This is a genomic window from Mesonia ostreae (assembly GCF_031845265.1).
In the GTDB taxonomy this organism is placed as follows: Bacteria; Bacteroidota; Bacteroidia; order Flavobacteriales; family Flavobacteriaceae; genus Mesonia; species Mesonia ostreae.
Window position 1 is genome coordinate 165,711 of sequence record NZ_JAVRBG010000004.1, and the last position, 57,671, is coordinate 223,381.

Here is a 57,671-nt window from a genome sequence, read left to right on the forward strand (position 1 = left end):
CAGAACCATTACCGTTGGTCCAATTAGCTTTCATCTTACTTCCCTCTACCTCGCTGAAAGTAATGTTACTCGCTTGTGTTGTGGGATTGGTAATTGTAGCTTGACTACCCGCTAAAATAGGATCACCATTATCATCATTTGTTTTTAAATAATAAGTATCGGCTCCATTTCCGTTAAACTCAAATACCTTAAAATGATAGGTGGTATTTGGTTCTAAACCATAAATGGTTCCTTTACGAACCACAAACTCGTCAGTCACTATTTCTTGACCATCGCCAAAGGTGTTGTCATTCGTATATTCCACACCATCAATAGGCTCTGCAGTTACGGCACTTCCTTGTTTGGCAATAACCAATCTGTTTTCTCCATTTCCATTTGTAAAATTCAAATAAAATCTATTCCCATCAATAGAACTAAAAGTCATATCATCTGCATTTACTGTTGGATAGGCACTGGTAATTTGGCTTGCCGTAGCCCCTGCCGATGGATTACTTGTAGAGGTGGAGGTAAGATAAACCTTTCCGCTATTTCCATTATACTCAAAAAGTGCAAAGTGATACGTGGTATTGGGATTTAAATTTCTAACATTCACACTGCTTCCAGAGCCAGCATAGAGAACATAGTTTCCTGCACCAAGTTCATAGCTAGGATGACCAAAATAACCTGTAGAATAATAGTTGTAATTTACCAAATCCTCTGGTTCTATGTTGACCGCATTATTGGCTCGTGCAATAAGTATACGGCCAGAACCATTACCGTTGGTCCAATTAGCTTTCATCTTACTTCCCTCTACCTCGCTGAAAGTAATGTTACTCGCTTGTATTGTGGGATTGGTAAGAGTGGATTGACTGCCCTCCAAATAATTAGAAGTTAAATATTCCGTAGAAAAATTACTCCCATTATATTCAAAAACCTTTATATGGTAGGTTGTAGAGTGTGTTAATCCTTCTATATAAGGATAATTATAAGATCCGTTGTACACCACAAACTCTCCTGGGACTATTTCGTTACCCTCCCCAAAGTCATCTGCCAAATAATCTATTCCATCTACGGGAACGGCGGTGACAGGCGAACCTGCCTTAGCTACAATGATTCGTTTTGCTCCGTCTCCTGTTGTAAAATTAGCACGAAAACGGTTCCCATCAATACCCGAAAAAGATAAATCACTCGCAGGTGTTGTTGGGGTTTGTGAAAAGAGATGCATCGGCATCACAAGGAAAGAGCTCAGTAAAATAAAAAATTTAGTAATTTCTGGAAAGGTGAAATTTTTCATGATGTGAGCGTTTTAGTGGTTTTACGAAGCTTGTATTTAGATTGTAAAAAATTAGAAAAACATCTTTAAATGATTTCATATTTTTACATGTAAATATGCTAAGAAATCATGCTGAATACGAGATTACTTTATGAATGGACCTAACCAGTTTATAGTTGGTATGTTTTTGATGATAACTGGTAATTATTCACCTCATTATTGTATAAAAAGCAAAGGTTAGTTAGGGCTCTTTTGTCTCTGAAACATCTACACAAACACATACCAACTAAAAAAGCCCGCTCTATTGCGGGCTTTTGTAATTTTATAAAAATCTTAAAAAAAAAACTCTAAGACTCTGGTGCCAATTTAACTTTTAACCCTTCCATTTCTGGAAGCATAGGAATTTGGCATCCCAAACGGCTGTTGTCTTCTACATAAAATGCTTCAGCAAGCATGGCTTCCTCATCATCTTGCATCTCAGGAAGCTTGGTATCAGAAAGTATGTAACATTGGCAAGAGGCGCACATCGCCATTCCGCCGCAAATTCCTATGGTTCCTTCGGGTGCAAGTTCATAAGAACGCACAACTTCCATAAGGTTCATCGCCATATCTGTAGGCGCATCTATTTGATGCTCTACATCATCTCTGTCTATAATTGTAATCTTAATATCACTCATTAATCAATGGCTTTAACAACTGCTTTTGGAGCTTCTTTTTTGGTTCCGTCAAAACCGGTTACTCCGCCAACGGTGGTATATTTCATCACGTATTTTTTATCTGGAAAAATACGCTGGTAGGCACTCTGACACATTAGCGTGGCTTCGTGAAAACCGCAAAGAATCAATTTTAATTTTCCAGGATAGGTATTCACGTCTCCAATGGCATAAATACCGGGAATATTGGTTTGGTAATCTAACGAATTATCAACTTTAATCGCATTTTTCTCGATTTCTAATCCCCAATCGGCTATGGGTCCTAACTTTGGCGAAAGTCCGAATAATGGAATAAAATGATCTACCTCTAAAATAATTTCTTCGGAAGCTTCATTATTTTTACGGATTAATACCGACTCCAGATTCTCTTCCCCATTTAACTGAATAATTTCTCCCGGAGTCACTAACCTGATTTTCCCTAAATCTTTTAATTCTTTTACTCGATCTACGGAATCTAAAGCACCTCTAAATTCGTTTCTACGGTGTACCAAAGTTACTTCTGAAGCTACATTGGCCAAGAAAATACTCCAATCTAAGGCAGAATCTCCTCCGCCAGCAATTACAACACGCTTATTGCGGTAAACTTCTGGGTCTCTTATAATATATTCTACCCCTTTATCTTCAAATTTTGAAATATTAGCTAGCGGTGGCTTTCTTGGTTCAAAACTACCTAAACCTCCTGCAATAGCAACCACAGGAGCGTGGTGTTTGGTGCCTTTACTGGTCGTGACTATAAACGTATCATCTTTCAATTTTTCTATGGTTTCTGCACGTTCTCCCAAAGTAAAACCTGGTTCAAAAGGTTTAATTTGCTCCATTAGATTATCTACTAAATCTCCGGCTAAAACTTCTGGAAATGCAGGGATATCATAAATAGGTTTTTTAGGATATATTTCTGAACATTGACCTCCTGGTTGAGCTAATGCGTCTATAAGATGACATTTCAATTTAAGTAAGCCTGCTTCAAATACCGTAAATAAACCTGTGGGACCGGCTCCAATAATCAGTATATCTGTTTTAATCATAACTTTTGTACTCTGCGATTTTTTTCTTCCGCCTGACGGAAAAATCTTTTTTAATTCACATTAATCACTTTCTCAATTTGAGGTGCGTACTTTTTGATAGTCATCTCCACTCCAGATTTTAAAGTCATTTGATTCACACTACACCCTACGCAAGCTCCCTCCAATTGAACTTTCACTACATTCTCTTGCTCGTTGATTTCAACCAGAGAAATATCTCCGCCATCATTTCTCAAAAAAGGTCTTATTTCTTCTAATGCCTTTTCTACATTTGCTCTCAATTCGTGATTTGCTACTTTCATGCGTTTAATTTTTAACGGCACTACAACCTGCCATGGTGGTAATTTTTATCGCTTCTGTTGGTGGTAAGTCTTTATTTCTATCTACCGTTTGTTGCACCACATTTTTAGTAATTTTCTCCAATGCAAGTCCAATAGGCGTTCCTGTTTGTAATGCAGCAGGTCGTCCTATATCTCCAGATTCTCGAATGCTTTGCACCAAAGGTATTTCTCCTAAAAATGGAATTTTTAAATCTTTGGCTAAGTTCTTAGCTCCTTTTTCACCAAAAATATAATATTTATTGTCTGGCAATTCCTCTGGAGTAAAATAAGCCATATTCTCAATAATCCCTATAATTGGTACATTAATGCTTTCTTGACGAAACATCGCCACTCCTTTTTTAGCATCTGCTAAGGCTACATTTTGAGGTGTACTTACAATCACAGATCCTGTGATGGGCAGAGATTGCATAATAGATAAATGAATGTCTCCCGTTCCTGGTGGGAGGTCTACCAAAAGAAAATCTAGCTCTCCCCAATCGGCATCAAAAATCATTTGGTTTAAAGCTTTTGCCGCCATTGGCCCTCTCCAAATTACCGCTTGACTAGGTTTGGTAAAAAAACCAATGGATAAGATTTTTACCCCATAATTTTCAATAGGTTTCATTTTAGATTTTCCATCTACAGTAACCGAAAGAGGTTTTTCTCTTTCTACATCAAACATAATGGTTGCAGATGGCCCGTAAATATCTGCATCTAGCAAACCTACTTTAAAGCCCATTTTTGCTAAGCTTACGGCTAAGTTTGCCGTAACGGTAGATTTCCCTACACCTCCTTTTCCTGAGGCTACGGCTACAATATTTTTTATTCCAGGAATTGCCTTCCCTTTAATCTCGTTTTTCGTTTCTTTTGGAGCGTCTACCTTGATGTTCACTTTTACTTTGGCCTTTTTATAGACATGCTCGTGAATCGCTTTTAATACATCTACCTCTGCTCTTTTCTTAATATGTAGTGCCGGAGTAGTTAATTGTAGGTCTACAATCACCTCATCTCCAAAAGTAAGTACGTTTTTAACGACTCCGCTTTCTACCATATTTTGCCCTTCTCCCGAAACACTAATAGTTTCTAGTGCTTTTAGGATTTCGTTTTTTTGCAACTTCATAAAAATCTTCTCTTTATTATGCTTACTTAGAATAATTCTAAATGCAAATATAAGGGTTAAGTATGTAACAAAGAAGGAGATTGACCGAATTTATCTAAGCCGAATTTACTTTTTAGCATTGCTCATAGGATCCCAAAAAACAGCTGCAAAGTTTTCTACTTTATCATCCTTCACTCTTATGCCTTCGCCTTCTAACAATTGTCGCATAAGTTGCGTTCCCGGGAAATGATGCTTACCCGTAAGCAAACCATTTCTATTCACCACTCGATGTGCAGGAACATCTTCTAGTGTAGAAGCCCCATTCATTGCATAACCCACCATTCTTGCACTTTTTGCAGCGCCTATGGCTTTGGCAATAGCACCATAGCTAGTCACCCTTCCGTAAGGAATTTGCCGAACGATTTCATACACTTTATGGTAAAAATTATTTTCTAACATCTAGCTAAAGATTCTAAATAAAGTGACTAGAATTAAAATCGCCATAAGAATTGTCATAAAATAATTAGAATATTTAGAGAACGAATTAGTGTGTTTTTCTATCTTCAAAAATGAAATTACATAAATGTATAAGGTGGTAAAGGTTCCCAATGCCGCTGCAAAAGAAAATGCAGAGATATTTAACCAACCATAACCATGATCGGGATTAAAAGCTGTACTTATGGCCACGAAATAAGGAATAGGAAACACGTTTACCGAAGCAATCATTACTCCTTTTAAAAAACTTTTTGCTGAATTTTTTTTAGAAACTTTTACTTTCGTTTTTTCTTTTCTTGCGGCAATGAAGAAGTAAACTCCCATAATTACAAAAACCACCAGTCCTGCACGAAGCATCATTTTTTGTACATACGGATGTGTAAAAATGTATTTTGCCATGAGAACGGCAACTAAAGCTTGAATAAATACGATAATCGATGCCCCAAAGGCAACAAGAATACCACTTCGTTTGCCTTTATCTACACAACTTTTTGCCACGGTCATATTCACCAAACCAGGCGGAATTACACCCGCCAAAGCCGCGAAATATGTTATTAAAAAAAGCTGTAATGTTTCTATCAAATCTAGTTCACTTTAAATTTAATATAGGTAATGCGTTTATTTTTTTCAAGATACTGTTTTTCATAGAAAGTTTGTATCCCTACCACTTCTTTTGGACTGTATTCATTTTTATACACATCATGATTCGCATGTAAAATCTCGTGTCCCTCCCCGTGCAACAAGCCTAAAGTGTAGCCATGCATAAATTCACTGTCGGTTTTTAGGTTGACGATACCGTCTTCTTTAAGAATATACTTATATTTCTGAAGAAACTCAGTATTGGTTAAGCGGTGTTTGGTTCGTTTGTATTTAATTTGCGGATCTGGAAAGGTAATCCAAATTTCATCGATTTCGTTTTTCTCAAATATTTGATCAATCAGTTCTATCTGGGTTCTTAAAAAACCTACATTATTCAAATCTTCTTCTAATGCTGTTTTTGCGCCTCGCCAAAATCGAGCGCCTTTAATATCTATTCCTAAAAAATTCTTTTCTGGAAACATTTCAGCAAGACCTATACAATATTCTCCTTTTCCGCAGCCTAATTCTAATACGATAGGTAAATCGTTTTTAAAGAAATCTTTTGCCCATTTTCCTTTTAACGGAAAGTTATTTTCTACAATTTCTTCTCGTGAAGGTTGAAGAACATTTGTGAAGTTTTCATTCTCCTTAAAACGTTTTAACTTATTTTTACTTCCCACAGCTTAATTTTAATATTTCGGTAAAATTAATTAAAATAATGCAGAGGTAATTCATGTTATTTTTGTTTATGGCAAAAAAGAAAATTTTAGTCGCTCCCTTAAACTGGGGATTGGGTCATGCCACAAGGTGCATTCCCATCATTCACGCCCTGCAACAAGATGGTTTTGAGCCAATTTTAGCTTCAGATGGAGATGCTTTGCTGCTTTTAAAAAAAGAATTTCCTAATTTAAGTAGCTATCAACTTCCCTCCTATAAGATTAAATATGCCAAAAAAAGTTATTTATTTAAACTGAAGTTTTTGTTTAGAAGTCCGCACATTATACAAGCGGTTAGAAAAGAATACAAAGCAACCCAGCAGATTCATGAAAAGGAAAACCTTGACGGAATTATTTCTGATAACCGATTGGGAGTAAGAATACCCGGAATAAAGTCGGTTTATATCACCCATCAACTTCATGTCCTTTCTGGGATTACCACCAAACTTACCACTTGGGCGCATCATCACTTTATTAAAAAATTTGATGCGTGTTGGGTTCCCGATGTGGAATTTTCTCCTAGTCTTAGCGGAAAATTGAGCCACTTCAGAAGTAAGAAATTTAAAGTAAATTATATTGGACCTTTAAGTAGATTTTCAAAAAAAAAGCTTCCTATTAAATACGATCTCATGTGTATTCTTTCTGGCCCCGAACCTCAACGCGGCCTCTTAGAAAATAAATTGCGGGAAGAAATCCGCGGAAGCGAAAAAAATATTCTTTTTATCTGCGGAAAAATGGAAAGAAATTCTATAAAATCTCAAGAAGGAAATACGGTTTTCTATAACTTTTTAACCGGAAAAGAACTGGAAACTGCTTTTAATCAAAGCGAAATTATTATTGCGAGATCTGGCTACACTACCCTAATGGACTTAGCAAAATTAGAGAAAAAAGCTTTTTTTATTCCTACACCAGGTCAGCAGGAACAAGAATATCTAGCAAAAAGGTTGAAACGCAAGAAAATCGCTCCTAGTTGTAAACAAAATGAGTTTAATCTTGCGCTTTTAAAAGATATTAACACTTACAGCGGATTCACTTTAACCTACACGAATTCTTTGCCTTTACAAGTGTTTTTTCAGCTTTTCTAAAGTGAACGAAAATTCGCTTCCCACGCCAAAGTCACTTTCTACATAGGTTTTCTCTTTGTGAGCTTCTAAAATATGTTTCACTATAGAAAGACCAAGTCCAGAGCCGCCTTCTTTTCTAGAACCACTTTTGTCTACTCTATAGAAACGCTCAAAGAGACGCGGAATATTTTTCTGCTCAATGCCTTCTCCGTTATCGGTAATTCTAATTATGATTTTGTTCTTGGTGAGATTCTCTATACTTACCTCGGTTGTACCATCATTTTTACCGTATTTAATGGAGTTAACGATTAAATTGGTAAGCACTTGTTGTATTCTTTCCTTATCAGAAAAGACCATAATCTTATCTTCATAATCCATATCAAAAGTTAAGGAGATGTTTTTTTTGGCGGCTTTCATTTCAAGCATCTCAAAGACACTTCCTATCAACTCTACAATATTATATTTTTCTTTATACAGGTGTAAATCGCCTGTTTCTAACTTGTTAATCATATCTAGATCTCTCACAATGTAGATAAGTCTGTCTACACCCTTACTGGCTCTCTCTAGGTATTTATCCCGTACTTTTTTATCTTTAATCGCCCCATCAATTAAGGTAAGAACATAACCTTGAACCGTAAAAAGAGGCGTTTTTAACTCATGAGCAATGTTCCCCATAAATTCTTTTCTATAGTTCTCTCGTACTTTTAAGGATTCTATTTCTAGCTTCTTTCCTTTTGCAAATTTCTCAATCTCTTTGGTTAAGGTAGCCATATCTGTGGTGATTTGCTTTTCTTGAAGATTGGAAGACTCTAATAAGGATACATTGTCGTACACCGCCTTAACTCTTTTGTAGATAAAGTGCTCAATTCTTAATTGAATGATGAGAAACGAAAAAACAGCACAACATATCCCAAAAATAAGCAAGGGTTGCCAATAAATAGCATCCACATATAAGACTTGATACATAAAAATAAGCACTACCAAAAATGCAGTGATGAAACCAGAAGTGTAAAAAGCAAATTTATAGGATCTTTTAAATTCTTTAGCCATCAAATTACAAACTTATATCCTACTCCTTTTACGGTCTTAAATTTTTCATTTCCTATTTTCTCTCTTAGCTTCCTAATATGCACATCAATAGTTCTTCCTCCCACAACCACATCATTGCCCCATACTTGGTTTAAAATATCTTCTCGTGTAAATACTTTTCCTGGCTGAGACGCTAAAAGGGAAAGCAGTTCAAATTCTTTTCGGGGTAAAATGATTTCTTCTTTTCCGTTAAGGATTTTATACTCATCTCTATTAATGGTTAGTTCTCCTAGATTCACAATAGTGCTTTCGGATTCTTCAGAACGCAGTCTCCTTAATAAAGCTTTTACTTTGCTTACCAAAACTTTTGGCCGAATTGGTTTGGTGATGTAATCATCTGCTCCCGCATCAAAACCCGCCATTTGAGAATAATCTTCTCCTCTAGCCGTTAAAAAAGTAATCATCGTATTTTCTAAAGAAGGTATCTTTCTTAACTGCTCACAAGCTTCAATTCCATCCATTTCTGGCATCATCACATCTAGAATAATAAGATCTGGCTTTTTTTTCTTTGCTTTTTTGACGGCTTCTTTTCCGTTTTCGGCAGTCAATATATGGTAGCCTTCTGCAGCAAGGTTGTAACTCACAATCTCTAGAATATCTGGATCATCATCTACAAGTAGTATACTAATGTCATTGTTATTCATAACCAACGTACTTAAAATTTAAGAAGTAAAAGTAAGTATAATATTAAAACCTCTAAGTTAACATTTTATTCAATCTCTTAACATAAGGATAGATTTGCTAACCTTAATTTCTCATAGAGTTAATCTACAGCTAACCCCCTTTACACCTCTCTTGTTTTTCTTTGCAGCGTAAATAAACATGTAATGAAAACACTTTTTACCTCCATCTTATTTTTCTTTTCGGCTTTTGGTTTTGCTCAAGAAACAGGGACTATCGCTGGTGCACTTAGCGATAAAGAAATGAATAATGAACCTTTGCCTTTTGCAAATGTAAGCGTTAAAAACACCTCTAAAGGTACAACATCAGACTTTGATGGTTTGTACAAAATTGAAAACATCCCTACAGGAACTTATACCTTAGTGTATAGTTTTATAGGATACGAAACGGTAGAGGTTCCCAATGTGCAGGTTGAAACTGGCAAAGTAACCCAAATTGAAACCAGTTTAGGAGCCAGTGCAGCTGCGTTAGATGAAGTAATGATCACTACCGTAAGTAGAAGAGACTCTGAAGTAGCTCTTTTGCTTGATCAAAAAGATGCTGTTGATATTAAAGAGAGTATAGGTTCTCAAGAACTTACTAAGCTTGGCGTAAGTGATGCTGCTACGGCAACTACCAAAATTTCTGGAGTTAGTAGTAGTGAAGCATCTGGAGATGTTTTTGTGAGAGGACTTGGTGACCGTTATTTATACACTACCCTTAACGGAATGCCTATTCCTTCAGATGATATTGAAAGAAAAAATATTGACCTAAGCTTGTTCCCTACACGAATTGTTCAAAGTGTATCCATAAGTAAAACCTATTCTTCAGCAAACTCGGCCGATCAATCTTCGGGAAGTGTAGACATAAGCTCTAGGAGTTTAGTTGGGTTACAAGAATTTGGTTTTGGAACCCAAGTAGGATTAAACACAAATGCAAATGCAGAAGGTATTGGCAGCAATTTTAAACGAACTGCCAATGAAAGTGACCTTTCTTTAGGTTTCTATTCTAAAGACATTTCTACAAAAGATGCTATTACCGACCAACCTTGGAATACCCAAAGCACTAATATGCCTATCAACTATCAATATTCTTTGACTGCTGGAAAAAAGATTGGAGAGAAATTCAAGATATTTTTCACAGGTTCTCAATCAAGCAAATTTGAATACTCTGAAGGTGTTTTTAGACAGTTTGAAAGAAACAGAAGAGATGTAGAGTTTACAGATGCTTCCTTATATAACAACACCATCAACACAACTGGATTATTGGATTTGAAGTATAGTTTTGATAAGAAAAATGAAATTAAAGCTTTAAGCCTTTTTGTAAATAAAGTGAAAGATGAAGTTTATGAAGCAGGTAGAAATCGTGAAGGTTTTGTTTTTGAAGAAGTTAACAACGAAGATCAATACAGTCAATTTGTTAGGGATCAAAATACAAAGCAAACAAGACTATGGGTTAATCAGTTATTAGGTGATCACGAAATTGGAGAAAAAAATCACCTTACATGGGGATTGGGGTATAATAAACTAAATGCAGATGAACCCAACCGTATTCGTAATGAAGTAAATATCAAGAAACCTACCAATACCGAAGGGGAACTTGTTGAATTAGGATTTCAAGGAGGTTTTCAGCAAAGAAAAACTTCTCAGATTCTTGAAGATTTAGAATATAATGCTAGGTTAAAAGACGAGTTTACCGTTTTTGAAAACGATTCAACCTCAACGTTAAAGCTAAGCTTGGGAGGTAACTATAGAAATAAAACTCGAGATTTTACTTCTGAATTTTTTGGGGTGACAGAAAATGGAGCTGGGGTTACCCCTCCATCTATAGATAATCTTGACGCTGTCTTTACTGCCGAAAACTTCAATAATGATTTGTTAGATCTTAGGCTTGTAAGAACTGACGATGATGGCAATATTAGACCTGATAAATATGATGCCGAACTTAATTCGAGCGCAGGTTTTTTAAATGTTAATTACTCTTTCAGCAAATTTAATTTAAACATAGGAGCTCGTTATCAAAAAGACATGATAGACCTCAACTACGATGTTGCCAATGCTCCTGGTGGTGAAGATGGAAGTGTTGAAAAAAGTTACGATAATTTCTACCCAGCTTTAAATATAAAATATGCTTTAAATGAAAAGCACAATTTTAGATTGGCTGCCAGTAAAACCATCACCTTACCAGAGTTTAAAGAAATTGCTCCATTTGAGTATGTTTCGGCTACTGGGCAAATCACCAGAGGGAATGTTGGCCTAGAAGCTAGTAACGTCTATAATTTAGATTTGAAATGGGAATTTTTCCCAACCAATAAAGAGCTTATTTCTGCCACTGCTTTTTACAAGAGTATCAAAGACCCTATCAACAGAGTGTTAGATAGAGGTTCTGCAGGCGTATTTTCTTTCTTCAACTCAGGAGAAGAAGCTACTATCTATGGGATAGAATTAGACGCAAACATAGGGTTGATTGCTTCGGATGAAGAAAATGGAATCAACATAGCCTGGGGTATTAATTTTAGTAGAATGTGGCATAATCAAGACTTAAAAACAGAATTTAATGAGGATGGAACACTTGCCAGAACATTTAAGTACAACAAAAAAAATGAAATAGGTTTACAAGGAGCTTCAGATTATATCGTAAACTCTTCTTTAAACTTTTCAACCAACTGGGAAAGGGAATTTAACGCAAACATTTCAGGGAATTACGCTTCAGATAAAATATTTGCATTGGGATCTGCTCCAGATAGTCAAACCCAAGAGAACTCAGTACTCTACAATAATGAAATTATTGAAGAAGGTTTCGTAACCCTAAATGCTACGCTTAGCCAAGAGCTATCAGAAAGATTGTTATTAAGGTTTAAAGCTCAAAATATTTTAAATCCAGATATCAAAAGAACACAAGATGTACTGCCTCTTTCTGGAGGAGCTCAAAGTGAAAGCAACCAAACTACAAGATCATATACCAGAGGAGCCATATTTACCTTAGGTATTAACTATAATTTTTAAATCAAACTATAAACTTGAACTTTTATTTTAATTTTAAACACTAAACAAATGAAAAAAGCAATTAAACATTTATCGATTTTCTGCTCGATCGCAGTATTGAGTATGACCGCAATTAGCTGTAGTAGTGACGACGATTCATCTAGCTCAGATGACAATGGATCAACTCCTTCTGCTGAATTAAACGGAATGATCACTGAAGACACTACATTAGACTCTTCAGTAACTTATAATTTAACTGGTATTTTAAGTGTAGAAGAAGGAAACAAATTAACTATTCCTGCAGGAACTACGATTAACACTGGTACAGGAACAGATGTATATTTAGTCGTTCAAAAAGGTGCTCAAATAGATATTCAAGGTACTGCTAGTGCGCCTGTAAAAATGGGACCTACTACTGCCGGAGAATGGGGAGGAGTAGTAATCTTAGGTGATGCACAAACTACTGCTGGTACAAATGCTACTGCAGAAGTTGGAGGGCTTATTTATGGTGGTAACAACAGTTCTGATGACTCTGGTTCTATCGAATATTTAATCATCGAGCAGTCGGGAGCTCAAATTAACGCAGACTCTCAATACAACGGATTAACACTTTACGCAGTAGGATCTGGAACGAACATTAGCAATATAGCTATCCTTAACGGAACTGATGACGGTATCGAATTTTTTGGTGGATCAGTAAATGCTTCTAACGTTTATGTAGAAAACTTAGAAGATGATGCGATTGATTGGACTGAAGGATGGAACGGAATCTTAACCAATACGTATGTTTTACATAGTGAAGGTGACTTCTCTACGGCAATTGAAGCTGACGGTGTAAATAACGATCCTCAAATCGTAAACTTTACGGCTGTTTCTCAAACAGGGGGAAAAGCTTTACAATTTAAAGCACAATCTGGAGCAACTATTACTGGTTTATCTTTAAATGGTTATGACACTACTTTAGATTTTTCTGATGGTGGTCCTTTAGCTAATGTTTATATCAATGGAGAAATAGCAGATTTAGCTAATGCTTATACTGGTCCGGCAACCGTAAACATAGAAGACTTTGCTTGGGTAGCTAATGCTGGAAGTGACAACTTACTTAACGGATCTATTACTTCTGATAGGACTTTAGATGCTTCAGTAACTTATAACTTACAAGGTATTTTAAGTATCGAAAATGGAGCTTCTCTAACAATCCCTGCAGGAACAACTATCGAAACAGGAACAGGAACAGATGTTTATATCGCTGTTCAAAAAGGAGGTCAAATTTTTATCGAAGGAACTGAATCTAACCCGGTAGTAATGGCTCCATCTTCAGAAGGAACTTGGGGAGGTTTGTTGTTATTAGGAAACGCTGTAACTACTGCAGGAACAAATGTAACTGCAGAAGTAGGAGGCCTTATCTATGGTGGTGATGACAGTACAGATAACTCTGGTTCTATTGAATATTTAATCATTAAGCAATCGGGAGCACAAATTAACGCTGATTCTCAATATAATGGGTTGACGCTTTATGCGGTTGGTTCAGGAACAACAATCAATAACGTTGCTTTTATAGGTGGAGAAGATGATGGAATCGAGTTTTTTGGAGGTTCTGTTAACGCAACAAATGTTTACGTAAAAGACTTACAAGATGATGCTATTGACTGGACAGAAGGGTGGAATGGTACATTAACCAATACTTATGTATTACATACAGAAAGCAATTTCTCAACCGCATTAGAAGCAGATGGAGATAACAACAATCCAACTATTACTAACTTTACTGCTGTTTCTCAAGCTGGTGGTAAAGCATTACAGTTTAAAGCACAATCTGGAGCAACTATTACAGGTTTATCTTTAACAGGATACGACACAACTATAGATATGGCTGACGATGGACCTTTATCAAACGTTCAAATTGAAGGTGAAGATGCAAGTCTCTTAATGGATTATAATGTTCCCGCAACGGTAGAAGTTTCTGCTTTTTCTTGGACATTAAACTAAAAATAGTTTTATTTTCTAACATTAAGAAAAAAAACTAAAAAACTTACTTACAGTTAAATGTACCCATAGAAAACAAAATTTTAGTAAAACTATAAGAATTAACTTCACATATGTGTATCTTTGATTATGTATAAATAAAATATCATTCATTATGAAAAAAATTACTTTATTGATGTCATTTATGTTTATTGCATTAACATCTATGGCTCAAACACCTATTATCACCATGATTTCTGATGGGGATTGTGCTGGAGGAAATCCAAAAGTGCTAGAGGTTTTTGCGAACGGAACGGTAGATTTTTCTTTGTATACCTTAGAAAATCAAACCAATGCCAATACTACTTGGGCTAACGGTCTTAATCTTTCTGACTTAGGAACGGTAACCGATGATTTTGTATATATTCATGCAGATGATCCTGCTTTTGCAGCAGAATTTCCTAGCGCTACAAATGTTTTATCCACTACATCAAGCGTAATGAGCTTTAATGGAGATGATAGAATTAGAATTATTTTAGATGCTGACTCTTCTGTAATCGACCAATACGGAGTAGACGGTTTAGACGGCACTGGAGAAGCTTGGGAGTACAAAGATGGTTACGCTAAAAGAGCAAATAACACAACGCCCAATGGAACTTTTAACATAGCAGATTGGAATTATTCTAACGGCGCTTTAGACGGACTATGTGGAACAACTGGATTTGAAAATATTATAGGGATTGGTACATTTACCCCAGGAACTTCTTCTTGTCCTTTAGTGATTGTTCTAGACACAGTAATTTGTGATACTGAAACTCAAGGAGCTACTTCAGACACGTACACAGCGACCGCTACTTTTACAGGTGGAGGAACTGAAACGTATACGTTTTCTATCAATGCAGGAACTGTAACCAGTCCAGATGATCCTTCTACAATGCCTACTGGAAGTATTGTTGTAACTAACATCCCTGAAGGAACAGACCTAACCTATACCCTTACAAGTACAAACTGTAGTATTCAAGGAACAGTACCTTCTCCTTCTTGTGAGACAGCATCCAATGTTTCAGATATCGCTACATTAAGACAACTTCCTTTAAACGCAGTTTACACGCTTACAGGAGAAGCATTATTAACTTACCAGCAATCGTTTAGAAACCAGAAATATATTGAAGATGCTACAGCTGCCATCTTAATAGATGATTCTGCAGGAAATATCTCTACTACTTATGCGATTGCAGACGGGATTACAGGAATTACGGGAGAGCTAACAGAATATAACGGAACCATGCAGTTTATCCCAGAATCTGACCCTGGTGCTGCAACTTCTAACGGAAACACTTTGTCTCCGCAAGTAGTAACTATGACAGATTATATTGCGAATCCTCAAAACTACGAATCTGAATTAATCGCCTTCACCAATATTACTTTTGTAGACGGTGATGGTAGCGAAACATTTGATGTAGGAATGGATTATTTTTTCACTGACGGTGATCAGGTAGTTACTATGAGAACACAGTTTTATGACGCAGATTATATTGGTGAGATTATTCCTGATACACAATTAACCAACCTTGTTGGAATTGCTGCTCTATTTGACGACGGTACCAATGTTATTCCGCAAATATTCCCAAGAAGCTTAGCAGATTTTGAAGCAGACTTGGCGGTAAGCAATAAAACTTTGACCAATGTAAGCTTATATCCTAACCCAACAAAAACTGGTTTTGTGACTATTAAAACTGCTTCTTCTGAAGTTGCCTCTATTGAAGTATATAACCTTTTAGGAAAGCAAGTAATCGCTCAAACCTTAACTAACAACACGTTAAATGTTTCTAGTTTGGCTAGCGGTGTTTATCTAGTAAAAGTTTCTGCGGAAGGAAAAACAGCTACTAAAAAATTAGTGATTAAATAATCTTTCACTTAATTCATAATCAAAGCGTCTCATTTAAGAGGCGCTTTTTTTATTTTTGCATTTCATCTCCATATAAAATGTCTTTACAACAACGTATTTTCTCGATTACAAATGAAAACGAGTTTGAGAAAGTAGCTCTAGAGGTTTTTCAATATCAATATCAGAACAACGCGGTTTACAATGAGTTTTGTACTTATCTAAATAAAGACCAATCTTCAGTAAAGACTTTGAAAGATATTCCCTTTTTACCTATTGAGTTTTTTAAAACTAATAGAATTCTGGATCGAGATGCCACGCATGAAGAAATTTTTACTAGTAGCGGAACCACTGGGAGCTTAGTAAGCAAACATTACGTAAAAGACCTACACCTCTATGAACAATCTTTCCTTAACGGATTTGAACAATTTTATGGAAAACTAGAAGATTACGCCGTTTTAGCTCTACTTCCCGCCTATTTAGAGCGAAAAGGCTCTTCCCTAGTGTATATGGCGAACGACTTTATCAAAAAAAGCAAGTATCCAGAAAGTGGTTTTTATTTGAATAACTTAAAAGAGCTTACTCATACGCTTCAAGATTTAGAAGAAAGAGGGATTAAAACCTTACTTATTGGGGTTTCTTTTGCCCTATTAGATTTAGCAGAAAAATTTCCGCTTCAGCTAAAAAATACTATTGTAATGGAAACTGGGGGAATGAAAGGAAGGAGAAAAGAAATGATTAGAACGGAATTACACGAAATTTTAGCCCAAGCTTTTCAAGTGGATAAAATTCACAGTGAATATGGAATGACCGAATTACTTTCGCAAGCCTACTCTAAAGGTCAAGGAATATTTTCTTGTCCTAGTCATATGCATTTGCTTATTCGCGATCCTGAAGATGCACTGAGTTTACTTCCGCAGCAAAAAACAGGAGGTATTAATGTAATAGATTTAGCCAATCTTCATTCTTGCTCCTTTATAGCGACGCAAGATTTAGGAAAGCAAATAGGAGAAAACGAATTTGAGATTTTAGGGAGATTTGACGCTAGCGATATTAGAGGCTGTAACCTTATGCTGCTATAATTTTGTTAAAGTTCTCTAAAGGCTGTAATAAAGCTATTTTTATTACGTCTTAATAAGAGCTAAGATGAAAGTTTTTTCATAATAGATTGGTTAGTTAGTAGGAAACCCTAAGTGTAATGCTTAGGGTTTCCGTCTTTTATAAACTTACATCACTTTACATATATTGTCATAGTAGTAAATGAAATGAATATTTATGTAAATTATACTACTTTCAAAATATACGTGTTTTTCTTTCCCTTGTTTATAATCACATAAGTATCGTTAATAAGATCTTCTTTGGTAATCATATAATCTTCTTTTACTTTCTCTTTATTTACAGAGATAGCATTTTCTTTTAAAGCCCTTCTCGCTTCTCCATTACTCTTTAAAAAATTCGTCTCGGCTGCCAATGCTGCAATCATATCTAAACCATCTTCAATAAGTTGACGCTTTACTTCAGCTTGAGGCACGCCTTCAAAAATGTCTAAGAATGTTTTCTGATCCAAATTTCTTAAATCGCTAGCGGTACTTTTTCCAAACAATACATTAGAAGCTTTAATTGCATTATCTAAGTCCTCCTTAGAGTGCACCATGATCGTTACTTCTTCGGCGAGTTTCTTCTGTAATTGTCTTGCGTGCGGTGCTTCGTGATGCACTTTAATAAGATTTTCTATCTCGTCTTGTGATAAAAAGGTGAAAATTTTAATGTATTTAGCCGCATCTTCATCACTTGTATTTAACCAATATTGGTAAAACTTGTACGGGGAAGTTCTTTCCGTATCCAACCAGATATTTCCTCCTTCGGTTTTCCCAAATTTGGTTCCGTCTGCTTTCGTAATTAAAGGACAAGTAATAGCAAAGCCTTTCCCATTTCCTATTCTTCGTATCAATTCAGTTCCGGTAGTGATGTTTCCCCACTGGTCACTTCCTCCCATTTGTAAACTACACTCGTGTTGATTGTATAAATGCAAAAAGTCATAGCCTTGCAGCAATTGGTAGGTGAATTCCGTAAAGCTCATTCCTTCTTTAGATTCCGAAGAAAGTCTTTTCTTTACAGAATCTTTTGCCATCATATAGTTTACGGTAATGTGTTTTCCTACATCTCTCGCAAATTCTAAGAAACTGAAATCTTTCATCCAGTCATAATTATTCACTAATACGGCTCCGTTTTCCTCTTGCTGCGAAAAATCTAAAAAGCGCTCTAATTGTGCCTTAATTGCTGCTTGGTTATGCGCCAGCGCTTCTTCATCTAATAAATTTCTTTCTTTAGATTTCCCAGAAGGATCACCAATCATTCCCGTTGCACCACCTATTAAAGCGTAAGGCTTATGCCCAGAAAGTTGAAAGTGCCTTAACATCATTACGCCCACCAAATGACCAATGTGTAAAGAATCTGCCGTAGGATCAATTCCTACATAAGCGGCACGCATCTTTTCTTGTAAATGTTCTTCTGTTCCTGGCATGGCGTCATGCAGCATTCCTCTCCAAGTTAATTCTTGTACAAAATTTTTGGTCATGGTTGTATAATTTAGTTTTACCGAAAGACAAAGATATGAGAAACTGAAAATTTTCCTATTAGGAATTCGCTATATTTACCGCATGATTTTAGTTAGCGGAGCCACAGGTTTGGTAGGAAGTCACCTTCTTGTCCAACTTTTAGAATTAGACCAGCCCATTAGGGCGATGTATAGGAAAGAACAAAAAATAGCTTACACTAAAAAGCTGCTGTTTTCTTGTTACCCAAAGCTTACTTCTGCTCAATGGAATCGTATTGAATGGGTAGAAACACATTTAGAAAATATACCTCAACTTTCTGATGTATTTCAGGGGGTACAACAAGTGTATCATTGCGCAGGTTATATTTCCTACAATCCTTCTGATAGTGAATATAAAAAACTACGGAAGATAAATATTGAAGGCACCGCAAATATGGTGAATCTAGCGCTGAGTAATTCCGTAAAGAAATTTTGCTACGTGAGTTCTATTGCCACTCTAGGAAGTGAACTGAAGCAGAAAGCAATCAATGAAGAATCGCCGCGTAATCATGAAAATAAATTTGACAATTACTCCATCACCAAGTTTGGAGGAGAAATGGAAGTTTGGCGAGCCTCTCAAGAAGGATTAAATGTCGTTATCGTAAACCCAGGTGTCATCCTAGGAGCTGGATTTTGGGAAAGTGGCAGCGGTTTGCTTTTTAGTAAAGTAAATAAGGGGTTGCGTTATTATATTCCGCTTATCACAGGCTTTGTAGATGTGAGAGATGTGGCAAAAGCCATGATTTTATTAATGAATTCTTCCGTAAAGCAAGAACGTTTTATTTTGGTAGCAGAAAGTATATCTTTTAAAGAGGTACTACAACACATTGCCAATGAAATTGGAGTTACTCCTCCTAAAAAGAGGCTTCAACCTTGGATGGTAAAAATAGGTTGGATTTTTCAATGGTTAGGAAGAATATTTTTTGGAACACATCAAGAAATAACTAAGCTTTCTATAAAAGCAGCTTTTAACACCACTATTTATAGTTCGGCTAAAATTAAAAAATCATTAGATTTTAAATTTAACTCTATTGAAAAGACTATAGCCAGAGTTGGTAAAAGCTACGCAGAAAAGGATATTTAAAGACTATCTGCCTCCCTTTTTCCTTTAATTTTGGAATCCTGCATGGCTTTACTTCTTTCTTCATAAAGACTATCAATGATCTTTTTTTCTGCTTCCAGCTTGGTAATTACGCGTTCGTAAATTCTTGTATTTGTTGCAAAGTCTTCTGCATAGTAATTACTACTTTCGGCCAGTTGCATGCTGTCTACTTGATATTTTTCAAAAATTAAATCTTTAGCTTTTACCTTTCTGAGCTCGTAATAGTTTTTATTTTTACTAATGACTGCATCCATTTTTTGAAGGTCAACCAATAAATTAACCATTTTATCTTCTGGAATAAGATTTTTAGGTTTAAGCGCTTTATTTACATCTTGACAAGCTGTAAATAGTACAAGTGAAAGTAAAAGTATTTTAATTTTCATTACCTCTCAAACATTAAACGTTCCCCATTCTTTACGTCTAAAACTTTAAAGTTTTTATACACCAATTTTCCATTCACAAAGGTATGCGTGATTCTAGATTTGAAGGTAGTTTTTTCAAACGGTGACCAACCGCATTTATATAGAATATTATCATTTTGAACGGTCCAGGGCGCGTTTGGATCTACCAAAACAAGATCTGCTTTATAGCCTTCTCTAATGTAACCTCTTTTCTCTATCTGAAATAAAATTGCAGGGTTATGACACATCTTCTCCACAATCTTAGGAAGACTTATTTGGTCTTTATGGTAAAACTCTAACATTGCCGGTAAAGCGTGTTGCACTAAAGGCCCACCACTTGGTGCTTTTGTATAGACTTGATCCTTTTCTTCTTTGGTATGCGGTGCGTGATCTGTCGCGATCACATCTAATTTATTATCCAATAATGCTTTGAATAAAGCTTTTTGATCTTTCTCTGTTTTTACTGCAGGATTCCATTTAATTCGGGTTCCTTTCTTCTCGTAATCTGTATCATTAAACCAAAGGTGGTGGATACAAACCTCTGCCGTTATCTTTTTGTCTTTTAGAGCCTTTTTTCCGTCAAAGAGACTCAACTCTTTTGCTGTACTAACGTGAAAGACATGCAATCTAGCTCCTGTTTTTTTAGCTAATTTTACAGCTTTTGAAGAAGATAAGTAACAAGCTTCTGCGCTTCTTATCTTGGGATGATACACCATTGGTATATCGTCTCCGAATTCTTCTTTGTGTTTTGCCAAATTGTCTTTTATGGTCTGTTCATCTTCACAATGTACGGCAATGAGAACAGGAGAATTTTTAAAAATCTCTTCTAACACTTTTTCATCATCAACCAACATGTTTCCCGTAGAAGAACCTAGAAATAATTTTAGCGCCGGAGTATTTTTTGGGTTAATCTTTTTTATTTCCTCTAGATTGTCATTGGTGCCGCCAAACATAAAGGAATAGTTGGCCACAGAGTTTTCTTTTGCTATAGCAAATTTTTCTTCTAATAAATCTATGGTGACTGTTTGCGGATTGGTATTAGGCATTTCTATAAAAGAGGTAATTCCTCCCGCAACTGCAGCTCTAGACCCGAATGAGATATCTTCTTTATAAGTAAGTCCTGGCTCTCTAAAATGAACTTGATCGTCTATAATGCCAGGCAATAAAAACTGGCCTTCGGCATCTATAACTTTTACATCGTGAGATTTTACACTTATAATGTCTGCCACTTCTTTAATAAGATCATCTTCGATGTAAACTTCGCCATCTTTGACAACACCTTCATTAACTAGCTTCGCATTTTTAATCAATATCTTTCTCATACTTCTTTTCCAAATAGACTTTTAAACTTCATTTTAATCACTCCAAAAACAGCTTCAGAAATAATATTGCTGTTTAATTTTGATTCTCCTCGTGTTCTATCCGTAAAGATAACGGGGACTTCTACAATAGCAAACTTTAATAAGTAGGCTTTGAATTTCATTTCAATCTGAAAGGCATATCCCACAAATTGAATTGAATTAAGGTTGATTTTCTCTAATACTTCTCTTCGATAACACACAAAGCCTGCCGTAGTATCCTGAATAGGCATTCTCGTGATCGCTTTTACATATTTTGATGCCATATAAGACATCAATACTCTTTTCATTGGCCAATTTACCACATTCACTCCCGTAACATACCTAGACCCAATTGCAACATCTGCCTTGTCTTTTATACACGCATCGTACAAACGTATGAGATCTTTTGGGTTATGAGAAAAATCGGCATCCATTTCAAAAATAAAATCATAATCTCTCTCTAGAGCCCATTTAAAACCGTGAATATATGCGGTTCCTAAACCAGATTTAGTTTTTCTTATTTCTAAAAAAAGTTTACCCTCAAATTCTTCTTTTAACGAAGAAACCAAATTAGCAGTACCGTCTGGAGAATTATCATCTACCACCAAAATATGAAATTCGTGTTTTTGAGAAAACACATCGCGAACAATACGCTCTATATTTTCAATTTCATTATAGGTAGGTATAATTATGAGCCGTTGTGGCATTCTTTTTTTTGACAAATGTAACTATTTTTAAGCTCAAATTTTTAGCAAATACTAGCTATTTAATTTTTAACTTTGTCCAAAATTCTATGGGTTGGAAGTGATTGTTAGAAATATAGAGCAGAACAATTGGATTACATTAATCTTCCTCTTTATTTTGATTCTCATTTTGATTGGCAATCAATTATTCCCTGAAAAATTCGCAGAGTTTAAAAAGATATTCTTTTCTGGAAAGTATTTTACTTCACACCAAAAAAAACCTTCAGTATTTAATCTTTTTAGCTTTATACTCTATTTAGCCCATGGATTTATACTTTCGCTTGCTCTATTTATACTTTTCAAAGCGAAGTCGGTCTTCTTGGTGGAATATGATTTCACTTTCTATCTTCAGATTTTTATTGTTTTAAATACCCTTATCGGAATAAAATACCTCTTTGAAAAAATTATAGCCTCCATTTTTTCTATGGATAAAGTGATAGATAACTATATTTTTCATAAAATTACGTATAAAAATTTATTGGCTTTTTATCTGTTTCCAATATTGCTAATCCTTACCTATACTTGGAAACCTACTACGAATATTCTTGTTTTACTCACAATATTATATCTTGTATTCAATCTTTTTGTGTTATTGAAATACTACGCCAAACATCAAAAGTTTATTTATAAGTTTTCGTTTTACTTTATTTTGTACCTTTGCGCCCTTGAAATAGCACCGTATATTATTTTATATAAAGTAATTACATAATTGCTAGAGCTCACACTAAAATTTGCATGTATATGAAAGTGAAAACAATTTTAATTTCTCAGCCCGAGCCCAAGGTTGAAAATTCTCCCTATTCTGAACTTGAAGAAAAATTAAAAGTAAAGATTGATTTCATACCTTTTATTCACGTGGAAGGAGTTTCTTCTAAAAATGTAAGACAGCAAAAAATAGACCTTAGTCAATATACTGCAATTATTCTTACCAGTAGAAACGCAGTAGATCACTTTTTTAGAATTGCTGAAGAAATGCGCTATAAAGTGCCAGATTCTTTAAAGTATTTTTGTCAAAGTGAAGCTGTCGCCTACTATCTACAAAAATATGTAGTGTATAGAAAAAGGAAAATATATGTGGGAAAAAGAACTTTTGCTGAGTTAACTCCTACCATAAAAAAATATAAGACAGAGAAATTTTTGCTTCCTTCTTCTGATATGTTAAAACCAGAAATTCCTAAGCAATTAAATAAATTAGGCGTTGATTGGACAAAAGGCGTGTTTTATAGAACCGTAGTAAGTGACTTATCTCACTTAGAAAAAGTTTTTTATGACATTGTTGTCTTCTTTAGCCCTAGCGGAATAAAATCACTGTTTGAAAATTTTCCAGATTTTCAGCAGAAGGATACCCGTATTGCCGTTTTTGGAAATTCTACTATTAAAGCCGCAAAAGAACACGGATTGGTAGCGAATATTAAAGCGCCAACCCCAGAAACTCCATCGATGACTATGGCAATAGAAAAATACATTAAAGGAACAATCAAAAAGTAGGTTTACTCTGCTTTAAACTAAAAACAAGCCTCTTCATTTTAAAATGAAGAGGCTTGTTTTTTGGATATAAAAAAATCCGGTTAAAGTTTTAACCGGATTTTTATTCGTTTAAAAAGATAACCTAAACCAAAGGTCCTCCTTTTAAAATATCTTCACTAGCATTATCTTCAAACTTCTTAAAGTTGTTTTTGAAAAACAAAGCCAATTCTTTCGCCTTTACATCATAAGCTTCTTTGTCTTCCCAAGTTTCTCTTGGATCAAGAACCTCATTAGGAACGTTAAGACATTCTTTAGGCATCTCTAAACCAAATATAGGATGAGTATGGTATTCTACCTTATCTAGCTCTCCTTCTAAAGCAGAAGAAATCATTTCTCTTGTGTACTTTAATTTCATTCTAGAGCCAATTCCGTAAGGACCACCAGTCCAACCTGTATTCACTAACCATACATTCACCTCTGCGTCTTGCATTTTTTTACTTAGCATTTCTGCATAGCGTGTAGGGTGAAGTGGCATAAATGGCGCTCCAAAACAAGCTGAAAAACTTGGCACTGGCTCTGTAATACCAGCTTCGGTTCCTGCCACCTTTGCGGTGTAACCACTAATAAAGTGATACGCAGCTTGGCCAGGAGTTAATTTGCTAATTGGAGGCAATACTCCAAAAGCATCTGCTGTTAGAAAGAAAATATTCTTCGGGTTTTCTCCTACAGACGGCTGCTGAATATTATTAATATGGTAAATAGGATAACTTACCCTTGTATTTTGTGTAATAGAAGTATCATCAAAATCTACTTCATTTTTATCGTTGAGGATCACGTTCTCCAAAATAGCTCCTGGCTTAATCGCGTTGAAGATATCTGGTTCATTTTCCTGAGAAAGATTAATCACTTTTGCGTAACAACCTCCTTCAAAGTTAAATACTTTGTTGTCTTTAGTCCAACCGTGTTCATCATCTCCAATTAACTTACGTTCTGGATCTGCAGATAGAGTTGTTTTTCCCGTTCCTGATAATCCGAAAAAGATAGCTGTATCTCCATCATCTCCCACATTTGCAGAACAGTGCATAGAAAGTGTATTCTTATTTACTGGCAAAATGAAGTTTAACGCAGAAAAAATTCCTTTCTTGATTTCACCCGTATACCCAGTCCCTCCAATAAGTGCGATTTTCTTTGTAAAATTTAAAATAGCAAAATTATGCTGTCTCGTACCATCCACTTCTGGATCTGCCATAAATTCTGGTGCATTGATCACTGTCCACTCAGGAGAAAAATCCTTCAATTCTTCTTCCGTAGGTCTTAAAAACATATTGTGAGCAAACATATTACTCCAAGGAAACTCGGTAATCACACGAATGTTCAATTTATAGCCCTCTTCCGCGCAAGCGTAAGAATCTCGTACATATAGTTCTTTTCCAGAAAGATATTTAGTTACTTTATCATAAAGTCGATCAAATTTTTCTGGATCGAAAGGGATATTCACATCGCCCCACCATATTTCATCCTTAGTAACTTCATCTTTTACAATAAAACGATCCTTAGGGGATCTTCCCGTAAATTCTCCTGTATTGATAGCTAGTGCCCCAGAATCTACTTGAACGCCTTGTTCTTTTTCTATTGTAATGTTGTGAAGCTCATCTGAAGATAGTTGATAATGAGCTTGTGCATCTTGTATTCCGTAGTTTTCTAATGAAAACGCTTTCGTGGTTTTATTATTTTCCACCATAAAAATGAGTTGTTGTGTTCTTTAGGACAAAAATATAAATAATACCAAACAAATACGGGATTAAGATGATTTATTATTTCTTTTTCATTTTCAACACATTAAAAAGCAACACTAACCAACTAGAAATTAAAAAGACACCTCCTAGCGGAGTCAACAAAGCAATACTTTTAAAGTCAAAACTAGACAACTCGTTTGTGGCCAATCCGTAAATAGAGCCCGAAAATAAAATCATTCCCACTAAAAGCATGTAAAACAAGAGGTTCTTACTTTTTTCGCTTAGCGCGGAAATGCTTCCGCAGAGAATTGCCAGTAAGGCGTGATAAAATTGATAGCGAACCCCTGTCTCAAAGGTATTTAGCTGACCTAAGGTTAGAACTTTCTCTAAACCGTGACTTGCAAAAGCACCTAAGATCACCGCCAAAAAGCCACTTAAACTTCCTAAAATTAACAACTTTCTATGCATAATATTTTTTTTAACCCAGATTAAATTAATTACTTTGAAGAATAACTGCAAATTTAAATAACTAATTTAAGATGCGAAACATATTAATTATTGGAGCGGGGAAATCTACCTCGTCTCTCATTAAATACTTAAAAGAAAAATCAACTTCAGAAAAACTCTTCCTTACCATTGGAGATTTGTCTTTAGAAAACGCCCAAAAGTTTGCTGGAGACCACCAAAACACCAAAGCGATTACGCTAGATGTGTTTAAACAAGAAGAACGCCAAGCGGCAGTTAAAAATGCTGATATTGTCATTTCTATGCTTCCAGCAAGATTTCATATTGAAGTAGCTAAAGATTGTGTAACGTTTGGAAAAAACATGGTAACAGCTTCTTACGTAAGCAAAGAAATGGAAGCTTTAAATGATGCCGTAAAAGAAAAAGGCCTCGTATTTATGAACGAGATTGGGGTAGACCCAGGAATTGATCATATGAGTGCGATGCAGGTGATTGACAAAATTAGAGATAATGGAGGTAAATTATTGCTTTTTGAATCTTTCACAGGTGGTTTGGTAGCTCCAGAAAGCGACACCAACCTATGGAACTATAAATTTACCTGGAACCCAAGAAACGTGGTAGTAGCTGGCCAAGGAGGCGCAGCAGAATTTATGCAAGAAGGACAATTTAAATACATTCCTTACCACCGGCTTTTTAGAAGAACCGAATTTTTAGAAGTAGAAGGTTACGGTAAATTTGAAGGACTTGCCAATAGAAATTCATTGGCTTACCAAAGTGTCTACGGTCTAGATAATATTCAAACTTTATATCGCGGTACTTTACGAAGAGTAGGCTTTAGTAAAGCTTGGAATATGTTTGTTCAATTAGGATTAACTGATGACACGTACAGCATGGAAAACTCAGAAAATATGAGCTATCGTGAGTTTGTCAATTCATTTTTGCCTTATTCTCCAACCGATTCTGTAGAGCTTAAAATGCGTTATTCTCTAAAAATAGATCAGGATGATTTGATGTGGGAAAAACTCTTAGAACTTGATATTTTTAACAACGAAAAGAAAATCGGGATTAAAGGAGCAACACCTGCACAGGCTTTACAAAAAATATTAGAAGAGAAGTGGACGCTAGCGCCAAACGATAAAGATATGATTGTAATGTATCACAAATTTGGATATGAGCTTAACGGAGAGCGAAAGCAAGTAGACTCCACTATGGTTCATATTGGAGAAGACCAAACCTATACAGCAATGGCAAAAACTGTAGGTTTACCTGTAGCAATTGCGACCGTAAAAATCTTAAATAAAGAAATTACTACTCCAGGAGTTTTAAGGCCTATTAGCAAAGAAGTATATGAACCTATTTTGGCAGAATTAGCCGAAAACGGCATCAAATTCACCGAAAAGGATGTGAAATTCTTAGGCTACAATGAAGACAATATTGTGGGTTAAACCACTTATTCTTAGTTAAAAAGTGTAATTTTAATGAATCTAAATCTTATGTTTCAAAAAATTGCACTTTTTGTTTTTTTACTCCTTAGTTCTTTAAGCTTTTCTCAACAATTTACTTTTATAAGTAGAGGGTGGGATCTACAAAAAGTAACCGTTGATGGGGTAGATTATATGGCTACTCCTTTAGAATCAGAGGCTTTTAATATATATAATTCTCATGGCACTAGTCCTACTTATACTAGTTTTATAAGCACTTTAGATCCTGAAATTTTCTTGAAAGCTAAGATTATTTTTACGGGTAACGATACGTTTTTCTTCTTCTCTTTAGGCTACTGGAATCAAAATAGGCCTCAAGTACATGCTTCGAAATCTTCTGATTTAACTTCAGAATATCCCGTTAAATTTTATTATGATTATTATAATAACAACTCCTCCTATCCTACTTTTTCCTATTCCGTCACTCATATAAGCGGAAACGATTACCAGTTAATTATTGAAAAAGAAAACGGAGATCAAGCCCATTATATCAGCCAGTCGCTTGCTATAAATTCATTTACAAAAAATAATTTTTCCTTATTTCCTAATCCTGTTCACCATAGTTTTCAAGTAAAAGCTGATGCCAACATTACTGCTATTACTTTATTCGATGTAAATGGAAAAGAAGTGAAAAAATTCAATTCTGCGCAACAAAATTATTGAGTAGAAAATTTACCTAACGGAATTTATTTCGCTAAGATTTATACTTTTGAAGGCAGCTTCACTCAAAAACTTATTAAAAAGTAAACTTCATGAAGTATGAAAGTAAATTTTAATCTATCCTCACTTTTCAGCAAAAAAATTAAATCTGAGTATAGTGGAACTTTAGAAATAAAGTGGCTTAAGGGCAAAAAAGTACTAAATACTAAAAACGCAAATTATTCGTATGGCCCTCTTCATGAAATTTTAAGAATAGGATTAGAAAAAACCTATCCCAATAGAGCAGGAAAAATTTTGGTGTTAGGGCTTGGCGGAGGTAGTATTTTAGAATTGCTTCGGAAGAATTTTAGTTTCACCGGAAACATCACGGCCGTAGAGATAGATTCTAAAATTATTGAAATCGCAAAAAAGGAGTTTAAGATTCAGCAATATGAACCTTTGCAAGTGGTTTGCCAAAATGCAGTTGACTTTGTAAAAACAGATACACATTCCTATGAAACACTTATTGTAGATTTATTTATCAATACTCAAATCCCTAAACCTTTCCTAGAAGTTGATTTTTGGCAACAAACAACGAAATTACTTCAACCCGATGCGGTTATCATTTTTAATGCGGGTATTAAAAACGCTCATCAAGCAGCAGTCGACTTATTGATAGAGCAAATAGCACCGCTTATTTCATTTAAAAAATTAGAGGCTGTTAATGGCGTCAATACCTTATTATTGGGAAAGAGAATGGTTGAAAACAAAAAACCCCGCTAGTTGCGGGGTTGGAGTGTGGAGAATATCGGAGTCGAACCGATGACCTTTTGGCTGCCAGCCAAACGCTCTAGCCAGCTGAGCTAATCCCCCAAATCGGAAAGCAAAAGTAAACAATTATCCAAAATCTTGCGCCATTTTCGTCAAATCTTTTGAAGTCGTTGAAATCACCTGTAAAGTATCGCCATACTTCAATTCTGTCTCTCCAGAAGGAACAAAATAATGAGCTTCTCTTATGACCATCACTATAAGACTGTCTTTTGGTAAGTCTAATTCATATATTTTTTTCCCAATCACTCTACTGTTCGTAGAGAGATAGATTTCTGCACTCTCGGTTTTAGAATCTTCAGAAAACTCAAAGGCTCTTGCTTTCTTCAACGTTTTTACATCATCATCTTGAACTCCTAACCATTGTGCCATCTTGTTAATCGTAGTTCCTTGCACTAAAATGGAAACCAGTGTAATTAAGAATACGATATTAAAAATCAAATCGGCGTTTTCTAAACCCATTACCATGGGGAAGGTGGCAAAAACAATAGGAACTGCACCTCGTAATCCTACCCAAGAAATAAAGAGTTTACTTTTTATATTCACCTTGAAGAAAGCCAAACTTATAAAAACACTTAAGGGACGCGCTACAAATATTAAAAATAGAGCAATCGCCAAACCTATAGGCAAGATTTCTATTACGCGAGATGGGAAGACCAATAAGCCCAAAGTTAGGAACAAAATAATTTGCATCAACCAAGCAAAACCATCAAAAAACTGACGCAAAGCATACTTTTTCACCAATTTACTATTGGCTAAAATTACCGAAGAAACATACACCGCCAAAAATCCATTTCCGTGAATCACTTCCGTAAAGGAATAAATAATAAAACTTAAGGCTAAACCTAAAACAGGGTATAAACCTTCAAAATCTAAGGCGATATTATTAATAAGCCATTTGCTTCCTTTTCCTAAAAAATATCCAGAAACTCCTCCAATAGCAAGCTGTAAAACCAAATCTAAAACTGAGGAGGTTAAAGAAAATTCTTGCGCTACGACCATCCCTGTAAACAAGGTGGTAAGAAAGTAAGCCATCGGGTCGTTACTTCCACTTTCTAATTCTAACATGGGGCGAATCCCATATTTTAAATTGATATTATTAGACCTTAAAATAGAGAAAACTGCCGCAGCATCAGTAGAAGAAACAATTGCACCTAATAAAAAGGCTTCAATGAGTGTAAAGTCTAACAGATAATACGTAAAGCCTCCCACGGCGCCAGCGGTGATAAAAACACCTAATGTAGATAATAAAAGTCCCTTCACGGCTACGGGCTGCACAGCTTTCCAGCGCGTATCTAAACCACCAGAAAAGAGAATCACGTTAAGTGCTATAATCCCTATAAATTGAGCCAGAGTAGGACTATTAAATTCGATTCCCAATATTCCTTCAGAGCCCGCCAACATTCCCACCGTAAGAAATAACACCAAGGTAGGCACTCCAAATTTATAGGAAGTTTTACCCGCCAGAATACTCATAAGAAGCAATAACGATCCTATAAGAATAATCAAATGTGACTCCATTAATTATTTTTTATAAATTGCATTGTTTCATGAGTCACTTGCCTTAAGCTTTCGTTCATTTTATCAGATTCCCAAGGATGCTTCGTGTCAAAAACGTGGTTGCTCCCTTCCAATAAAAAGAGTTTACTTTTAGGGTTCCACTCCTTAATTTGCTTCGCCTCATCGACTTTTACAGAAGTATCTCCCTTGCCGTGAATGATAAGTTGCGGAATTTTTAAATGCTTCACCGCTTGAGCAATGTCTAAGCGTTCTCTATGCTCTAAAAAATCTTCATAAAACTGAATATCATGCGGCATTTGCTGCTTAGTTCTTCCGTTTTCAACATAATAAACTTTATCTTTTTTCCATTGGGCTAATTTTTCTCCAGACGGAAAACGAGAAGCAAAATCACTTACGCCTGCCCAAGTAGTCACACTTGTAATTTTAGGTTCTTCATTTGCTTTTAGCATTACAATTCCGCCCCCTCTACTATGGCCTATTAAATGCACTTTTTGCACATTAGCGTTTACAGAAAATTCTTTGGTGGTTGCTATCCAATCAATCACCGTTTGCAAATCATTTAATTGCTTGGTGTAATTATCTTGTCCAAAAGCTTCTAGGTTAGGAAAATCTATGGGCTCTTCTGCTGTTCCTCCATTATGAGAGAAGTTAAATTTAATAAAGAAGAAGTCGTTTTCAGCAAAGTTTTCGGCTACCAAATCCCAAGCACCCCAATCTTTAAAACCTTTGTAGCCGTGGCAAAAAATGACGATCGGCTTCAAGCTTTGATTGGGTTTAAAAAACACATCGGTGACAATAGGTAATCCATTGCTTCCCGTTAGGGTAAAATTCTTTTCTCGTATCATACTTCTTTTTCTTTAAATGGAATATCAGGATTTAAAATCTCGATGATTAAATCATTTAGAACCTCATCAAATTTAAACATCGTTTCGGCGGTAATCAAGGTTTCTTTTCCTTCTTTTAAAGGCAAAAACCCCGATTTTAAATTCTTAAACGAAATGATTCCGCCTTGAGCTTTATCATAATCTTCTTCTTTTAAAATCATTTTAGCGTAAGACAAAACTTGAAAAGCTTTGCTATACTTATAGTCGGTACCTAGCAAATCCCAATCTTTTATGGAAACGTCACTTGCCATTACTTTCCCAGTTTTGTAATCTATAATTCTCATCACCCCGTCTATAGAATCTAAGCGATCTACTTTTCCTTTAATGCAAACCGGCACTTCAAGTTGAGGGATGTCTAATGCTATTTTCTCTTGAGCTTCTAAACTGATGATTTTTACCGAATGCTGTTCCAACTCTTTCTTTTGCGACTGTAAAAAATTATATAAATAGCGTTTTGCAACTTCATGAATTAATAAGTTTTTCCCTTTATGAATGGGCGCATTTTTATACACGTTTTTAAACTGCTTCAAGACTTCTTGATCACTTAGTTTAAAAAGCTGATTGATATCTTCTTTACGGATTTCTTTCCCCACATAAGGAAGAAATAAGTGTTCTAGACTATCGTGAATAATCGTTCCCAAAGTATTGGCAGCAACGGTTTCTTCTACTTCTTGCTCTTCTTTAATGCCTAACACATAACGTTTATAAAAATCTAAAGGATTCCGAATATAAGTCGTCAATGCCGAAGGTGAAAAGCCGTATGCAGCCAGTTTTTCCAATTTCTGAATCACTTCTGGCGTCTTGGCAATCTCTATTAATTGTCGAGAGATGGAAGGTACTTTAGGGTTTACAAAAGTAGATGCCAATTCCCTCTCTATTTCTAATTGCGTAACGAACCTACTTCTCTCCCCAGCATTGAGTCCGTCTTGCTCTGTATTGTATAAAATATGAACATTTTGAGCACGTTGTAGCAATCTGTAAAAGTGATAGGTGTACACCGCATCTTTTTCTTTGTAGGTAGGTAAACCATATTCTTTCTTTAGGTCGTAAGGAATAAAAGAATTATTGCTCTTTCCAGCAGGTAAAACCCCTTCGTTAACCGAAGTTAAAATGACATTTTTATAATCAATTACCCGCGTTTCTAACATTCCCATCAACTGCAATCCATCAAACGGAGAACCTGCAAAATCTAAGGATTGCGAGCTTAGACTGTCTCTATAAATTTTATAGAGTACTTTTATGTGGTCTACCGGACTTTGCTCTTGCAATATATTTTTTAACTGAACAAAAAGTTTATTAAAGTGAAATAAATATTCGGTTTCTAGCGCGTAGTCTTTCATCTCCTTGCCTCGCAACATCTGAATGAGTTGAATCATTGCATTTACAAAACTTGGTGTGTCTTTATAAAGCTGAAAACCGAGTTCTAAAAACTTATTGAACTCAGCATTCTTCGTATCTTTCACCGCATCTAAAGCGATAAATACCAAATTGGATTCGATAATTTTCTCCTGAAGTTGCTCACTTTCCGAAGAAAAAATTTGCAGTACAAAAGGATGTTTTAAGACCTCTAACACCCGTTTAAAATAAAGCTGATTTTCTTCTCGCTCTTGTATTTTAAACAGAGTCTCAAACAAAGAAGCCAGCGGAGTATCTCCCAAAGGAAGCCCCATAGTGATGTTTATTTTGTCTACATTCTCTGGCAAAGAGTTTAATAAAACAGGCAATAAGCCTTCGTCATTAAGCACAACTGCCGTTTGACTAATTTCTTCTGGTGGTAAATTTTTTAGAATCTGTGCTATATATTTAGCCTGACCCACATTTTTGGGAATTCCTATGAGTTCAATTTGTTTAGGCTGATCGTAATTTTTGGGGAAATCTTGCAGCGGATTCTCTTTAAAATACTCCCAATTTTTTACATAGTTTCTAATAAATAAAGAAGCTTCATGATTAGGGTTGTGGTAAAATGCTTGGTCTATATCCCAAAAAATCTCTCCGCGTTCTTCCTTTAACACCTGCTGAATAAGTTGTTGCTCGGCATTATTTAAGGCATTAAACCCAATAAATATATAGTTTTGGTTGGTTTCGTTTAAGTAACCTACAATTTTTTCTGAAGCTTCACGGTACATTAAGCCTTGGTAAGCTTTACCTTCTTTTAAGATTTGATGAATAAAATTTTTATAGAGTTGCGGTAACTGCTTCCAAAACCATAAGTAGTTTTTAACCAAATCGGTCTGATTTTCTCCTTTAGACCAATGGTTGATATCTTGTATTCTAGAGAGGTAGCTAAAAAAATGATCGGCGTCAATGAGGTAACGATCTATTTCATTAAAATCATAGATTAAAGTTTGTGCCCAAGCGTAAAAGCTATCAAAAGATTCTTGATGTTGTTTATCTATGGTCTTTTTATAGGTTTGGTACAGCTCAAAAATACTGCTCGTATTATCTAACGGAATAAGACCTGTAATCTGTGCTATAAAATCTTCAGTACTCAATACCTCTGGCATAAAAATGCTGGTATGTACCTTGGCTTTAATTACATGTTTTAAAAAATTACCCGCTCTTTTACTCGGTAAAATAAAGGTGGTTTTACTAAAATCAAAAGAGGGGTTGGAAAGTAAATGATCTAGGGTTTCTTCTATAAAAGTCTTCATGTTCTAAAAATAGAAAAACGCCTCTAAGTAGAAGCGTTTTCAGTTATAATTTCTTAAAAATTTTATTTTTCTATAATCCGTTCTAAATTCATCTAATGTCTAGCATCTAAAAGCGCCTGCCCGAAAGAATTCATCCTGACGGCGCACGATTAATACGGGCGAGAAGCGTTCTAGCATTTTACTTAATCTCTACCTAAATAAATACTAATAAAGTAAAGCAAAGTGGCTAAAGAACCAATCGCTGCGACAACATAAGTTCTTGCGGCCCATTTTAAAGCGTCTTTAGAACCTTCATATTCTTGCGGAGTTACAATATTTTCGGCTTTTAGCCAAGCTAGAGCTCTATTACTTGCATCATATTCTACGGGTAAAGTAACAAAACTAAATAAGGTTCCTAATCCAAACATAATGATTCCTACCAATAATACCGTTTGGCCTACGCCCACAGAAACCATTCCCATCAAAATAAGACCTCCAAAAATAACCCACTGACTATATTTAGATGCAATACTTACTAATGGCACCAAATTACTTCGCATTTTTAACCAGCTGTATGCTTTTGCGTGTTGTACGGCGTGGCCACATTCGTGTGCTGCAACCGCCGCGGCAGATGCATTTCGTTGTGCATAAACCCCTTCACTTAAATTCACGGTCTTCTTTTGTGGATCGTAATGATCTGTCAACTGACCCGGAGTAGAAATCACTTTTACATCATGAATCCCGTTATCCTCTAACATTTTACGAGCAATCTCGGCGCCGCTCATTCCGTTTTCTAAATGTACTTTAGAATATTTTTTAAATTTAGATTTTAATTTATGTCCCACGTACCAACTTACCAGCATAATTGCACCAATAAGTATATAATATCCCATCATAGCTTTTGTTTTAAGAATTGAAAGCAAAAATAGCACCAAAACTTTTAGCTTCTTGCAAAAACCAAACTTTAACAAGTATTTAAAATTGAAAATTTCTTAGATACTATCTATAGTGCTATCTTGAAACGAACTTAAAATTTAAAAAACTTATGGGATTATTTTCATTTATTAAAGATGCAGGAGCCAAAATATTTGGTGGAAAAACAACGGCCGAAAAGAAAGATGAGGCTATTGCAAAGCTTAAAAACACTGTGAACAGCTTAGATTTAAAAGTAAGCGATTTAAAAATTGACTTAGACGATGATAAAGCGATGGTTTGGGGAGAAGCAGAAGACCAAGCTACTAAAGAAAAAGTGGTTTTGGTGATAGGAAATTCTGAAGGAATTGCCGAAGTAGACGATAAAATGACGGTTAAGCCAATGCCAGAAGAAGAAGATTGTGAACCTGTTAGAGAATCTAGATTTCATACCGTAAAAAGTGGAGATACCTTAAGCAAGGTTGCTAAAGAAGTGTATGGAGATGCGATGAAGTATCCTGTTATTTTTGAAGCTAATAAACCTATGCTTTCTGATCCTGATAAAATTTATCCAGGGCAAGTATTAAGAATTCCTTATTTAGACGAGGTGAATAAAGTAAAATAAATAGCTTTTAATAAAACGGTCTTAGTATTCTTTACTTTGTCACCCTGAATTTATTTCAGGGTCTCATTAATGTTCTACGAATCATTTTATGAGATTCTGAAACAAGTTCAGAATGACAGTTTTGAAAGATATTAAGACCGTTTTTCTATTTCATTTTTTACCCTACAATATTCACAATCTTGCCAGGAACAATAATCACCTTTTTAGGGGTTCTACCGTCCAATTGTTTTTGGGTTCTTGCATCTTCCATCACTGCTTTTTCTATCTCGTCTTTAGACAGATCTAAAGATAGATCTAACGTAAAACGCATTTTTCCGTTAAAGGACACCGGGTAAGTTTTGGTACTTTCTACCAAGAATTTTTCTTCAAACTTAGGATAAGCTGCGGTAGCAATACTTTCTTGATGTCCCATTTTACTCCATAGTTCTTCAGCAATATGCGGTGCATAAGGCGAAACTAAAATTGCAAGAGATTCTAGTATTTCTCTGTTGTTACACTTTTGAGCTGCTAACTCATTTACACAAATCATAAACGTAGATATGGAAGTATTAAAACTAAAGTCTTCAATATCTTCGGTTACTTTTTTGATGGTTTTATGTAGGGATTTCAAACTCTCAGGACTTGCTTTATCATCGCTAACCGAAAGCTCTTCTCCATTATGGTATAACTTCCAAAGTTTTTTTAAGAAATTATGTACGCCAGTAATTCCTGCCGTATTCCAAGGTTTAGCCTGTTCTAACGGACCTAAAAACATCTCGTACATACGTAAAGTATCTGCGCCATATTCATTACAAATATCATCAGGATTCACTACGTTATATTTGGATTTCGACATTTTTTCGACTTCTCGACCTACAATGTATTTTCCGTTCTCTTCTGTGATAAACTCAGCGTCATTAAACTCTTCTCGCCAATTTTTAAAAGCTTCGATATCGAGTTCATTGGAAGTGTTGACCAAAGAAACATCTGCATGAATTTTCTGAACACTTATTGAAATACCTTTTAAAAGTTTTTCTGATGATAGAAATTTATTTAATAAAATTTCTTCTATTAAAGGAAAATTTGAACTAATTTCTAATTGTCCTGTACCAAAATTTGCATCAGGGTAGAGTCTAGTTTTACATAAATTCTTACTCGCAAAAATTTTAAAATTGTACTTGTTTACAAACTCCTCAATAGATTCTATCTCAACCTTATTGAATTCCACCTCATCTAATATATTAGCTGTGGACTCTACAACATTAACAAACCTTACTCTATAAACAAAAGCACTCTCCCCCAAAATCATTCCTTGGTTGATGAGCTTTTTGAAAGGCTCTTCTACAGGCACGAGATTACGGTCTTTTAAGAATTTGGTCCAAAAACGGGCGTACAATAAATGCCCTGTGGCATGTTCGCTTCCTCCAATATATAAATCTACATTCTGCCAGTATTGCATCGCTTCCGCGGAAGCGAAAACCTCATCCCGCTTTTCATTCTCCATATACCTGAAGAAATACCAGGAACTTCCTGCCCATCCTGGCATCGTATTTAACTCTAGAGAAAATACAGTTTTATCATCTATTAATTCATTGCTTACCACTTCATTTTTCTGCGTGTCCCAAGCCCAAACATCGGCTCGACCTAATGGCGGTTCGCCTTCTTGGGTAGGCAAGTACTTTTCCACTTCGGGTAAACGAATAGGCAAATGTTGGGCTTGAATCATTTTTGGCATTCCGTTTTTGTAGTACACCGGGAATGGTTCTCCCCAATAACGCTGGCGGCTAAACACCGCATCACGTAATCTATAATTGGTTTTTCCTTTTCCTTGCCCTAATTTTTCTAATTCGTAAATTGCAGTTTTTAATGCTTTTTTATAGGTTAGACCATTTAGAAAATCTGAATTATCAATTACAGTCCCGTCTTTACCGGCGTGTGCTTCTTCAGAAATATCTACGTCTTTAAAAATATTTTTGATAGGAATATTAAAATGTTTTGCAAAGTCATAATCCCGTTGATCACCACAAGGTACCGCCATAACAGCTCCTGTACCATAACCTGCCAATACATAATCTCCAATCCAAATAGGAACAGCCTCTTTGGTAAACGGATGCTCTGCATAAGCGCCTGTAAACACTCCCGAGATGGTTTTTACATCGGCCATACGCTCGCGCTCGCTACGCTTTGCTGTCGCTTGTACATAATCTTCTACGGCTTCCTTTTGTTCTGGTGTGGTTATTTTTGCTACCAAGTCATGCTCTGGCGCCAAGGTCATAAAAGTAACTCCAAAAATGGTATCGGGTCTTGTCGTAAACACATCAATTTTGAATTCTGAATTTTGAATTTTAAATTGGGCCTGAGCCCCAACAGATTTTCCAATCCAGTTGCGTTGAGTTTCTTTAAGACTTTCGGTCCAATCTAAATCTTCCAAACCATGTAGTAAACGTTCTGCATAGGCAGAAATACGCATACTCCACTGTTTCATTTTCTTTCTCACTACAGCATGTCCACCACGTTCTGATACGCCGTTTACAATCTCATCATTTGCCAATACCGTTCCTAAATCTGGACACCAGTTGACTTCGGTTTCGGCTAAATAGGTAAGTCTGTATTGTAATAAAATTTCTTGTTGTTCCTTTTCTGTAAAGTTTTGCCACGCTTCCGCGGAAAAATTTGCAACTCCTTCATCACAAACCGCGTTTACTTTCGTATTCCCGTCTTGATTAAAAAGCTCGATTAAATCAGAAATAGGTCGGGCTTTATCACTTTCTTTATCATACCAACTTTCAAAAAGCTGAATAAAAATCCATTGCGTCCATTTATAATAATTAGGATCGCTGGTTCTTACTTCCCGACTCCAATCAAAAGAAAAACCAATTTTATCTAATTGCTTGCGGTAGCCTTCAATCTTATCTCCAGCTTTATCTACGCCCCCTTCAATATTTACTTGGGTAGTATCTGCGGGATGTTGGCCGGTTTGTATCGCATATTGCTCTGCTGGTAAACCAAAAGAATCATAGCCTTGCGGATGCAGCACATTAAAGCCTTGATGCCGCTTAAATCTTGCTACAATATCACTTGCAATATAACCTAAGGGATGACCCACGTGCAAGCCTGCGCCCGATGGATAAGGAAACATGTCTAACCCGTAAAATTTGGGTTTCTCCCTGTCATTAGAAGCTTTAAAGGTTTGGTTTTCTTCCCAGTACTTTTGCCATTTGGCTTCGATATCGTTAAAATTGTAGCTCATCTTTTATATTTACCGTCGTTGCGATTACTCAAATTGAAGTCGCAAAAGTACCATTAATGTACGAAAGTGAAAAGTTTGAACGTTTTAAAGAAAGGAGTTTGAATTACTTTCTTATTTTTACAAAAAAACAACCCGGTTAATTTATGAGTTCTTCTTTTGAAAGATATCAAAAAAGACGTTTGATTTCGTCTTATTTTTCTGTTGTCATTAGCATCTCGCTAGTCCTGTTCTTGTTGGGTTTATTAGGTTTATTGGTATTGAACACCAAAAAAGTAGCCGATCATTTTAAGGAGCAAATCGCCTTAACAGTTTACCTTAAAGATACTGCGAAAGAAGTAGAAATAAATCAACTAGAAAAAGGTTTGGCTCTAGCCGAATATACCAAATCTACCAATTTCGTCTCAAAAGAAGATGCAGCCAAAGCGCATAGTGAAGAAATTGGCGAGAATTTTATGGATTTTCTAGGTTACAATCCCTTGCAAAATTCGATCGACGTATATTTTAATGCCGATTATGTTTCGGAAACTCAAATTGCCGAAATTTCTCGTGACCTCAACGAGAAAGATTTTGTAGATGAAGTAGTTTATGACAAACCACTTATCGCCTTATTAAACGATAATGTAAAACGCATCAGTTTTTGGATTTTAGTGATTAGCGGTCTATTTACATTTATTGCTGTGTTATTAATTAATAGTTCTATTCGTCTCTCTGTATATTCTAAACGTTTTACCATAAAAACGATGCAAATGGTGGGTGCGACTAAAGGTTTTATACGCCGACCATTTATTTGGAAAAGTGTAAAATTGGGTATTGTGGGTGCTATCGTGGCTCTTATAGGAATGGCTGCTGTTTTATATTATATCGATAAAACTTTTCCTGAACTTGAGCTGCTCAAAGATAAAATTATCTTAGGCGGACTTTTTATTGGTGTTTTATTATTAGGAATTATCATCTCTTGGTTAAGTACATTCTTTGCTACCCAGCGTTTCTTAAATCTTAAAACAGACGAACTCTATTATTAACCCTTAACAGTATGTTAGAAGGTGTACATATTCTTTATATCTTTGTTCCTATTTTAGTAATAGGCGTAATTTTTCTTATCTATAAAAAAAGAAATGCCAATCAGTCTGGAGATTTTAATAGCAAATTAGATTATTTTAAGTTCATGTTTATTCTTTTTGGGATTGCTTTATTAGGACTTTGGTTCTATTTACCCTCAACACCTTCTTTAGCGTCTTTTGGCCATCCAAATAACATTGAAGATATTGATAGTAAAGAAGAATTACTTAAACTATTTCAAGATTACAATCAAGCTATTGTAAAGACTACACAAGTAGTTCATTGGTTGTTATTCTTAATGATATTTTGGTTTTTAAGTAGTTTTATTCAGTTGATTAACTTTTTAAAGAAATAATATATTTATAATAAAGATTAAGCCATTATATGGGAGAGCAGAAAAGAAAAGAGTGGAAAAAGGAAATGAAAAATGAACCTTACTTTATTTTTGAAAAAAAGAATTTTGTAGTGATGGCCATTGGGCTTGGCGTTATTGCCTTAGGTTTTCTTTTAATGACAGGTGGAGGTAGCGATGATCCCGAAGTTTTTAATCCAGAAATTTTTAGCTGGCGCAGAATACGTCTAGCTCCCATGTTAGTTTTACTCGGTTTTGGAATCGAAGTTTATGCCATTCTATTAAACCCGAATAAAAAGTAATGGAAATACTCGACGCTTTAATCCTTGGAGTAATTCAAGGTTTAACCGAATTTTTACCGGTATCCTCCAGTGGTCATTTAGAATTAGGAAAAGCCATTCTTGGCGACTCAAGTATTCCAGAAGAGTCTATGCTTTTTACGGTAGTGATGCACTTTGCAACAGCTTTAAGCACCATCGTAGTTTTTCGTAAAGATATTTTAGAAATAATTAAAGGTCTGTTTCTATTTCAATGGAATGAAGAAATGCAGTTTTCTGTAAAAATTATCATTTCTATGATTCCTGCCGTTATTATTGGTCTCCTATTTGAAGAACAACTTGAGCAGCTTTTTGGAGGAAGCGTTATGCTCGTTGGTTTTATGCTCATCGTAACTGCACTTTTGCTTTGGCTAGCAGATAAAGCTAAAAATACGCTTAAACCTGTTACATACTCCAACGCTTTTGTAATTGGAATTGCACAAGCTATAGCTATGTTACCTGGTATTTCTAGAAGTGGAGCTACCATTTCTACTTCGGTGCTATTAGGGAATGATAAAACAAAAGCCGCTAGATTTTCTTTCTTAATGGTAGTACCGCTCATTTTTGGTAAAATTGCAAAAGATCTTTTGAGTGGAGGTTTAACTTTTACTTCAGAAAATACTGCAAGTCTTGGCGTAGGGTTTATCGCTGCCTTTCTTGCGGGCCTTGTGGCCTGTACTTGGATGATTGCTTTGGTTAAAAAAAGCAAGTTAAGTTACTTTGCTATTTATTGTTTAATTGTAGGAATCATAGCGATTGCCGTAAGTTACACTAATGGATAAATTTACCGACGAAGATTTTAAGAACGGACAAGTGCTTCTTTTTGATAAACCCTTAGAGTGGACTTCCTTTCAACTGGTGAATAAAGTGCGATGGCTTATTAGGCAAAACTATGGCATTAAAAAGATAAAAGTAGGTCACGCAGGCACTTTAGATCCGCTGGCGACTGGATTGCTCATTATTTGTACTGGGAAGTTTACCAAACGCATTCAAGAATTACAAGGTTTAGAAAAAGAATATACGGGCACTTTTACATTTGGAGGTACCACGCCTTCTTATGATCTAGAAACCGAAATTGACCAAACTTTTTCAACTGAGCATCTTTCCGAAGAAATCTTAGAAAACGCCATTCCGCAATTTTTAGGAGAAATAGAACAATATCCTCCCGTTTTCTCTGCCTTAAAAAAAGATGGAAAACGTTTGTATGAATATGCTAGAAAAGGAGAAGAGGTAAAAATTGACCCTAGAAAAGTAAGCATCTCTTCTTTTTCGCTTACGCGGATAAATATACCACAAGTAGACTTTAAAGTACGTTGTAGCAAAGGAACTTACATACGAAGCTTGGCGCACGATTTTGGAAAAGCAGTGGATAGTGGCGCACATCTTTCGGCACTTCGAAGAACAAAAATTGGAGATTATGATGTAGATAAGGCTAATACTTTAGAAAGCTTTATCGCCACATTACCTGAAGGTATTTCTTAAAGTGAAAAATTCCTCAGTTCTCTTATATTCATTTCTATCTCTTCTTTTCTTCTTCATTTTTCAGGTCTTTTACCACTTGGGTGGCAGCCAAAATATCATCACAAAAAAGTACAATTAACGCATCTTTCTTTGCATTTTTTATCGCTTGCGTTAAAGCTTCCGTTTCAGAAAAAATTACCTGTGGTTTTAATTCCGGTTTAACCGAGCTTATTCCTTTCTTTATAATATCTAAAAGTTGATCTTCTTTTTTTCCTCGTAAATCTTTATCTAAGCGAATAATTATCTCATCAAACATTTCCGCAGCCAATTTTCCTATTTCGAAATTATCTTCATCTCTTCGGTCTCCAATAGGAGCTACAATTCCCAGTTTTGTAGAGGCATCCATATGGTCAATTAAGCCCTTTAATGCCATCATTCCTGCTCGATTATGAGCATAATCTATAAGAACTTTAAAATTCTTAAACTGATAAAAATTGAGTCGCCCAGGAGTTTGCAAAGCGGAAGGAACGAATGTCTCTAAAGCCGCACTAATATCTTGTATAGAAATATGTTGTACGTGTGCTGCAATCACTGCTGGTAAAATATTCTGAATCATAAAACTAGCTTTCCCACCAAAAGTTAAAGGAATATTTTCTGCTTTGATGATGCGCATTTTTCCAGGACCTTTAAAAAGTGTAATGTAACCATTTTCATAAACCGCAGTAATCCCACCTTCTTCTTGCAGTTTTAAAATTCTTGGGTTATCTTCTTCCATTGAGAAAAGAGCTACATGCGACGAAAGACCTTCTCGCATGGCATACACCAAATCATCATCTGCATTTAAAATAGCATAACCCTCTGGAGTAACTACCTCTGGAATCACTGCTTTTGCTCGTGCCAATTGCTTGACATTATGAATTCCTTTTAGACCTAAATGGTCTTCGCTTACATTGGTCACTATTCCTACATCACAACTAGAAAAAGCCAATCCCGCACGTAATAAACCACCACGTGCACATTCTAAAACGGCGAAATTAACTTCGGGATCTCTTAGTACAAAATTGGCGCTATCTGGTCCCGTACAATCCCCGTTTTGCAACAATCTATTTTGGATATAAATACCGTCGCTCGTTGTATATCCCACACGGCAACCGTTCATTTTGGCCATATGCGCAATTAAACGAGTAGTGGTTGTTTTACCGTTGGTACCCGTTACAGCAATGATAGGAATTTTACCAGTATCGGTTTTCTGCGGAAACAAACCATCTACAACCAAAGCAGCAACATTTCTAGCTTTTCCTACAGTAGGAGCCAGATGCATTCTAAAACCTGGACCAGCATTTACTTCAATTACTGCCCCATTGCTTGTGGAAAGTGGCTTGCTAATATCTTCTATCATCAAATCAATTCCGCAAATATCTAAATCAATGATTCGAGAAATACGTTCGGCTAAATTGATGTTTTCTGGATGCACCATATCGGTTACATCTTCTGCAGTACCTCCTGTACTCAGGTTTGCAGTATCTTTTAAAACCAAAACCTCATCTTTCTTCAATACAGATTTCAAACTATAACCACTCTCGGCGATAATTCTTTTTGTAAGTCGGTTAATGCTTATCAAAGTCAGCACATTTTCGTGACCATAACCTCTACGCGGATCTTTATTTTCTTGATCGATTAATTGTTTTATATTTAGTTTCCCGTCTCCCACCACATGCGCTGGGGTTCTTTTAGAAGCCGCTACAAACTCATTTTTAATAGCTAATAAGCGATAATCAAAACCAAAAACTTGTCTTTCAATAATAACTTGATAAGATACTTTTTTTGCCTCTTCAAAAGCTTTTTTTAATTCTGCCAAAGAATTTACACCTATGCTTATACCTCTTCCATGATTTCCATCAATAGGTTTTACTACTACGGGATAACCAACCTCTTCTTCTATTTTTTCGAGATCTTCCATTTTAGAAACAATTACCCCTTCTGGAACTTCAATACCAGCCTTTTTTAGCATGTATTTGGTCTCTTTTTTATCGCCCGCTAATTCGACGCCTATACAACTGGTTTCACTAGTTACAGTAGCCTGTATGCGCTTTTGCTTGGAGCCATAGCCTAATTGACAAAGGGAATGTTCATTTAAACGCATCCAAGGAATTCCTCTTTTTTCGGCTTCAGAAATAATAGCGCCCGTACTTGGACCTAGACGATAATCATCTCTAATTTCTCGCATTTGTTGAATATCTGCCTCTAAATCATAAGGTTTATCTGCAATTAAAGCTTCACAAATACCCACCGCTGAAGCTGCGGCAAATTTCCCTACATTTTCTTCTAAATAAGAAAATACTACTTGATAAACGCCATCTTCACCATATCCGCGCGTTCTTCCGAAGCCAGTTTCCATGCCTGCCAAAGTTTGAATCTCTAAAGCAATATGTTCAATAATATGCCCCATCCAAGTTCCCTCTTTTACCCGCTCAAAAAAACCTCCTTCATGATCTTCAGAACATCTATGGCTGTATAAACTTGGGAGCAAAGATTGAAGTCTATCATAAAAACCTTCTATAGTATGAGATGGTTTTTCTTCCATTTCTTCCAAATCCAATACCATTACGATTAATTTATGACGTCTTATTGACCAGTAGTTGGGTCCACGCAAAACATTTATTTCTTTAATTTTCATCACGATATTGTTTATTTAATAAGTATTTCTCTTAAATGTAGCTATTATACCCAATAATAGATGTAATTTAGCAAACAAATAACATAAAGAAGATGGATGTAAAAGGAATATTAATTCTTATAGGTGGTAATGAAGATAAAGGAATAGATACCAATGAACGAGATCATTTAGAATTTATAGAAAAGAGTGTTTTAGCTAGACTGGTAAAAGAATGTGGTGGTACCAATGCACATATTGTAATTATCCCCACCGCCTCACGAATACCAATTGAGGTGGCCGAAAATTATATTACTGGATTTAAAACTCTGGGCTGTGAAAATATTAGTGTTGCTGATATTCGCAATAGAGATGATGCAGAGAAAGAAGAAAACATTGCCTTGGTAAAAGATGCAGATTGCGTTCTATTTTCTGGCGGAAGTCAATCTAAAATAACACACAAAATAGGCGGAAGCAGTATTCATAAAGTTTTATTGAGAAAATACCGAACCGAAAATTTTGTTATTGCAGGAACCAGTGCGGGTGCCATGTGTATGTCTACAGAAATGATTACTGGCGGTGGCGGAAAAGAATTTTTTAATAAAGGAGCTGTAAGTATGGGAGAAGGTTTAGGCTTTATGCCAGATCTTATTATTGATTCTCATTTTATACGTCGCGGTAGGTTTGGACGTTTGGCAGAAGCTACAGCGAGATTTCCAAAGTTGATTGGTATTGGTTTAGCCGAAGACACTGGATTAATTATTAAAAATTGTAATTCTTTTGAAACTATTGGCTCTGGAATGGTAGTGATTTTTGATGCTAGTGAGTTAACCTATAACGATCAAGCAACAACGCATATAGGCGATCCTATGACTATTGCACATTTAAAAACCCATGTACTTGCCAATGGAAAACATTTTGATATTGAAAAAAGAAATATTCATGTTGTTCCTATTACTGAAAAAATCTAGGAACAAATTAATTCTTATAAATAGCAACCACTTTTTCCCCCGTAGAGGCTTTAGAAGCTCTATACATACCGTCTGTATTAAAAGGCATACTAATGTTGGCGTTTGCATCAACTGCAATGAGTCCGCCATCGCCGCCAATTTCCAAAATACGATGATGAATCACTTCCTCTGCAGCTTCTTGTAAACTCATATTTTTCATTTCCATAAGGCAAGCGACATCATAAGCCACTACACCTCTCAAAAAATATTCTCCGCTCCCCGTACAACTTACTGCACAGGTTTTGTTATGCGCATAATTTCCTGCGCCAGGAACCGAACTATCTCCCAACCTGCCAGACATTTTGTTGGTCATCCCGCCAGTGGAAGTAGCCGCAGCAAGATTGCCAAAACCATCACAAGCTACTGCGCCTACCGTACCAAATTTTGAATTTTTAGTTGTACTATGATCCAATTGAAATTTGTTAGAATCTTTAATCTCCTGCCATTGTTTGTACCTTAACTCATCATAAAAATAGTCGGGTTTCTCTAGGGCATAATCTAAGGATTGAGCAAAATCTAAAGCGCCTTGTCCTATCATAAAAACATGCGAACTTTTTTCCATCACATCTCTAGCCAAGGAAATGGGGTTTTTAATTCCCGTGAGCATTGCCACAGAGCCCGCTTTTCGTGTTTTTCCTTCCATAATCGCAGCTTCCATTTCGTGGGTTCCGTTTGCCGAAAAAACGCTACCTTTACCTGCATTAAATAGAGAAGAATTCTCCATATGCATTACAGCTTCTTGCACTGCATTGGTAGCACTTCCCTCCTTCTCTAAAATATCAAAGCCTTTTTGCAATGCTTCAGAAAGTGTTTTTCTATATGCTTTTTCTTGAGAAGATGTCATATTCTCCTTTAATAAGGTTCCTGCACCTCCGTGGAGCGCAATTGCAAATTTTTTCATTTTAGATAGGCATTAAATTACTATAGGTCAATTAATTATTTTTCTGATGAGCTCCAAATAAACGAGCTCGTATTAAGATTTTAGAGGTCAGTAGTTATATATCTCCTTTTACTGTAATCTAAGGTATTGAATTTAATATACTTAAAATACATTCTATTGTAGGTTCGAGCGCCAGCCCAAAAGAATTCATTCTTGGCGGGGAGTCGAGAACTTTTAGGACATCAAAAGTAGGTTTCGACTGCCCTCAACCAGACATATAGCTTATAATTAAACAACAATCTATGCAACTAACTACTGACCTCTATAAAATTCTACTTAGCACAATCCTATACCAAAGCTGTTAATTCTTTTAGAGTAGTCTGACCTTTATCTGTATTGTACCAATTTTGCAGCTGCTCTTTTACAGTTTCATCTACTATCCCGTGTTTCTCTTTATAGTCCTTGATCAATTTTGTCGCCGGTTTAGGACGCTCTCCCCACACCTCTAAAACCTCTAAAGTTTCTTGATCTACCATTACTAATTTTGGAATAGAACGCGCTCCATTGGTTAAAAAATGATCCATAAAAGCTTCATTTTGGTCGAGAAGCACGATTCGTAAATTAATGTGTTCATTCAATTCCGCTGCTTTATGAATGACGGGTAAAGTATGAGCTACATCGCCACACCAACCTTCGGCAATTACAATCCAATGTACTTTTCTAGAATAATTTGTGATCGTATCCTTTACTTCATCACTCACTTTTAAAGTTTTGTTCCAACGTTTAAGACGTCTTAAATTGAGGTTAGTGTAATGAAGTAAATCTTCAGACTGGGTATCTCCTGTTACTTTTCCTTCCTCGTGAAGTTTAGCGACCATATCTAAAAAATCTTGATAGGTAATGCTTTTTTCAAGTGCTTCGGTGATCTGTGTATTCGAAATTGTTGTTGTATTCATTCGGCTTTATTTTATCCTCTTCAGGAAATTTCACTTATTTGTATTACATTCATTCCAAATTTAAGCAATTATGAGCAAGAAACAATGCCCTTGGTGTGTAGGAGATGAACTCTATGAGAAATATCACGACTTGGAATGGGGAGTTCCTGTGTTTGACGATAAAATCTTGTTCGAGTTTCTTATCTTAGAGACTTTTCAGGCAGGTCTTAGTTGGATTACCATTCTTAAAAAACGAGAACACTTCCGTAAAGCTTTTGATGATTTTGATGTTGAAAAAATAGCTCATTATTCAGAAGAGAAAATACAAGAATTACTGCAAAACCCAGGAATTATCAGGAACAAACTCAAGGTAAGGTCTGCTGTCACTAACGCTCAAGCTTTTATAAAAATTCAAAAAGAGCATGGAAGTTTCAGTAATTATATTTGGAGTTATGTAAATCACAAAGCCATACAAAACACAGTCAAAGATTATAACAAAGCACCCGCTACTACTCCATTAAGTGAAAAAATTAGTAAAGACTTAAAAAAACGAGGTTTTAAATTTGTTGGCCCTACGGTGATCTATGCGTATATGCAGGCGGTGGGTATGGTAAATGATCACGAGACTTCTTGCTTTAGGCACCAAGAGGTTTCATTTACTTAGACTTAACATTGAAACTCTTAGTAATCTTTCTTAATTATAGTTAGTTTGATTAGTATTATAGCGAAAAAATTGAAGTAAAGTTGCAGTGCATTATTATAGAAAGAATGTTAAAAGGTGCAATTTTTATCCTAGATTAAAAGTTTTTAAAGAGAGTTAATTTTATCCCTATGAAATTGTATACCACTTCAGCTAAAACTTCTAGAAAAAGTTTGCACAATAGCACTTTAAAAATTTCGGTTTTGAGAAATTTTGTCTGTTCTGTTTTCTTACTCGTCTCTAGTCTTTCTTTCTCTCAAGACAATTTTAGTGGTTTTATACATCCTGAGGTAAGTTTGAGTATTAAAACGGAAAGTCCTTGGTCGTATTCCTTCGGAATTTCAAAAAAAGATCTAGCCTACAGCAATTATGAAAATAGAGGTCGTTTTAAGAATAAATTTAAATTTGAAGGAGAATATATAGAATTAAGCCATTACACCAATAGAAAAATTGGTACTCAGGGAAAAGTAAGCGCAGGTATTAGATACCGGTTTAAAGAAACTTTCACGGGGAAGAAAGATGAAACCCGACTTGTACAACAATATGCTTATTCAAAATACATCAATCGAAATAAAATAGAGCATCGGGTACGAATTTCCCAGCGATTTAGAGAGCGTACTTCCTTTAGAGCACGCTATCGTTTTAAGATGGAATTTCCTTTACAAAAAGTAGATACTACTAGAAATGAACTTTCTTTAATTACCTCTACTGAAGCTGTTTTAGAGTTTGGAAAAAAGGAAAAACCAACGCTTAGACAACGTTTTTCTGCCCAAGTTAGTTATGAGTTATTTAAAAACACTTGGTTAGATCTAGGATTAGAATATCGGTACCGGGAGTATAATATAAAACCCAATGTAGAATTGAATCTTATTAGCGCGGTAAAAATTTCTATCTAGCTTTGCAAATAGCTTAAAAAAACTTCTCTATCTATTTCTTTTGCGCCCAAGCTCTCTAAATGAGAACTATACACTTGACAATCAATGAGTTTTACCTGCTCTTTAGTTAATTCTCTTACCAAGGAAATAAAACCGTATTTAGAGGCATTGCTTACTTTGGTAAACATACTTTCGCCGCAAAAAATTTGTTTCTCTTTAAGATAAACTCCATACAAGCCACCCACCAAAGTATTTTCCTGCCACACCTCAACAGATACGGCACGACCTGATTGGTGCAGTTTACTGTATGCTAAAATCATTTCATTGGTGATCCAAGTGCCGTTTTGCCCTTCCCTATACATTTGAGCACAGTTTCTCATCACTTCTTCAAAATTTTGATTGTAAGTTACTTTAAAAGCTTGCTTGTTCAAAAGCTGTTTCATGCTTTTAGAAACTCTAAGATCTTCTGGAAAAAGAACCATTCTCGGGTCTGGACTCCACCATAAAACAGGATCTCCTTCCCCATACCAAGGAAATATTCCCGATGTATAAGCTTCCCATAAACGTTGCTGCGATAAACTTCCACCAATGGCTAATAATCCACTTTCATCTGTTTTGTGTATGGGAGGAAAAGCTTCTTGATCACGTAAAAATACCATAGAAAAGAAATTTTAAAAATTTATTCTGATTTTAAATTGCTCGTATTCAAAATTTTAACGATATTTGAAATGATCTTTTGAGATAAATTTTTGTTCATCATTGCTTTTTTTTTGAATTTGTTTTTCAGAAGATTAAAACGATCACAATAGGAAAATCCGACTTTTGAAGTCGGATTTTCTGCTAAAAACAATGCTATTTTTTGTCGCTAAAAAGGAAGATCATCGTGTTCTTCATCCTTAAAATTCGTTGCAGGTTCAAATTGATCTGCTGGAGGTATTGGAGCAGAATTTGAAGTATTTCCTCCCGCTTGTAAATTCTCAATTCTCCAACCATTTAAAGAGTTAAAATATTTGGTTTCTCCTTGCGGACTTACCCATTCTCTTCCTCTAATATTGATACCTATTTTTACCGCTTGTCCTTCTTGGTAAGTATTTAATAAATCACATTTATCCTGAATAAATTCAACCAAAATATGTTGAGGATACTGCTCCTCTGTTGTGATAACTACTTCTCTCTTTCTAAAACCATTACTTCCGTAGGTTTTAGTTTCATCAATCTTCTTAATTTTTCCTTCAATTTCCATTTCTCTTATTTATTTTTTGCTAATAATATTTTCCATGCGTTCATTACCTCTTCTTTTTTAAGATACTCTTGAGCTATCGCATGTATTTTCTCTTCAGAACTTTCTTTAACGTAATCTACCAATTTATATTGAGATAAAAAATCTTTCACCTCTTGATCGCTTGGTAAATTTTCTACATTCCCTAATTTCCCCAAATCATTACCTGTCAACACTCTACTAATTCTAATTTCTTTAGGAATACAATCCACACCCATCCCTAATGTAGTTTGCGGCTTGGGGATTTCAAATATTCCCATATTGGCTCTAGAATATAAATTACCTCCCATTCTAGCCACCGGATCTAATTTATACTGATCTATTTTCTCTCCTTCTGCAAGAACATCTTCCGCTACATGAATTCTCAAGATTTCACAAAATATCAAATTACCAGCTCCGCCTTCCTTGCCCAAAGATTTTACTTCGGTTACTTTACATTCAAACTGAACAGGCGATTCTTTCACTCTAAAAGGCTTCACCACCTCAGAATCTAACATGCTGAATCCCGCTTTTTTAAATTCACTCACCCCATCGCCATACCCTGTGCTGGCTAAAGACATTTGCTGCACCATATCGTAATTTACAATATTGATCACTACCTCTTTCGTACTTTCTACATTTTCTAAGGTATGTTTTCTAGAACCATCTGCAATTCTTAACAAAGGTGAAAAAACCAAAATAGGAGGATTGGCGCTAAAAACATTAAAAAAACTAAAAGGTGCCAAATTAGGTTCTCCCTTTTCATTTACAGTACTTGCGAAGGCAATAGGTCTAGGACCAACTGCGCTTGTCATAAGACCGTAGGTTTTTTTTACTGGAACTTTTTGAGGATCTATGGTGAGCATACGTGTTTATTTTTGGCAAAGATAATTAATCTTATGACCAATGAAAAAATGAGCTTATATTTATAGAAAAGTTTATATTTTAACCTCTTTATAGATTCAAATATGTTTTACTCGAAAGAGCGTACGTTTTTCAGGTGGTTCATCACTTTTTCTTCTGTTGTCATTATAGGTTTATTCTTATGGAATATTTCTATCTTTTTTGAAAAGATTAAAGAAGAAGAGCGTAATAAAATGGAAATTTTAGGAAGCGCTTATTCAGAAATTTCTAAAAGTGACAACGATGACAATATCAATGATGTAATTGTAGAAATATTATCTTCTAATAGCACCACACCTATGATTGTCTTTGGTGTAAATGATGAAAGCTATAGCTCTAGAAACATTCCCGAAGAAAACTTAGATTCTTTAGACGAAAAACTTAGTCTCATCGAAAATTTTAAAACCCAATACGAGCCCATAGAAGTTTATGATGGAGATACCTTGGTAAGTATTGTATATTATGGTTATTCAGATTTACTGATACGTTTGAAGTATTTTCCCATTATTATCATTCTTATTATTCTTTTATTTCTAGGCGTTATCTATTATTTCTTTTCCACTTCCAAATCCCACGAACAAAGTCAGTTGTGGGCGGGAATGGCAAAAGAAACAGCTCACCAAATAGGAACTCCTCTATCTTCATTGGTGGGATGGACAGAAATTTTACGTAGTGAAAACGTGAATCCTTCTTACTTGATAGAAATAGAAAAAGACGTGAGTAGACTAGAAACCATCACCGAGCGTTTTTCTAAAATAGGGTCTTTACCCAAGCTAGAAGCTACCAATATCATTAAAGCTACACAAGACGCTTACGATTACCTAAAGGCACGTTCTTCTAGACTTATCAATTTTGAGATTCATCTTCCTTCCAACGAGATTATCGTAGACCTCAACGAAGAGCTTTACAGCTGGACCATTGAAAATTTGGTAAAAAATGCCATCGATGCTTTAAAAGGAAAAGGAGACATTAAGATTGAAATGCTTGAAGAATCTAAATGGGTGCACATTTTAATTACCGATAACGGAAAAGGTATTCCGAAGAGTCAATTTAAAAAGATTTTTTCTCCTGGAGTAACCTCTAAAAAGAGAGGCTGGGGCCTCGGACTTTCTCTCGCCAAACGAATTATTGAAACCTATCACGAAGGTAAAATTAAGGTTTTAAAAAGTGAGATTAATCAAGGCACTACTTTTGAAATTAAGCTTCAAAAAAAGATTAGTGCTATAAAACCAAGGGGTTAAAACCCCTTGAGAGGTGAGAGCTTTATGAGAGGTTAGCTTGAATGCGTTGAGAAAGTTCTTCCATTTCTTCATCACTTACTTTTACTTTTCGTTCAAAACGCATATCATCCATCTCATGTAAAGGAATTAAATGCACGTGAACGTGAGGCACTTCTAAGCCTACCACTGCCATTCCAATACGTTTACACGGAATTGTTTTCCGTAAAGCTAAAGCTACTTTTCTAGAAAATTTCATCAGCTTATCATAGGTTTCTTCATCTAAATCGAAAAGCTTATTAACTTCCTTTTTAGGGATGCAAAGGGTATGTCCTTTAGAATTTGGGTTAATGTCTAAAAAAGCTAGAAACTCGTCATTTTCTGCCACTTTGTAAGCAGGAATTTCTCCGTTAATGATTTTGGTAAATAGCGTAGGCATATGTTTTTTGTTTTAAAATTAATCGTGTCTTACTAAGAAATTAGACCTTATGACTGTTAGATTTTAGATGTAAAACTAAATCAGTAATCAGATTTAAATCTAAACTATAAAAAGCAGACTAAAAAATAAAATCAGAAGTTTAGGTTCTAACATCTAGTGCGTCTCGCAAGGCATTCCCTATCAACATAAATGCCATCACCAAACTCATAATAGCTAGCCCTGGAATAATAGCTAGGTAAGGTTTTCCTAAAATTATATAACTGTAATGGTCTTTGATCATTCCGCCCCAACTAGGCGTGGGAGGTTGCGCGCCAATTCCTAAGAAACTAAGTCCGCTTTCTACCAAAATTGCCGCGGCAAAATTAGCTGCCGAAATCACAATTACAGGAGCGATAATATTGGGGATAATATGTTTTTGAATAATCCTAAAATTGCTAAATCCTAAAGCTTTTGCGGCAGTTACATAAGCTAGTTTTTTAACGCCCATCACTTGTCCGCGCACCACTCTGGCGACTTCTACCCACATCGTTAATCCTACGGCAATAAAAACTTGCCAAAAGCCTTTCCCTAAAGCCAACGTAATCGCAATCACCAACAATAAGGTAGGAATAGACCAGGTGACATTGATGAGCCACATAATGGCTTGATCTACTTTTCCGCCATAATAACCTGCAATAGCACCTAGTGAAATTCCGATTACCAACGAAATAAATACCGCCACAAACCCAATAGATAAGGAGATACGAATCCCTATCAACATTCGGCTTAGCATATCTCTTCCGTATTTATCGGTTCCTAGGTAAAATGTCTTTTGTTGAAGAAATTCTTTTTCTACTTCTTCCCAGCTCCCCACTCCTTCAAAATCTTTTGCTAAAGTGTACGTCTTGGTTAAGCCTTCAATTCCTGCTCCCGTATAAGGTTTCACATAAAGCGTATCTTGTGTAAACGTATAGCTACTGATAGGAATTTCTGCGGAAGAGATTTGATTTCCGAAGAAAAAAGAGGAGAATACATTTTGTGAGGATTCTTCTACCGGAAAACTCAACATATTCACCGAAAACCCTGGATTTTTTGAGTGAATAGCCAAATGCATTTGATTGGCATTCTGGGTGTCGTCTGGTGCTACTGCATAAGCAAAAACAGCTAAAAAGAAACAAAAAATCACAAACCAGAAACTTAAAACGCCCCAAAAGTTCTTTTTAAACTTTTGGAGCGCTAATTGAGTTAATGAATTGGATTTTTGCGTATTCATGTTATACCAATTTAAATATATAACGTCATATTAAGAAATTGAATTATTTTAAGCCTAATTGAAATTAAAAATGATTAGCATAGCCTTTTTACGGTAATAATTTTTAGTGATAAGTAAGCATAAAAGAAACGATTTAATTGTGACATTATCTGTTAATTTGGTATAGAATTAGTCTTTAATGGTCGCCACCTCAGACTTTTCAAAATTGTTCAGTTTTAAATCCTCTAAAACGTGGATAGCTTCCTCTACATATACATCTTTGCTTAAGTTCTCGTGCCAACGCACTCTTTTTTCCAATAAGGTAGAATCTGTTTTAAACAACTCTTCCTCGTAAGGCAAGGACGTAAAGGTAAGGTTACTGTTGTATTCGTTGATCGCATCAAAATGTTTTGCTTTTTGTTCGCTTTCCATTATTTGAGCTTTATATTTATCGTACTTTAAACTAAAAATATCTACCTCTCTCTGCTCTTTAATCCAACGAGCGCTCTCATCAATCATCTTTAGCTGCTCATTTTTGGCCATGCGATCTTTACTGCTTTTAATGGTTTCCTCAAAATCGATATAACCTTCCCAAGTCTCATAATCTGCCGAATCTATTTGATCCCACGGCAATGGATTATTCATATCTTTTTCACCCAAATCAATATAGCTATAACGGTCTGGCACTACCACATCACTTTTTACGCCTTCTAACTGTGTAGAACCACCATTTACTCTATAAAATTTTTGCCTGGTGATTTTTAAAGCTCCCATATCTCCTAACTTATTATTTCTCATATATCCGTTAAGATCTACCACTCCTTGCACAGTTCCTTTCCCATAAGTTTGTTTGCTTCCAATAACTATAGCACGTTTGTAATCTTGCATCGCTGCAGCTAAAATTTCTGAAGCAGAAGCAGATAATTCATTTACTAAAATTACCAAAGGACCATCCCAAAGAATAGAAGCATCTGTATCTGGCAAGATCTCTACTTTATTATTTCCAGAACGAACTTGTACGATAGGTCCTTCTTTGATAAACAATCCAGCAATATCTACTACAGAAGAAAGGGAGCCACCGCCATTGTTTCTTAAGTCGATGACCAAACCGTCCATATTTTCTTTCTTTAAAGCGATAATTTCTTTTTCAATATCTGTAGCAGCATTTCTATTATCGCTATTTTCCATATCAAAATAGAACTTTGGAAGGTTGATCAACCCGTAGTTTTTTCCTTCTTTTTTCACCATAGAGCTTTTGGCGTAGGTTTCTTCAATTTCTACCACATCTCTAACAATAGCAATCTCTTCTATAGAACCACTTACTTTTTTAACGGTTAATATCACTTTAGTTCCTTTAGGCCCTTTGATTAGGCTTACCGCATCATCTAATGGCATCCCAATAATGCTTACAGATTCTTTCTCTCCTTCTTGTCTTACTTTTTGAATTACATCTCCTACTTCTAATTCTTCTCCTCTCCAAGCCGGACCTCCAGAAATAACATCTAAAATCTTAATCTCGTCCAATCTCTTCTGAAGACGTGCGCCAATTCCTTCTAAACTACCTCGCATTTGAATATCAAAACGCTCCTTATCTTCAGGTGCGAAATAAAATGTATGCGGATCAAAAACTTCTACAATAGAATTGATGTAAATGGTAAACCAATCTTTTCTCTCTAAATCCTCATTAAGACTATAAAACTCGTCCATTGATTTCTTAGTAGTTTCTCGAGCCTCTTTCTCTAGCTCTGCATCTGTCTTGGTCTCGTAAGACTTATCTTCTTCAAGCTTCTTCTCTTCTTGTTCTCTTAAATCGTAGTATGTTGATAAGGTAGAAAATTTAAGTTGAGCTCTCCATCTTTCCTTCAGTTCCTTTTTATTGGCCGCATATTCTAATTTCTCATAATCGGTATCGATGCTTTCCTCTTCAGAAAAATCAAAAGGCTTTTCTAGTAATTCTTTGTAGAAACCTTTGGTATCTTCCATACGCTTTTGTAATCTATCGTGGGTAAGGTTAAAGAAATCTATCTTATGCGCTAAAATCTCGTCGTCAATTTTATTTTTTGAAGATCTAAAATCTTTAATATCGCTCTTTAAAAAATAACGCTTGCGCGAATCAATTCCGTTAAGGTAATCCTTATACACCTTTTGAGAAAAATCGTCATTAATATCTTTTGGACTATAGTGACCGCGAGTTAAAACAAGCGTAATTAATTCAATTAAAACCTGGTCTCTATCTGAATCTTCATTGGTCTCTATTTTATTGGTGGTAAAGCTGCATGAAGCAACCGCCAATAGTAAACCTAGCAAGAAAATCTTATAGTTACTTTTCATAAATCTTTTTATTTTCATTAGCGTTCCATAAGTATAGCATTAAAAATTATGCCAATTATCATTTATCTCTACAATTATTTGTCTCTTCTTAAAAACGTTGTAAATTAATATTTTTTTTTTAGCTGCCCAGCCAAATTCTTGTTAAGTTCAATTATGCTGTATTTCTTAGCAATCTAGATTGTTTTAATTTCTGTATTTTAGCCTCAAAAATTTATATGTCCAAAAAGAAACCTCTTATATTAGTGACCAATGATGATGGTATTACTGCTCCTGGAATACGCCACCTTATTTCGATTATGAAAAAGATTGGAGAAGTAATTGTGGTAGCGCCAGATCGCCCGCAAAGCGGAATGGGACACGCCATCACTATTAATGACAATCTATATTGTGATCCTGTAAAATTAGATTCTTCAGAAAGTCACGAAGAATTTAGTTGTTCTGGTACTCCCGCAGATTGTGTAAAAATTGGCACGCAAGAGATTTTAAAACGTAAACCAGATTTATGCGTTAGTGGCATTAATCACGGTTCTAACTCCAGTATTAACGTTATTTATTCTGGAACTATGAGTGCGGCTGTAGAAGCGGGAACCCAAGGTATTCCTGCTATTGGATTTTCATTGTTGGATTATTCACTTACTGCCAACTTTGAGCATACCACAAAATTTATTGAGACCATCACCAAAAATGTTATTGAAAATGGACTCCCAAAAGGAGTGGTTCTTAATGTAAATATTCCAAAACTTTCGGCTAAAGAAATAAAAGGAATTAAGGTATGCCGACAAGCGAAAGCAAATTGGCAAGAGATATTTGATAAGAGAAAGAATCCCCAAGGAAGAGACTACTATTGGCTTTCTGGTGAGTTTATCAATGAAGACAGCGGTGAAGATACCGATGAATGGGCACTGGAACAAGGATATGTATCTGTAGTTCCTGTACAGTTCGACTTAACTGCACACCATGTTATAAAAGATTTAAACGATTGGAAATTAAATGATTAAAAAAGAAATTTTAATAGGCTTTTTAGTGGGAATCTTAGCGACTAGCGCGGGAATATTTTTATACGCTACACTTTTTTTAGGCGATGATCTCGTAGAATCCTTAAAAATCGCTCAAGCCAATGATCGATTGGGAAGCGTTATCGCTTTAGGAGCTCTTCTAAATTTTCTGCCATTTTTTGTTTTTTTAAAGAAAGATAAAATTTACAGGGCAAGAGGAGTGATTCTTTTTACCATTCTTACAGGGGTTTTAATCGCACTGATTACTTTTAACGTCATCAGAAAAATTTTATAAAATTATGAAATATTACCTTATTGCTGGCGAAGCTTCTGGAGATTTACACGCCTCCAACCTTATGAAATCTTTAAAAGAGAAAGATACCGAGGCAGATTTTAGGTTTTGGGGCGGCGATCTTATGCAAGCTGTAGGTGGTACTTTAGTAAAACATTATCGGGAACTTGCTTTTATGGGATTTGCCGAAGTAGTTGCTAACTTAAGAACCATTTTTAAGAATATTGCTTTATGCAAAAAGGACATTCTAGCGTATCAACCCGATGTTATCCTATTTATAGATTATCCTGGTTTTAATTTTCGTATTGCTAAGTGGGCAAA

Annotated in this window: 53 protein-coding genes, 1 tRNA gene and 1 pseudogene (1 of these 55 only partly in view); 24 read left to right on the forward strand and 31 right to left on the reverse strand. The window is 35.5% G+C overall.

From position 1 onward, the window contains the following. The 8 genes from RLT85_RS05640 to trmB form a co-directional block, all read right to left on the reverse strand. The coding region (locus RLT85_RS05640) for a fibronectin type III domain-containing protein (RefSeq protein ID WP_311401059.1) at positions 1-1,273 on the reverse strand (1,273 nt) is incomplete at its 3' end. A 326-nt stretch (positions 1,274-1,599) separates the two neighbouring features. Beyond that, positions 1,600-1,929, reverse strand: a complete 330-nt coding sequence (locus tag RLT85_RS05645; RefSeq protein WP_311401060.1) for a 2Fe-2S iron-sulfur cluster-binding family protein — start codon at positions 1,927-1,929, stop codon at positions 1,600-1,602. Next, positions 1,929-2,990, reverse strand: coding sequence for an NAD(P)/FAD-dependent oxidoreductase (locus tag RLT85_RS05650; RefSeq protein WP_311401061.1), 1,062 nt, complete (start codon positions 2,988-2,990; stop codon positions 1,929-1,931). The genes RLT85_RS05645 and RLT85_RS05650 overlap by 1 nt, the downstream gene beginning before the upstream one ends. A 50-nt stretch (positions 2,991-3,040) precedes the next feature. After that, entirely contained in the window at positions 3,041-3,289 is a 249-nt protein-coding gene (locus tag RLT85_RS05655) for a NifU family protein (protein ID WP_311401062.1), read from the reverse strand. A 4-nt stretch (positions 3,290-3,293) separates the two neighbouring features. Continuing rightward, positions 3,294-4,427 (reverse strand): Mrp/NBP35 family ATP-binding protein, encoded by a 1,134-nt coding sequence (locus RLT85_RS05660; RefSeq protein WP_311401063.1) that lies wholly within the window; start codon positions 4,425-4,427, stop codon positions 3,294-3,296. A gap of 105 nt (positions 4,428-4,532) precedes the next feature. Further along, positions 4,533-4,865, reverse strand: coding sequence for an MGMT family protein (locus RLT85_RS05665; RefSeq protein ID WP_311401064.1), 333 nt, complete (start codon positions 4,863-4,865; stop codon positions 4,533-4,535). After that, a complete protein-coding gene (locus tag RLT85_RS05670; protein ID WP_311401065.1) occupies positions 4,866-5,483 on the reverse strand; it encodes a LysE family translocator in 618 nt (205 codons plus the stop codon). A gap of 2 nt (positions 5,484-5,485) precedes the next feature. Continuing rightward, on the reverse strand, positions 5,486-6,160 hold the full coding sequence (gene trmB / locus RLT85_RS05675) for a tRNA (guanosine(46)-N7)-methyltransferase TrmB (RefSeq protein ID WP_311401066.1): 675 nt from the start codon (positions 6,158-6,160) through the stop codon (positions 5,486-5,488). 68 nt (positions 6,161-6,228) lie between these two features. On the opposite strand from trmB, the gene RLT85_RS05680 reads away from it, so the two are divergent. After that, positions 6,229-7,281, forward strand: coding sequence for a glycosyltransferase (locus RLT85_RS05680; RefSeq protein WP_311401067.1), 1,053 nt, complete (start codon positions 6,229-6,231; stop codon positions 7,279-7,281). On the opposite strand, the gene RLT85_RS05685 is transcribed toward RLT85_RS05680, so the two are convergent. Both RLT85_RS05685 and RLT85_RS05690 read right to left on the reverse strand, forming a co-directional pair. Then, positions 7,255-8,310, reverse strand: a complete 1,056-nt coding sequence (locus tag RLT85_RS05685; protein ID WP_311401068.1) for a sensor histidine kinase — start codon at positions 8,308-8,310, stop codon at positions 7,255-7,257. The genes RLT85_RS05680 and RLT85_RS05685 overlap by 27 nt on opposite strands. After that, a complete protein-coding gene (locus RLT85_RS05690) occupies positions 8,310-8,993 on the reverse strand; it encodes a response regulator transcription factor (RefSeq protein WP_311401069.1) in 684 nt (227 codons plus the stop codon). Before RLT85_RS05690 ends, RLT85_RS05685 begins: the two co-directional genes overlap by 1 nt. A 183-nt stretch (positions 8,994-9,176) precedes the next feature. Between RLT85_RS05690 and RLT85_RS05695 the strand changes: the two genes are divergently transcribed. The 4 genes from RLT85_RS05695 to RLT85_RS05710 all read left to right on the forward strand — a co-directional run bounded on the left by RLT85_RS05695 (position 9,177) and on the right by RLT85_RS05710 (position 16,925). Beyond that, complete coding sequence (locus RLT85_RS05695) at positions 9,177-12,014, forward strand: TonB-dependent receptor (protein WP_311401070.1); 2,838 nt, start codon at positions 9,177-9,179, stop codon at positions 12,012-12,014. Positions 12,015-12,062: 48 nt separating this feature from the next. Continuing rightward, a complete protein-coding gene (locus RLT85_RS05700) occupies positions 12,063-13,982 on the forward strand; it encodes a beta-helix domain-containing protein (protein WP_311401071.1) in 1,920 nt (639 codons plus the stop codon). A gap of 151 nt (positions 13,983-14,133) precedes the next feature. Continuing rightward, positions 14,134-15,867 (forward strand): T9SS type A sorting domain-containing protein, encoded by a 1,734-nt coding sequence (locus RLT85_RS05705; RefSeq protein ID WP_311401072.1) that lies wholly within the window; start codon positions 14,134-14,136, stop codon positions 15,865-15,867. A gap of 77 nt (positions 15,868-15,944) precedes the next feature. Continuing rightward, positions 15,945-16,925 carry a LuxE/PaaK family acyltransferase gene (locus tag RLT85_RS05710; RefSeq protein WP_311401073.1) on the forward strand — a complete coding sequence of 327 codons (981 nt, stop codon included), beginning with the start codon at positions 15,945-15,947 and terminating at the stop codon, positions 16,923-16,925. A 200-nt stretch (positions 16,926-17,125) separates the two neighbouring features. Here RLT85_RS05710 and tyrS read toward each other — a convergent pair whose 3' ends face one another. Then, positions 17,126-18,421: a tyrosine--tRNA ligase gene (gene tyrS, locus RLT85_RS05715; RefSeq protein ID WP_311401074.1), complete on the reverse strand. Its 1,296-nt coding sequence runs from the start codon at positions 18,419-18,421 to the stop codon at positions 17,126-17,128. Positions 18,422-18,503: 82 nt separating this feature from the next. On the opposite strand from tyrS, the gene RLT85_RS05720 reads away from it, so the two are divergent. Next, positions 18,504-19,523, forward strand: coding sequence for an NAD-dependent epimerase/dehydratase family protein (locus RLT85_RS05720; RefSeq protein ID WP_311401075.1), 1,020 nt, complete (start codon positions 18,504-18,506; stop codon positions 19,521-19,523). On the opposite strand, the gene RLT85_RS05725 is transcribed toward RLT85_RS05720, so the two are convergent. Genes RLT85_RS05725 through RLT85_RS05735 form a run of 3 tightly spaced genes read right to left on the reverse strand, consistent with a single transcriptional unit; the run spans position 19,520 to position 21,989 of the window. After that, on the reverse strand, positions 19,520-19,924 hold the full coding sequence (locus RLT85_RS05725) for a DUF4296 domain-containing protein (RefSeq protein ID WP_311401076.1): 405 nt from the start codon (positions 19,922-19,924) through the stop codon (positions 19,520-19,522). The two genes, RLT85_RS05720 and RLT85_RS05725, sit on opposite strands and share 4 nt — an antisense overlap. Continuing rightward, positions 19,924-21,264: a dihydroorotase gene (locus tag RLT85_RS05730; RefSeq protein ID WP_311401077.1), complete on the reverse strand. Its 1,341-nt coding sequence runs from the start codon at positions 21,262-21,264 to the stop codon at positions 19,924-19,926. Before RLT85_RS05730 ends, RLT85_RS05725 begins: the two co-directional genes overlap by 1 nt. Beyond that, a complete protein-coding gene (locus RLT85_RS05735; protein ID WP_311401155.1) occupies positions 21,261-21,989 on the reverse strand; it encodes a polyprenol monophosphomannose synthase in 729 nt (242 codons plus the stop codon). The genes RLT85_RS05730 and RLT85_RS05735 overlap by 4 nt, the downstream gene beginning before the upstream one ends. A gap of 97 nt (positions 21,990-22,086) precedes the next feature. Here RLT85_RS05735 and RLT85_RS15065 point away from each other — a divergent pair, with 97 nt between their 5' ends. Continuing rightward, positions 22,087-22,734: a DUF4271 domain-containing protein gene (locus RLT85_RS15065; protein WP_375712336.1), complete on the forward strand. Its 648-nt coding sequence runs from the start codon at positions 22,087-22,089 to the stop codon at positions 22,732-22,734. A gap of 32 nt (positions 22,735-22,766) precedes the next feature. Then, complete coding sequence (locus RLT85_RS05740) at positions 22,767-23,513, forward strand: uroporphyrinogen-III synthase (protein WP_311401078.1); 747 nt, start codon at positions 22,767-22,769, stop codon at positions 23,511-23,513. A gap of 121 nt (positions 23,514-23,634) precedes the next feature. On the opposite strand, the gene pckA is transcribed toward RLT85_RS05740, so the two are convergent. Next, positions 23,635-25,233 carry a phosphoenolpyruvate carboxykinase (ATP) gene (gene pckA / locus RLT85_RS05745; RefSeq protein ID WP_311401079.1) on the reverse strand — a complete coding sequence of 533 codons (1,599 nt, stop codon included), beginning with the start codon at positions 25,231-25,233 and terminating at the stop codon, positions 23,635-23,637. A 73-nt stretch (positions 25,234-25,306) separates the two neighbouring features. Then, positions 25,307-25,696, reverse strand: a complete 390-nt coding sequence (locus RLT85_RS05750) for a DUF423 domain-containing protein (protein ID WP_311401080.1) — start codon at positions 25,694-25,696, stop codon at positions 25,307-25,309. A 71-nt stretch (positions 25,697-25,767) separates the two neighbouring features. On the opposite strand from RLT85_RS05750, the gene RLT85_RS05755 reads away from it, so the two are divergent. The 3 genes and pseudogenes from RLT85_RS05755 (at position 25,768) to RLT85_RS05765 (ending at position 28,596) form a co-directional block, all read left to right on the forward strand. After that, the gene (locus RLT85_RS05755) at positions 25,768-27,138 is read left to right on the forward strand and encodes a saccharopine dehydrogenase family protein (protein ID WP_311401081.1); all 1,371 of its coding nucleotides are present in this window, start codon (positions 25,768-25,770) and stop codon (positions 27,136-27,138) included. A gap of 171 nt (positions 27,139-27,309) precedes the next feature. Next, positions 27,310-27,921, forward strand: a pseudogene (locus tag RLT85_RS05760) (T9SS type A sorting domain-containing protein). 12 nt (positions 27,922-27,933) lie between these two features. Further along, on the forward strand, positions 27,934-28,596 hold the full coding sequence (locus RLT85_RS05765; RefSeq protein ID WP_311401083.1) for a spermidine synthase: 663 nt from the start codon (positions 27,934-27,936) through the stop codon (positions 28,594-28,596). 16 nt (positions 28,597-28,612) lie between these two features. Here the strand turns inward: RLT85_RS05765 and RLT85_RS05770 are convergent. From RLT85_RS05770 to RLT85_RS05790, 5 genes are all read right to left on the reverse strand, one after another. Further along, positions 28,613-28,686, reverse strand: a tRNA-Ala gene (locus tag RLT85_RS05770). Positions 28,687-28,710: 24 nt separating this feature from the next. Continuing rightward, complete coding sequence (locus tag RLT85_RS05775; RefSeq protein WP_311401084.1) at positions 28,711-30,162, reverse strand: potassium/proton antiporter; 1,452 nt, start codon at positions 30,160-30,162, stop codon at positions 28,711-28,713. Then, a complete protein-coding gene (locus tag RLT85_RS05780; protein WP_311401085.1) occupies positions 30,162-31,007 on the reverse strand; it encodes an alpha/beta hydrolase family protein in 846 nt (281 codons plus the stop codon). The genes RLT85_RS05775 and RLT85_RS05780 overlap by 1 nt, the downstream gene beginning before the upstream one ends. Then, positions 31,004-33,697 carry a PD-(D/E)XK nuclease family protein gene (locus RLT85_RS05785; RefSeq protein WP_311401086.1) on the reverse strand — a complete coding sequence of 898 codons (2,694 nt, stop codon included), beginning with the start codon at positions 33,695-33,697 and terminating at the stop codon, positions 31,004-31,006. Before RLT85_RS05785 ends, RLT85_RS05780 begins: the two co-directional genes overlap by 4 nt. Before the next feature lie 182 nt (positions 33,698-33,879). Further along, positions 33,880-34,572 (reverse strand): zinc metallopeptidase, encoded by a 693-nt coding sequence (locus RLT85_RS05790; protein WP_311401087.1) that lies wholly within the window; start codon positions 34,570-34,572, stop codon positions 33,880-33,882. 149 nt (positions 34,573-34,721) lie between these two features. Here RLT85_RS05790 and lysM point away from each other — a divergent pair, with 149 nt between their 5' ends. After that, entirely contained in the window at positions 34,722-35,213 is a 492-nt protein-coding gene (gene lysM, locus RLT85_RS05795) for a peptidoglycan-binding protein LysM (protein ID WP_311401088.1), read from the forward strand. A 157-nt stretch (positions 35,214-35,370) separates the two neighbouring features. Here the strand turns inward: lysM and RLT85_RS05800 are convergent, their stop codons facing one another. Next, on the reverse strand, positions 35,371-38,442 hold the full coding sequence (locus tag RLT85_RS05800; protein WP_311401089.1) for a leucine--tRNA ligase: 3,072 nt from the start codon (positions 38,440-38,442) through the stop codon (positions 35,371-35,373). A 143-nt stretch (positions 38,443-38,585) separates the two neighbouring features. Between RLT85_RS05800 and RLT85_RS05805 the strand changes: the two genes are divergently transcribed. The 5 genes from RLT85_RS05805 to truB are packed head-to-tail and all read left to right on the forward strand — an operon-like array spanning position 38,586 to position 41,652. Beyond that, positions 38,586-39,464 carry a cell division protein FtsX gene (locus tag RLT85_RS05805; protein ID WP_311401090.1) on the forward strand — a complete coding sequence of 293 codons (879 nt, stop codon included), beginning with the start codon at positions 38,586-38,588 and terminating at the stop codon, positions 39,462-39,464. Between the two features lie 11 nt (positions 39,465-39,475). Beyond that, complete coding sequence (locus RLT85_RS05810) at positions 39,476-39,856, forward strand: hypothetical protein (RefSeq protein WP_311401091.1); 381 nt, start codon at positions 39,476-39,478, stop codon at positions 39,854-39,856. 29 nt (positions 39,857-39,885) lie between these two features. Further along, on the forward strand, positions 39,886-40,155 hold the full coding sequence (locus tag RLT85_RS05815; protein ID WP_311401092.1) for a DUF3098 domain-containing protein: 270 nt from the start codon (positions 39,886-39,888) through the stop codon (positions 40,153-40,155). Then, entirely contained in the window at positions 40,155-40,952 is a 798-nt protein-coding gene (gene uppP, locus RLT85_RS05820; RefSeq protein ID WP_311401093.1) for an undecaprenyl-diphosphatase UppP, read from the forward strand. The genes RLT85_RS05815 and uppP overlap by 1 nt, the downstream gene beginning before the upstream one ends. Next, a complete protein-coding gene (truB, locus tag RLT85_RS05825; protein WP_311401094.1) occupies positions 40,945-41,652 on the forward strand; it encodes a tRNA pseudouridine(55) synthase TruB in 708 nt (235 codons plus the stop codon). The genes uppP and truB overlap by 8 nt, the downstream gene beginning before the upstream one ends. 34 nt (positions 41,653-41,686) lie before the next feature. Here truB and cphA read toward each other — a convergent pair whose 3' ends face one another. Then, complete coding sequence (cphA, locus tag RLT85_RS05830; RefSeq protein ID WP_311401095.1) at positions 41,687-44,308, reverse strand: cyanophycin synthetase; 2,622 nt, start codon at positions 44,306-44,308, stop codon at positions 41,687-41,689. Positions 44,309-44,400: 92 nt separating this feature from the next. On the opposite strand from cphA, the gene RLT85_RS05835 reads away from it, so the two are divergent. Beyond that, positions 44,401-45,255: a cyanophycinase gene (locus RLT85_RS05835; protein ID WP_311401096.1), complete on the forward strand. Its 855-nt coding sequence runs from the start codon at positions 44,401-44,403 to the stop codon at positions 45,253-45,255. Positions 45,256-45,262: 7 nt separating this feature from the next. On the opposite strand, the gene RLT85_RS05840 is transcribed toward RLT85_RS05835, so the two are convergent. Both RLT85_RS05840 and RLT85_RS05845 read right to left on the reverse strand, forming a co-directional pair. Continuing rightward, positions 45,263-46,195 (reverse strand): isoaspartyl peptidase/L-asparaginase family protein, encoded by a 933-nt coding sequence (locus RLT85_RS05840; protein ID WP_311401097.1) that lies wholly within the window; start codon positions 46,193-46,195, stop codon positions 45,263-45,265. 326 nt (positions 46,196-46,521) lie between these two features. Continuing rightward, entirely contained in the window at positions 46,522-47,130 is a 609-nt protein-coding gene (locus tag RLT85_RS05845; RefSeq protein ID WP_311401098.1) for a thioredoxin family protein, read from the reverse strand. A 70-nt stretch (positions 47,131-47,200) separates the two neighbouring features. On the opposite strand from RLT85_RS05845, the gene RLT85_RS05850 reads away from it, so the two are divergent. Together RLT85_RS05850 and RLT85_RS05855 are read left to right on the forward strand one after the other, a co-directional pair. Next, on the forward strand, positions 47,201-47,773 hold the full coding sequence (locus RLT85_RS05850; RefSeq protein WP_311401099.1) for a DNA-3-methyladenine glycosylase I: 573 nt from the start codon (positions 47,201-47,203) through the stop codon (positions 47,771-47,773). 167 nt (positions 47,774-47,940) lie between these two features. Next, on the forward strand, positions 47,941-48,705 hold the full coding sequence (locus RLT85_RS05855; protein WP_311401100.1) for a DUF2490 domain-containing protein: 765 nt from the start codon (positions 47,941-47,943) through the stop codon (positions 48,703-48,705). Here RLT85_RS05855 and aat read toward each other — a convergent pair. The 3 genes from aat to RLT85_RS05870 form a co-directional block, all read right to left on the reverse strand. Then, on the reverse strand, positions 48,702-49,343 hold the full coding sequence (aat, locus tag RLT85_RS05860) for a leucyl/phenylalanyl-tRNA--protein transferase (RefSeq protein ID WP_311401101.1): 642 nt from the start codon (positions 49,341-49,343) through the stop codon (positions 48,702-48,704). The two genes, RLT85_RS05855 and aat, sit on opposite strands and share 4 nt — an antisense overlap. Positions 49,344-49,549: 206 nt before the next feature. Further along, positions 49,550-49,927 carry a DUF3127 domain-containing protein gene (locus tag RLT85_RS05865; RefSeq protein ID WP_311401102.1) on the reverse strand — a complete coding sequence of 126 codons (378 nt, stop codon included), beginning with the start codon at positions 49,925-49,927 and terminating at the stop codon, positions 49,550-49,552. 5 nt (positions 49,928-49,932) lie between these two features. After that, entirely contained in the window at positions 49,933-50,808 is an 876-nt protein-coding gene (locus RLT85_RS05870; protein ID WP_311401103.1) for a flavin reductase family protein, read from the reverse strand. Between the two features lie 102 nt (positions 50,809-50,910). Here RLT85_RS05870 and RLT85_RS05875 point away from each other — a divergent pair, with 102 nt between their 5' ends. Continuing rightward, positions 50,911-52,086: a sensor histidine kinase gene (locus RLT85_RS05875; RefSeq protein ID WP_311401104.1), complete on the forward strand. Its 1,176-nt coding sequence runs from the start codon at positions 50,911-50,913 to the stop codon at positions 52,084-52,086. Between the two features lie 22 nt (positions 52,087-52,108). On the opposite strand, the gene RLT85_RS05880 is transcribed toward RLT85_RS05875, so the two are convergent. The 3 genes from RLT85_RS05880 to RLT85_RS05890 all read right to left on the reverse strand — a co-directional run bounded on the left by RLT85_RS05880 (position 52,109) and on the right by RLT85_RS05890 (position 56,063). Next, complete coding sequence (locus RLT85_RS05880) at positions 52,109-52,501, reverse strand: HIT family protein (protein ID WP_311401105.1); 393 nt, start codon at positions 52,499-52,501, stop codon at positions 52,109-52,111. A gap of 139 nt (positions 52,502-52,640) precedes the next feature. Next, positions 52,641-53,753 carry an ABC transporter permease gene (locus RLT85_RS05885; RefSeq protein WP_311401106.1) on the reverse strand — a complete coding sequence of 371 codons (1,113 nt, stop codon included), beginning with the start codon at positions 53,751-53,753 and terminating at the stop codon, positions 52,641-52,643. A 168-nt stretch (positions 53,754-53,921) separates the two neighbouring features. Continuing rightward, positions 53,922-56,063, reverse strand: a complete 2,142-nt coding sequence (locus tag RLT85_RS05890) for a carboxy terminal-processing peptidase (protein WP_311401107.1) — start codon at positions 56,061-56,063, stop codon at positions 53,922-53,924. 215 nt (positions 56,064-56,278) lie between these two features. Here RLT85_RS05890 and surE point away from each other — a divergent pair, with 215 nt between their 5' ends. The 3 genes in view from surE to lpxB are tightly spaced (at most 4 nt apart) and all read left to right on the forward strand, a layout consistent with a single transcriptional unit that may run on beyond the window. Next, a complete protein-coding gene (gene surE, locus RLT85_RS05895; RefSeq protein ID WP_311401108.1) occupies positions 56,279-57,061 on the forward strand; it encodes a 5'/3'-nucleotidase SurE in 783 nt (260 codons plus the stop codon). Further along, positions 57,054-57,353 carry a hypothetical protein gene (locus RLT85_RS05900; protein WP_311401109.1) on the forward strand — a complete coding sequence of 100 codons (300 nt, stop codon included), beginning with the start codon at positions 57,054-57,056 and terminating at the stop codon, positions 57,351-57,353. Before surE ends, RLT85_RS05900 begins: the two co-directional genes overlap by 8 nt. Before the next feature lie 4 nt (positions 57,354-57,357). Continuing rightward, on the forward strand, positions 57,358-57,671 hold the 5' portion of the coding sequence (lpxB, locus tag RLT85_RS05905; RefSeq protein ID WP_311401110.1) for a lipid-A-disaccharide synthase. It continues 811 nt past the right edge of the window; only the first 314 of its 1,125 coding nucleotides appear in the window; it begins with the start codon at positions 57,358-57,360; the stop codon falls past the right edge of the window.

What these genes read in the sequence shown, in the direction of transcription:
- RLT85_RS05780 (WP_311401085.1), bottom strand. Translation starts at nt 31,007, where the DNA reads ATGATACGAGAAAAGAATTTTACCCTAACGGGAAGCAATGGATTACCT.
- uppP (WP_311401093.1), top strand. Translation starts at nt 40,155, where the DNA reads ATGGAAATACTCGACGCTTTAATCCTTGGAGTAATTCAAGGTTTAACC.
- RLT85_RS05700 (WP_311401071.1), top strand. Translation starts at nt 12,063, where the DNA reads ATGAAAAAAGCAATTAAACATTTATCGATTTTCTGCTCGATCGCAGTA.
- RLT85_RS05805 (WP_311401090.1), top strand. Translation starts at nt 38,586, where the DNA reads ATGAGTTCTTCTTTTGAAAGATATCAAAAAAGACGTTTGATTTCGTCT.
- RLT85_RS05880 (WP_311401105.1), bottom strand. Translation starts at nt 52,501, where the DNA reads ATGCCTACGCTATTTACCAAAATCATTAACGGAGAAATTCCTGCTTAC.
- RLT85_RS05785 (WP_311401086.1), bottom strand. Translation starts at nt 33,697, where the DNA reads ATGAAGACTTTTATAGAAGAAACCCTAGATCATTTACTTTCCAACCCC.
- RLT85_RS05705 (WP_311401072.1), top strand. Translation starts at nt 14,134, where the DNA reads ATGAAAAAAATTACTTTATTGATGTCATTTATGTTTATTGCATTAACA.
- RLT85_RS05875 (WP_311401104.1), top strand. Translation starts at nt 50,911, where the DNA reads ATGTTTTACTCGAAAGAGCGTACGTTTTTCAGGTGGTTCATCACTTTT.
- RLT85_RS05800 (WP_311401089.1), bottom strand. Translation starts at nt 38,442, where the DNA reads ATGAGCTACAATTTTAACGATATCGAAGCCAAATGGCAAAAGTACTGG.
- RLT85_RS05890 (WP_311401107.1), bottom strand. Translation starts at nt 56,063, where the DNA reads ATGAAAAGTAACTATAAGATTTTCTTGCTAGGTTTACTATTGGCGGTT.
- RLT85_RS05810 (WP_311401091.1), top strand. Translation starts at nt 39,476, where the DNA reads ATGTTAGAAGGTGTACATATTCTTTATATCTTTGTTCCTATTTTAGTA.
- RLT85_RS05765 (WP_311401083.1), top strand. Translation starts at nt 27,934, where the DNA reads ATGAAAGTAAATTTTAATCTATCCTCACTTTTCAGCAAAAAAATTAAA.
- RLT85_RS05685 (WP_311401068.1), bottom strand. Translation starts at nt 8,310, where the DNA reads ATGGCTAAAGAATTTAAAAGATCCTATAAATTTGCTTTTTACACTTCT.
- RLT85_RS05650 (WP_311401061.1), bottom strand. Translation starts at nt 2,990, where the DNA reads ATGATTAAAACAGATATACTGATTATTGGAGCCGGTCCCACAGGTTTA.
- aat (WP_311401101.1), bottom strand. Translation starts at nt 49,343, where the DNA reads ATGGTATTTTTACGTGATCAAGAAGCTTTTCCTCCCATACACAAAACA.
- RLT85_RS05870 (WP_311401103.1), bottom strand. Translation starts at nt 50,808, where the DNA reads ATGCTCACCATAGATCCTCAAAAAGTTCCAGTAAAAAAAACCTACGGT.
- RLT85_RS05850 (WP_311401099.1), top strand. Translation starts at nt 47,201, where the DNA reads ATGAGCAAGAAACAATGCCCTTGGTGTGTAGGAGATGAACTCTATGAG.
- RLT85_RS05655 (WP_311401062.1), bottom strand. Translation starts at nt 3,289, where the DNA reads ATGAAAGTAGCAAATCACGAATTGAGAGCAAATGTAGAAAAGGCATTA.
- pckA (WP_311401079.1), bottom strand. Translation starts at nt 25,233, where the DNA reads ATGGTGGAAAATAATAAAACCACGAAAGCGTTTTCATTAGAAAACTAC.
- RLT85_RS05725 (WP_311401076.1), bottom strand. Translation starts at nt 19,924, where the DNA reads ATGAAAATTAAAATACTTTTACTTTCACTTGTACTATTTACAGCTTGT.
- RLT85_RS05710 (WP_311401073.1), top strand. Translation starts at nt 15,945, where the DNA reads ATGTCTTTACAACAACGTATTTTCTCGATTACAAATGAAAACGAGTTT.
- RLT85_RS05815 (WP_311401092.1), top strand. Translation starts at nt 39,886, where the DNA reads ATGGGAGAGCAGAAAAGAAAAGAGTGGAAAAAGGAAATGAAAAATGAA.
- RLT85_RS05750 (WP_311401080.1), bottom strand. Translation starts at nt 25,696, where the DNA reads ATGCATAGAAAGTTGTTAATTTTAGGAAGTTTAAGTGGCTTTTTGGCG.
- RLT85_RS05660 (WP_311401063.1), bottom strand. Translation starts at nt 4,427, where the DNA reads ATGAAGTTGCAAAAAAACGAAATCCTAAAAGCACTAGAAACTATTAGT.
- RLT85_RS05855 (WP_311401100.1), top strand. Translation starts at nt 47,941, where the DNA reads ATGAAATTGTATACCACTTCAGCTAAAACTTCTAGAAAAAGTTTGCAC.
- RLT85_RS05680 (WP_311401067.1), top strand. Translation starts at nt 6,229, where the DNA reads ATGGCAAAAAAGAAAATTTTAGTCGCTCCCTTAAACTGGGGATTGGGT.
- RLT85_RS05690 (WP_311401069.1), bottom strand. Translation starts at nt 8,993, where the DNA reads ATGAATAACAATGACATTAGTATACTACTTGTAGATGATGATCCAGAT.
- RLT85_RS05845 (WP_311401098.1), bottom strand. Translation starts at nt 47,130, where the DNA reads ATGAATACAACAACAATTTCGAATACACAGATCACCGAAGCACTTGAA.
- RLT85_RS05740 (WP_311401078.1), top strand. Translation starts at nt 22,767, where the DNA reads ATGAAAGTGAAAACAATTTTAATTTCTCAGCCCGAGCCCAAGGTTGAA.
- RLT85_RS05775 (WP_311401084.1), bottom strand. Translation starts at nt 30,162, where the DNA reads ATGGAGTCACATTTGATTATTCTTATAGGATCGTTATTGCTTCTTATG.
- cphA (WP_311401095.1), bottom strand. Translation starts at nt 44,308, where the DNA reads ATGAAAATTAAAGAAATAAATGTTTTGCGTGGACCCAACTACTGGTCA.
- RLT85_RS05865 (WP_311401102.1), bottom strand. Translation starts at nt 49,927, where the DNA reads ATGGAAATTGAAGGAAAAATTAAGAAGATTGATGAAACTAAAACCTAC.
- RLT85_RS05840 (WP_311401097.1), bottom strand. Translation starts at nt 46,195, where the DNA reads ATGAAAAAATTTGCAATTGCGCTCCACGGAGGTGCAGGAACCTTATTA.
- RLT85_RS05730 (WP_311401077.1), bottom strand. Translation starts at nt 21,264, where the DNA reads ATGAGAAAGATATTGATTAAAAATGCGAAGCTAGTTAATGAAGGTGTT.
- RLT85_RS05735 (WP_311401155.1), bottom strand. Translation starts at nt 21,989, where the DNA reads ATGCCACAACGGCTCATAATTATACCTACCTATAATGAAATTGAAAAT.
- RLT85_RS05695 (WP_311401070.1), top strand. Translation starts at nt 9,177, where the DNA reads ATGAAAACACTTTTTACCTCCATCTTATTTTTCTTTTCGGCTTTTGGT.
- RLT85_RS05885 (WP_311401106.1), bottom strand. Translation starts at nt 53,753, where the DNA reads ATGAATACGCAAAAATCCAATTCATTAACTCAATTAGCGCTCCAAAAG.
- RLT85_RS05755 (WP_311401081.1), top strand. Translation starts at nt 25,768, where the DNA reads ATGCGAAACATATTAATTATTGGAGCGGGGAAATCTACCTCGTCTCTC.
- truB (WP_311401094.1), top strand. Translation starts at nt 40,945, where the DNA reads ATGGATAAATTTACCGACGAAGATTTTAAGAACGGACAAGTGCTTCTT.
- lysM (WP_311401088.1), top strand. Translation starts at nt 34,722, where the DNA reads ATGGGATTATTTTCATTTATTAAAGATGCAGGAGCCAAAATATTTGGT.
- RLT85_RS05645 (WP_311401060.1), bottom strand. Translation starts at nt 1,929, where the DNA reads ATGAGTGATATTAAGATTACAATTATAGACAGAGATGATGTAGAGCAT.
- RLT85_RS05665 (WP_311401064.1), bottom strand. Translation starts at nt 4,865, where the DNA reads ATGTTAGAAAATAATTTTTACCATAAAGTGTATGAAATCGTTCGGCAA.
- tyrS (WP_311401074.1), bottom strand. Translation starts at nt 18,421, where the DNA reads ATGACCAAAAATTTTGTACAAGAATTAACTTGGAGAGGAATGCTGCAT.
- surE (WP_311401108.1), top strand. Translation starts at nt 56,279, where the DNA reads ATGTCCAAAAAGAAACCTCTTATATTAGTGACCAATGATGATGGTATT.
- RLT85_RS05720 (WP_311401075.1), top strand. Translation starts at nt 18,504, where the DNA reads ATGATTTTAGTTAGCGGAGCCACAGGTTTGGTAGGAAGTCACCTTCTT.
- RLT85_RS05900 (WP_311401109.1), top strand. Translation starts at nt 57,054, where the DNA reads ATGATTAAAAAAGAAATTTTAATAGGCTTTTTAGTGGGAATCTTAGCG.
- RLT85_RS05835 (WP_311401096.1), top strand. Translation starts at nt 44,401, where the DNA reads ATGGATGTAAAAGGAATATTAATTCTTATAGGTGGTAATGAAGATAAA.
- RLT85_RS05790 (WP_311401087.1), bottom strand. Translation starts at nt 34,572, where the DNA reads ATGATGGGATATTATATACTTATTGGTGCAATTATGCTGGTAAGTTGG.